Source organism: Streptomyces sp. CAU 1734, assembly GCF_039888735.1.
In the GTDB taxonomy this organism is placed as follows: domain Bacteria; phylum Actinomycetota; class Actinomycetes; order Streptomycetales; family Streptomycetaceae; genus Streptomyces.
Map to the genome: position 1 here is coordinate 173,015 of NZ_JBDQQP010000011.1, position 57,671 is coordinate 230,685.

Annotated in this window: 47 protein-coding genes (2 of these 47 running past the window's edge); 26 read left to right on the forward strand and 21 right to left on the reverse strand. The window is 72.4% G+C overall.

What is annotated here, in order from left to right:
* The 6 genes from AAFN69_RS22170 to AAFN69_RS22195 form a co-directional block, all read left to right on the forward strand.
* Positions 1-738: the 3' portion of an ATP-dependent 6-phosphofructokinase gene (locus AAFN69_RS22170; protein ID WP_347730396.1), read on the forward strand. It extends 288 nt beyond the left edge of the window; the window shows 738 of its 1,026 coding nt (coding positions 289-1,026); the start codon falls outside the window, past its left edge; it ends in the stop codon at positions 736-738.
* A gap of 517 nt (positions 739-1,255) precedes the next feature.
* Positions 1,256-1,978 carry a cupin domain-containing protein gene (locus AAFN69_RS22175; RefSeq protein ID WP_347730397.1) on the forward strand — a complete coding sequence of 241 codons (723 nt, stop codon included), beginning with the start codon at positions 1,256-1,258 and terminating at the stop codon, positions 1,976-1,978.
* A 71-nt stretch (positions 1,979-2,049) separates the two neighbouring features.
* Positions 2,050-2,604, forward strand: coding sequence for a type 1 glutamine amidotransferase domain-containing protein (locus AAFN69_RS22180; protein WP_347730398.1), 555 nt, complete (start codon positions 2,050-2,052; stop codon positions 2,602-2,604).
* Complete coding sequence (locus AAFN69_RS22185; protein ID WP_347730399.1) at positions 2,601-3,380, forward strand: HAD family hydrolase; 780 nt, start codon at positions 2,601-2,603, stop codon at positions 3,378-3,380. Before AAFN69_RS22180 ends, AAFN69_RS22185 begins: the two co-directional genes overlap by 4 nt.
* Before the next feature lie 501 nt (positions 3,381-3,881).
* On the forward strand, positions 3,882-5,081 hold the full coding sequence (locus AAFN69_RS22190; RefSeq protein WP_347730400.1) for an MFS transporter: 1,200 nt from the start codon (positions 3,882-3,884) through the stop codon (positions 5,079-5,081).
* 69 nt (positions 5,082-5,150) lie between these two features.
* Complete coding sequence (locus AAFN69_RS22195; protein ID WP_347730401.1) at positions 5,151-5,933, forward strand: type 1 glutamine amidotransferase domain-containing protein; 783 nt, start codon at positions 5,151-5,153, stop codon at positions 5,931-5,933.
* A 4-nt stretch (positions 5,934-5,937) separates the two neighbouring features.
* On the opposite strand, the gene AAFN69_RS22200 is transcribed toward AAFN69_RS22195, so the two are convergent.
* Together AAFN69_RS22200 and AAFN69_RS22205 are read right to left on the reverse strand one after the other, a co-directional pair.
* Positions 5,938-6,237, reverse strand: a complete 300-nt coding sequence (locus tag AAFN69_RS22200; protein WP_347730402.1) for an antibiotic biosynthesis monooxygenase — start codon at positions 6,235-6,237, stop codon at positions 5,938-5,940.
* 121 nt (positions 6,238-6,358) lie between these two features.
* Complete coding sequence (locus AAFN69_RS22205) at positions 6,359-7,093, reverse strand: type 1 glutamine amidotransferase domain-containing protein (protein WP_347730403.1); 735 nt, start codon at positions 7,091-7,093, stop codon at positions 6,359-6,361.
* Positions 7,094-7,365: 272 nt separating this feature from the next.
* On the opposite strand from AAFN69_RS22205, the gene AAFN69_RS22210 reads away from it, so the two are divergent.
* Together AAFN69_RS22210 and AAFN69_RS22215 are read left to right on the forward strand one after the other, a co-directional pair.
* Positions 7,366-8,043, forward strand: a complete 678-nt coding sequence (locus tag AAFN69_RS22210; RefSeq protein ID WP_347730404.1) for a type 1 glutamine amidotransferase domain-containing protein — start codon at positions 7,366-7,368, stop codon at positions 8,041-8,043.
* A gap of 285 nt (positions 8,044-8,328) precedes the next feature.
* Positions 8,329-9,231, forward strand: coding sequence for a LysR family transcriptional regulator (locus tag AAFN69_RS22215; protein WP_347730405.1), 903 nt, complete (start codon positions 8,329-8,331; stop codon positions 9,229-9,231).
* A 57-nt stretch (positions 9,232-9,288) separates the two neighbouring features.
* On the opposite strand, the gene AAFN69_RS22220 is transcribed toward AAFN69_RS22215, so the two are convergent.
* The 6 genes from AAFN69_RS22220 to AAFN69_RS22245 all read right to left on the reverse strand — a co-directional run bounded on the left by AAFN69_RS22220 (position 9,289) and on the right by AAFN69_RS22245 (position 15,325).
* Positions 9,289-10,146: a histidine kinase gene (locus AAFN69_RS22220; protein ID WP_347730406.1), complete on the reverse strand. Its 858-nt coding sequence runs from the start codon at positions 10,144-10,146 to the stop codon at positions 9,289-9,291.
* Positions 10,147-10,167: 21 nt separating this feature from the next.
* Positions 10,168-10,779 (reverse strand): hypothetical protein, encoded by a 612-nt coding sequence (locus AAFN69_RS22225; protein ID WP_347730407.1) that lies wholly within the window; start codon positions 10,777-10,779, stop codon positions 10,168-10,170.
* A gap of 12 nt (positions 10,780-10,791) precedes the next feature.
* Positions 10,792-12,222 (reverse strand): hypothetical protein, encoded by a 1,431-nt coding sequence (locus AAFN69_RS22230; protein ID WP_347730408.1) that lies wholly within the window; start codon positions 12,220-12,222, stop codon positions 10,792-10,794.
* Positions 12,223-12,285: 63 nt separating this feature from the next.
* On the reverse strand, positions 12,286-12,756 hold the full coding sequence (locus tag AAFN69_RS22235) for a hypothetical protein (protein ID WP_347730409.1): 471 nt from the start codon (positions 12,754-12,756) through the stop codon (positions 12,286-12,288).
* Positions 12,757-12,882: 126 nt separating this feature from the next.
* Positions 12,883-13,584, reverse strand: coding sequence for a response regulator (locus AAFN69_RS22240; protein ID WP_347730410.1), 702 nt, complete (start codon positions 13,582-13,584; stop codon positions 12,883-12,885).
* 103 nt (positions 13,585-13,687) lie between these two features.
* A complete protein-coding gene (locus tag AAFN69_RS22245; protein ID WP_347730411.1) occupies positions 13,688-15,325 on the reverse strand; it encodes an ATP-binding protein in 1,638 nt (545 codons plus the stop codon).
* 135 nt (positions 15,326-15,460) lie between these two features.
* Between AAFN69_RS22245 and AAFN69_RS22250 the strand changes: the two genes are divergently transcribed.
* The 3 genes from AAFN69_RS22250 (at position 15,461) to AAFN69_RS22260 (ending at position 20,654) form a co-directional block, all read left to right on the forward strand.
* A complete protein-coding gene (locus tag AAFN69_RS22250) occupies positions 15,461-16,888 on the forward strand; it encodes a cation:dicarboxylase symporter family transporter (RefSeq protein ID WP_347730412.1) in 1,428 nt (475 codons plus the stop codon).
* Positions 16,889-17,070: 182 nt separating this feature from the next.
* Positions 17,071-17,958, forward strand: coding sequence for an NAD(P)-binding domain-containing protein (locus AAFN69_RS22255; protein ID WP_347730413.1), 888 nt, complete (start codon positions 17,071-17,073; stop codon positions 17,956-17,958).
* A gap of 275 nt (positions 17,959-18,233) precedes the next feature.
* Entirely contained in the window at positions 18,234-20,654 is a 2,421-nt protein-coding gene (locus AAFN69_RS22260; protein WP_347730517.1) for a helicase, read from the forward strand.
* Between the two features lie 60 nt (positions 20,655-20,714).
* Here AAFN69_RS22260 and glgB read toward each other — a convergent pair whose 3' ends face one another.
* From glgB to AAFN69_RS22280, 4 genes are all read right to left on the reverse strand, one after another.
* On the reverse strand, positions 20,715-23,150 hold the full coding sequence (glgB, locus tag AAFN69_RS22265) for a 1,4-alpha-glucan branching enzyme (RefSeq protein WP_347730414.1): 2,436 nt from the start codon (positions 23,148-23,150) through the stop codon (positions 20,715-20,717).
* Positions 23,151-23,325: 175 nt separating this feature from the next.
* On the reverse strand, positions 23,326-24,762 hold the full coding sequence (locus AAFN69_RS22270; RefSeq protein WP_347730415.1) for a maltokinase: 1,437 nt from the start codon (positions 24,760-24,762) through the stop codon (positions 23,326-23,328).
* Positions 24,763-25,052: 290 nt separating this feature from the next.
* Positions 25,053-26,843, reverse strand: a complete 1,791-nt coding sequence (gene treS / locus AAFN69_RS22275) for a maltose alpha-D-glucosyltransferase (RefSeq protein WP_347730416.1) — start codon at positions 26,841-26,843, stop codon at positions 25,053-25,055.
* Positions 26,840-28,891, reverse strand: a complete 2,052-nt coding sequence (locus AAFN69_RS22280; RefSeq protein WP_347730417.1) for an alpha-1,4-glucan--maltose-1-phosphate maltosyltransferase — start codon at positions 28,889-28,891, stop codon at positions 26,840-26,842. Before AAFN69_RS22280 ends, treS begins: the two co-directional genes overlap by 4 nt.
* Positions 28,892-30,092: 1,201 nt before the next feature.
* Here AAFN69_RS22280 and glgP point away from each other — a divergent pair.
* Positions 30,093-32,777 (forward strand): alpha-glucan family phosphorylase, encoded by a 2,685-nt coding sequence (glgP, locus tag AAFN69_RS22285; protein WP_347730418.1) that lies wholly within the window; start codon positions 30,093-30,095, stop codon positions 32,775-32,777.
* On the opposite strand, the gene AAFN69_RS22290 is transcribed toward glgP, so the two are convergent.
* Positions 32,708-34,408 carry a histidine kinase gene (locus AAFN69_RS22290; protein ID WP_347730419.1) on the reverse strand — a complete coding sequence of 567 codons (1,701 nt, stop codon included), beginning with the start codon at positions 34,406-34,408 and terminating at the stop codon, positions 32,708-32,710. The genes glgP and AAFN69_RS22290 overlap by 70 nt on opposite strands.
* 78 nt (positions 34,409-34,486) lie before the next feature.
* Positions 34,487-35,158 (reverse strand): response regulator transcription factor, encoded by a 672-nt coding sequence (locus AAFN69_RS22295; protein ID WP_347730420.1) that lies wholly within the window; start codon positions 35,156-35,158, stop codon positions 34,487-34,489.
* 120 nt (positions 35,159-35,278) lie between these two features.
* On the opposite strand from AAFN69_RS22295, the gene AAFN69_RS22300 reads away from it, so the two are divergent.
* The 5 genes from AAFN69_RS22300 (at position 35,279) to AAFN69_RS22320 (ending at position 40,373) form a co-directional block, all read left to right on the forward strand.
* Positions 35,279-35,929, forward strand: a complete 651-nt coding sequence (locus tag AAFN69_RS22300; protein WP_347730421.1) for a hypothetical protein — start codon at positions 35,279-35,281, stop codon at positions 35,927-35,929.
* 5 nt (positions 35,930-35,934) lie between these two features.
* Positions 35,935-36,450 carry a hypothetical protein gene (locus AAFN69_RS22305; RefSeq protein WP_347730422.1) on the forward strand — a complete coding sequence of 172 codons (516 nt, stop codon included), beginning with the start codon at positions 35,935-35,937 and terminating at the stop codon, positions 36,448-36,450.
* Positions 36,451-36,785: 335 nt separating this feature from the next.
* A complete protein-coding gene (locus tag AAFN69_RS22310; protein ID WP_347730423.1) occupies positions 36,786-37,304 on the forward strand; it encodes a hypothetical protein in 519 nt (172 codons plus the stop codon).
* A 28-nt stretch (positions 37,305-37,332) separates the two neighbouring features.
* The gene (locus AAFN69_RS22315; RefSeq protein ID WP_347730424.1) at positions 37,333-37,698 is read left to right on the forward strand and encodes a hypothetical protein; all 366 of its coding nucleotides are present in this window, start codon (positions 37,333-37,335) and stop codon (positions 37,696-37,698) included.
* A gap of 191 nt (positions 37,699-37,889) precedes the next feature.
* Positions 37,890-40,373 (forward strand): hypothetical protein, encoded by a 2,484-nt coding sequence (locus tag AAFN69_RS22320; RefSeq protein ID WP_347730425.1) that lies wholly within the window; start codon positions 37,890-37,892, stop codon positions 40,371-40,373.
* A 33-nt stretch (positions 40,374-40,406) separates the two neighbouring features.
* Here the strand turns inward: AAFN69_RS22320 and AAFN69_RS22325 are convergent, their stop codons facing one another.
* From AAFN69_RS22325 to AAFN69_RS22335, 3 genes are all read right to left on the reverse strand, one after another.
* Positions 40,407-40,964: a MarR family transcriptional regulator gene (locus tag AAFN69_RS22325; protein WP_347730426.1), complete on the reverse strand. Its 558-nt coding sequence runs from the start codon at positions 40,962-40,964 to the stop codon at positions 40,407-40,409.
* 6 nt (positions 40,965-40,970) lie between these two features.
* Complete coding sequence (locus AAFN69_RS22330) at positions 40,971-41,792, reverse strand: SDR family oxidoreductase (RefSeq protein WP_347730427.1); 822 nt, start codon at positions 41,790-41,792, stop codon at positions 40,971-40,973.
* Between the two features lie 97 nt (positions 41,793-41,889).
* The gene (locus AAFN69_RS22335; RefSeq protein WP_347730428.1) at positions 41,890-43,032 is read right to left on the reverse strand and encodes a nucleotide disphospho-sugar-binding domain-containing protein; all 1,143 of its coding nucleotides are present in this window, start codon (positions 43,030-43,032) and stop codon (positions 41,890-41,892) included.
* 440 nt (positions 43,033-43,472) lie between these two features.
* Here AAFN69_RS22335 and AAFN69_RS22340 point away from each other — a divergent pair, with 440 nt between their 5' ends.
* The 6 genes from AAFN69_RS22340 to AAFN69_RS22365 all read left to right on the forward strand — a co-directional run bounded on the left by AAFN69_RS22340 (position 43,473) and on the right by AAFN69_RS22365 (position 51,098).
* Positions 43,473-44,387 carry an NADP-dependent oxidoreductase gene (locus AAFN69_RS22340; protein ID WP_347730429.1) on the forward strand — a complete coding sequence of 305 codons (915 nt, stop codon included), beginning with the start codon at positions 43,473-43,475 and terminating at the stop codon, positions 44,385-44,387.
* A 327-nt stretch (positions 44,388-44,714) separates the two neighbouring features.
* On the forward strand, positions 44,715-46,292 hold the full coding sequence (locus tag AAFN69_RS22345) for a DHA2 family efflux MFS transporter permease subunit (protein ID WP_347730430.1): 1,578 nt from the start codon (positions 44,715-44,717) through the stop codon (positions 46,290-46,292).
* An 879-nt stretch (positions 46,293-47,171) separates the two neighbouring features.
* Complete coding sequence (locus AAFN69_RS22350; protein WP_347730431.1) at positions 47,172-48,110, forward strand: NADP-dependent oxidoreductase; 939 nt, start codon at positions 47,172-47,174, stop codon at positions 48,108-48,110.
* Positions 48,107-49,252, forward strand: coding sequence for a glycosyltransferase (locus AAFN69_RS22355; protein WP_347730432.1), 1,146 nt, complete (start codon positions 48,107-48,109; stop codon positions 49,250-49,252). The genes AAFN69_RS22350 and AAFN69_RS22355 overlap by 4 nt, the downstream gene beginning before the upstream one ends.
* Before the next feature lie 53 nt (positions 49,253-49,305).
* The gene (locus AAFN69_RS22360) at positions 49,306-50,034 is read left to right on the forward strand and encodes a class I SAM-dependent methyltransferase (protein WP_347730433.1); all 729 of its coding nucleotides are present in this window, start codon (positions 49,306-49,308) and stop codon (positions 50,032-50,034) included.
* Positions 50,035-50,069: 35 nt separating this feature from the next.
* Entirely contained in the window at positions 50,070-51,098 is a 1,029-nt protein-coding gene (locus tag AAFN69_RS22365; RefSeq protein WP_347730434.1) for a hypothetical protein, read from the forward strand.
* Between the two features lie 159 nt (positions 51,099-51,257).
* On the opposite strand, the gene AAFN69_RS22370 is transcribed toward AAFN69_RS22365, so the two are convergent.
* From AAFN69_RS22370 to AAFN69_RS22380, 3 genes are all read right to left on the reverse strand, one after another.
* Positions 51,258-51,470 (reverse strand): acyl-CoA carboxylase subunit epsilon, encoded by a 213-nt coding sequence (locus AAFN69_RS22370; RefSeq protein WP_347730435.1) that lies wholly within the window; start codon positions 51,468-51,470, stop codon positions 51,258-51,260.
* A gap of 84 nt (positions 51,471-51,554) precedes the next feature.
* Positions 51,555-52,310 (reverse strand): SMI1/KNR4 family protein, encoded by a 756-nt coding sequence (locus AAFN69_RS22375; protein ID WP_347730436.1) that lies wholly within the window; start codon positions 52,308-52,310, stop codon positions 51,555-51,557.
* A gap of 154 nt (positions 52,311-52,464) precedes the next feature.
* The gene (locus AAFN69_RS22380; protein WP_347730437.1) at positions 52,465-54,498 is read right to left on the reverse strand and encodes a M4 family metallopeptidase; all 2,034 of its coding nucleotides are present in this window, start codon (positions 54,496-54,498) and stop codon (positions 52,465-52,467) included.
* A gap of 606 nt (positions 54,499-55,104) precedes the next feature.
* Between AAFN69_RS22380 and AAFN69_RS22385 the strand changes: the two genes are divergently transcribed.
* From AAFN69_RS22385 to AAFN69_RS22395, 3 genes are all read left to right on the forward strand, one after another.
* A complete protein-coding gene (locus AAFN69_RS22385) occupies positions 55,105-55,257 on the forward strand; it encodes a hypothetical protein (protein ID WP_347730438.1) in 153 nt (50 codons plus the stop codon).
* Positions 55,258-55,394: 137 nt separating this feature from the next.
* Positions 55,395-56,483, forward strand: a complete 1,089-nt coding sequence (locus tag AAFN69_RS22390) for a saccharopine dehydrogenase (RefSeq protein WP_347730439.1) — start codon at positions 55,395-55,397, stop codon at positions 56,481-56,483.
* Entirely contained in the window at positions 56,480-57,124 is a 645-nt protein-coding gene (locus tag AAFN69_RS22395) for a TetR/AcrR family transcriptional regulator (RefSeq protein WP_347730440.1), read from the forward strand. Before AAFN69_RS22390 ends, AAFN69_RS22395 begins: the two co-directional genes overlap by 4 nt.
* Before the next feature lie 51 nt (positions 57,125-57,175).
* On the opposite strand, the gene AAFN69_RS22400 is transcribed toward AAFN69_RS22395, so the two are convergent.
* Positions 57,176-57,671, reverse strand: partial view of an ABC transporter ATP-binding protein gene (locus AAFN69_RS22400; protein ID WP_347730441.1) — the 3' end only. The gene runs 1,286 nt beyond the window's last position; the window shows 496 of its 1,782 coding nt (coding positions 1,287-1,782); its start codon lies off the right edge, out of view — the gene reads right to left on this strand; its stop codon occupies positions 57,176-57,178.

Below are 57,671 nucleotides of genomic sequence, written 5' to 3' on the forward strand. Positions count from 1 at the left end.
CTGATCCCCATCGGCGGCGAGGGCACCCTGACCGCCTCCCGGATGCTCTCCGAGGCCGGGATGCCGGTCGTCGGCGTGCCCAAGACGATCGACAACGACATCTCCGCGACCGACCGCACCTTCGGTTTCGACACCGCGGTCACGGTCGCCACCGAGGCGATAGACCGGCTGAAGACCACCGCCGAGTCGCATCAGCGGGTGATGGTGGTCGAGGTCATGGGCCGGCACGCCGGCTGGATCGCCCTGGAGTCCGGCATGGCCGGCGGCGCGCACGGCATCTGCCTGCCCGAGCGGCCCTTCCAGGTCGACGACCTGGTCAAGATGGTCGAGGAGCGGTTCTCCCGGGGCAAGAAGTTCGCGGTGATCTGTGTCGCCGAGGGCGCGCACCCGGCCGAGGGCTCGATGGAGTACCGCAAGGGCGAGATCGACCAGTTCGGCCACGAGCGTTTCCAGGGCATCGGCAACCGTCTCGCCGCGGAGCTGGAGCACCGGCTGGGCAAGGAGGCCAAGCCGGTCATCCTCGGCCATGTCCAGCGCGGCGGTGTGCCGACCGCGTACGACCGGGTTCTCGCGACCCGCTTCGGCTGGCATGCGGTGGAGGCCGCCCACCGCGGCGACTTCGGCCGGATGACCTCGCTGAGGGGCACGGATGTGGTGATGGCTCCGCTGGCGGACGCCGTGACCCGGCTCAAGACCGTCCCGGAGAACCGCATGTACGAGGCGGAATCGGTCTTCTGACGACCCTGGGGAGCCTCCGGCCGAGGTCCCCTTCCTCTTCCCCGCGGCTCCCATCGCCCCGGTCGCGTTTCGGTACGCGGCCGGGGCGGATCCATGTCCGGGGGCACTCGTATTCCCCGGCTGTTTCGCCCCGCCCGGTCGCGGAGATAATTCCCCCGGCGTGATATCCGGCGATCACTCCGGCGTGTGAAGTGATATCGGCCGCGGCGCGGGGACGGAGCCGCGCGGATTTCACGTACGGAATCGATGCCCCGGATTCTCCGGACAGTGCGCCCGAGCTCCTGGATCGCACTCGGCGCCGGAGAAATGGAGCAGCTTCCTCCGTCGCGGCGCGAAGTCTTCTTATGCCCATCCAAGATTTGTTTATTTGGGCGCCGATCCGGATGGCTGGTTAAGTATGGGTGCACGCCGCAGGGCGTGGGGGAGAACGTCGCTCATCAGGGGGAAAGAGATGACCGTCTTTCAGGAGTCGGAAGTTCTGCTTCCGAAAACAGATCCCGGATACCATCCGATCCGGATGGACGCGAGCCGGGCCGACATGAGGAAACTCGGAAAGCTGCTGCGCGGAGGCGCGCGTGCGCTGAACGAAATGTTCGACCAGGATGCACATCTCGACGAAATCATTCCCAAGCCGTGGGGATACGAGTACCGCGCCTTCGTCGACGACTTTTTCGATCTCTGGTCGCTCCACATCGAGAGCGGACACGGCACGTCCGTCCATGTGCACCCGCGGAAGCTGACCTATCTGCTCTGCCTCGGCGGCACCGGCATGACCACCGGGCTGGACCGGGACGAGATTCCGCTGCGCGAGGGCACCGTGCTCCGCATCGCCGCGGGCGCCTTCCACGGCACCCGGAACACCGGGGACGAGCCGCTGGAGCTGATCGAGGTCGAGGTGCCGCGCAACAAATTCGACCTCATCCGCCTCCAGGACGACTACGACCGGGCCGGGACCGCCTATGAGACCTTCTCGCTGGAGGAGCCCAGCCATCCGATGCGGGCGATTCCCTCCCACCCCAACACCCGGATGCGCGCCCGGACGCCCGACCATCGCTTCCGGTTCACCCTGCGCACCGGAATGGACATCTTCTACCGGCCGGATCCGAAGGATATCTTCCACATCCCGCTGCATATCGCCGGTGCCGTGAACCGGGACATCGAGATCCTGACCGGCCATGCCGAGGACGACCGCCGGCCGCAGACCGATCAGCAGTATCTCTCCATCAGCCGGACCCGCTGAAGGATGCGTTCGCTCAGTGCTTCCGCGGTGCGGTGGAAGCGAACCGGCCAGTGAAAGGGAAAGGGAGAAAAATGTCAGGCAGTGCTGTCATCATCACGGGGCCCGGCTTCCAGGACCATGACGTCGTCTTCACGTATTACCGCCTTCTGGAGGAGGGCTGGCACGTGGACGTCGCCACAAAGAACGCGGACGCGGTGTCCGGGAAGTACGGTATTCCGCTGCCCATGGACAAAACCGCGCGCCCGCTCATCGCATTCGAGGATCTCGATGTCGGCGAGTACGACGCGGTCATTCTCACCGGCGGCCACGAGGCCCCGGACCGAGTGCGCCAGGACCGCCATGTCCTCGATTTCGTCGCCGGGATGGACCGGGCGGGCAAGGTCGTGGCGGGGCTCTGCCACGGTCCGTGGATCATGGTCAGCGCCGGGGTGCTCCGGGGCCGCCGGGCATGCGCCTACATCGGGCTCCGCGACGATGTGATCAATGCCGGTGCCGAGGTCGTGGACAGCGATGTGATCGTGGACGGCAACATCATCACCTGCTCCTACTACGGCTACATGGGGGCGTTCATGCGCTCCGTCCTCGAGACCGCGGAGAAGATCGCCGCCGCTGGGCAGGCCCGGTGACGGCGACCGGGCCCGCCCTGATCGCGCTCGACTTCGACGGGGTGATCGCCGACGCCCTGGAGGAGTGCGCCCTGGTCACCTGGTTCGGTGTGCGCGACTTCGACCGGACTCTCGGCGGAGCGCGACAACTCCGGGGCGTTCCGCAGGAGTTCATCGAGCGGTTCGCCGGGGTTCGCGACTACTCGCGGCTGCTCGACCACTTCGTCGTCGCGCATCTGCCGTCCGCCGGCGCCGTCTCCTCGCAGCGCGATTTCGACCGGCTCTTCGCGGAGCTCTCATCGGAATTCGTCCGCGCCTTCACCGAGAAGGCCACGGCGACCCGGGAGTGGCTGCGCACCCGGGAGCCCGACTTCTGGCTGGATCTCCACACCCTCCATCCGGGAATCGGCGAACTCCTGCGCCGCTTCGACGGGGCCGCCGTGGTGGTCACCGCGAAGGACGCCGAGTCGGTACGGGCCATTCTGGCGCGGCACGGGCTCGACGGGACCGTCGCGGAGATCATCGGGGAGTGCGGACACAAGGCGGAGGCGGTACGGGAGGTGGCCGGGCGGTGGGAGATCCTCCCGCGGGACATCGTCTTCATCGACGACAACCTCACCAACGCGCTGCGGGTCGCCGAGACGGGCGCGGATTCCCGCTGGGCGCAGTGGGGCTATCAGACACCGGAGCACCGGGCGGAGGCGGCGCGCCGTTCGCCGGCCCCGCTCCGGCTGGACGAACTCGCCTCGCTCGCCCCACGCGTTCCGCCGGTGCGGCGGCCCGCGCGGGCGGGCTGAACCTCTCCTGAGCGGGGCCGCGGCCGGGCCCGGGGATGCCTCCGGCCCGGCCGCCGGCCCCGCCCGACCGCTTCGACCCGCCGGCCACGAGACGAGAGACCGATGACCGAAACACCGCGACCGGGCACGGGCGAGGGGCCGGGTGACGGGGCCCCCGGGCGTACGCCTGCCGGGGGCATCGCACCGGGCCTCGCGGTACCGGGGTGCGCCTCAGCCGGGGACATCGCGCCGGGCCGTGCGGCGCCGGACCGTACGGCAGGGCGTACCGCACCGGGCGATGGGGCACCCGGCCACCTATTACCCGGCCACCTGTCACCCGGCCGCCCGTCACCCGGCCACACCCCGCCGGGCCCTGCGGCACCCCCGCGCCCCGCACCCCGGCATCCCGCACCCCCGCGCCCCGCGCCCAAACGACGGACAGCACAGAGCACAGGCCGCGTCCCGGGCGCGGAGGCCGCGGACGGGAGCCCCGCGGGGAGCGGGGCGCTCGGTGCGCAGCTCGTGGTGCTGGCCGTACTCGCCGTCGCCATTCCCGCTCAGCTCTATCTCGCCATCCCGGTCGCACCGGCCGTCCAGCGCGGCTTCGGCGTCGACGCCGGGGCCGCCGCCTGGACCGGCAGTGCCTTCTCCTTCGCCTACGCGCTCGGCTTCCTGGTCTTCGGGCCCCTCTCGGACCGCGCCGGACGCAGACCGGTTCTCGTCCTCGGCACCCTCGCGACCGCCGCCACCACCGCGGCCACGGCGCTCAGCACCGATTTCGGCTGGTTCCTGGCCTTCCGCGCCCTCCAGGGGTTCGCCGCCGCGACCTTCGCACCGGTGGCACTCGCCCATGTCGCCGAGCGGGCGCCCGCCGCCCGCCGGCCCCTTCTGCTCTCCCTTCTGACCACCGGGCTGCTCGGCGCGGGCGTGGCCGGACAACTGCTCGGCCAACTCGCCGGTGAACACGGCTCCTGGCGGGCCGCCTTCTGGCCCGCCGCGATCGGCTACGCCCTCGCGGCGGCGGCACTCCACCGGCTGCTCCCCGCCCCGCGACGCGATCCGGGCGCCTCCGTACGAGGAGTGCTCACCACCTTCGGCCGGCTGTTCCGGCGGCGGGAGACCCTCGCGGTGTTCGCCGCCGCGCTCACCGTCCTCAGCGGCTTCGTCGCCCTCCACGCCGTGCTCAACCGGCATCTGCGGGAGAGCGCCGGATTCGGTACCGGGGAACTCCTCGGCGTCCAGGCCCTCGCCGCCGCCGGGCTGATCGCCGCACCCGTCGCCGGCCGGTTCGCCGGCGGGCGCGGACCCCGGGCCCTGGCCGTCTCCGGCTTTCTCACCGCCCTCGCGGGGCTGCTGCTCGCGCAGCTCACCGCCGTACCGCCGCCGCTCGTCCTCGCCGGCGTCGTCCACATGGCCGGTATCGGTCTCGTCGTACCCGCCCTGGTGGGTCTGCTGCACCGGCTCGCGCCCGGGGCGGGCGGCGCGGCCGTGGCCGTCAACACCTTCGCGCTCTTCCTCGGCGCCTCGCTCGGCCAGCTCCTGGCCGCGCACACCGGCCACCGGCCCCTGCTGGCCGGACTCGCGCTCGCGACCGCGCTCGCGGCGCTCGCCGTGCGATCCGCCGGCCGCGAGACGGAGAACATCCCGCTCGCGGAGAACACCCCACCCGCGGAGAACACCCGCACCGCGAGAGACACCCGCGCCGCGCGCACCCGCCCGTGAGCGCCGCGCCCCGGGGCGGACCCGGGGCGCCGTACCGTCCCGATGCCGCACGAGGGAGTTCGCATGACCATGAGCACGACTGTTCTCTTCGCCCTCACCAGCCACGCGGATCTCGGCCGCACCGGCGAGCCGACCGGCTTCCACCTCGGTGAGACGGTGACACCCTGGCGCCTGCTGCGGGCCGCGGGTCACCGGGTGGAGTTCGTCTCGGTGGGCGGGGGCATGCCGCCCATGATCGGCCACGACCCGGCGGATCCCGCGCAGCGCGCCTTCCTAGGCCGCCCCGACGGCGGCGGCGCGCTCGCGGTCTGCCCGCGCCCCGAGGAGGTCGATCCGCAGCGGTACGGTGCCGTGTACTACGTCGGCGGCCACGGCACCATGTGGGACTTCCGCGGCCACCGGGGCCTCCGGGCCATCGGCGCGGCCGTGTACGAGAACGGCGGTGTGGTCTCCGCCATCTGCCACGGCCCCGCCGCCCTGGTGGATCTGCGGCTCGCCGGCGGCACCCCGCTGGTGGCGGGGAAGGAGCTGACCGCCTTTCCCGACGACGCCGAGGCGGCCCGCGGTCTGGACACGGTGGTGCCGTTCTCCCTCCAGAGCGCGCTGGAGGAGCGGGGCGCGCTGTTCCGCCGGGCTCCGGACAGGCAGCCGTGTGTGGTGGTGAGCGAACGGCTCGTCACCGGCCAGAATCCGCAGTCGGCCGCCGGGCTGGGCAGGTCCCTGGTCCGCCTGCTGGGCCCCGCGGGGGCGGCCGGCGGCCTCGGGGACCCGGCCGCCGCCGACCGCCCCCCGGTGACCCGCGCGGCGCGCCGGCGGGCGTACGTCCCCGGCGGGCCGCCGAACCGCCGGTGACCCCTCAGCCCCTTCGGGCGGCGGGGCGGTATCGCGCCACCTTCCGGTCCGCGAGCAGCGGAACCACCTGTTCCAGAATCAGTTCCCGATAGCGCGCGGTGGCCTGACGGGCGGCCGGTGCGGCGTGGTCCGCGTACTCCTCGAGGAGAACGAACTCATTCTTCTCCCTCTCGGACCGGCCGGCCGTCCAGGCGGGACAGCCGGGCTCCGCGGGGCTCGCGCGGGCGATATCGGGGAGAATTCCGGCGACCGTCCCCGCATTTCCGGAACGGGCCTTCCAGTGCGCGACGATGGAGACGGACACGGGGCTCTCCTTCTCGGTGAATTCCCTCCGGAGCGCCGATGGCGTGCGGTGTGATCGGAAAGGACGCGCCGGGAATTCATCCCCGGCCGGACCGAAGGCCGCATGCGCCCCGCCCCGCGGCTCACCCATGGGCCGGGACCGGCTGTCTCGGCCAGCGCGCGGGCAGGGTCCGGCCGGTGGCCAGCGCCATCCCCGCGGCGGCCAGTTCGGCGCAGGACGCCGGATTCTGGCCGGTGACCAGATGGCCGTCCGTCACCACGTACGGCTGGAAGGGGTCCCCGGACTCGAAGCGCGCGCCCTGGGCCCGGAGCGCGTCCTCCAGCGAGTAGGGCATCACCCGGTCCAGCCCCGCCATGCTCTCCTCGTGCCGGGTGAAGGCCGTCACCCGGCGTCCGGCGGTCAGTGAACCGCCGCCGCGGCGGCGGACATTGAGCAGCGCGCCGACCCCGTGGCCGATGGCGGCGATCACCGCGCGGGCGGCCCCGCAGGCGCCGAGCATGGCGCTCAGCCGGGTGTCGGCCGGCAGATCGAGGACCGAGCCGTGCCCGCCCGCGATGAACACGATGCCGAACTCCGCGGGGTCGCGCAGATCGGGGGTGGTGGTGCGGTCCAGCTTCTCCCGGACGGCGGTGTCCTCCAGGAACATCCGCTGCGGCGGATCGGACCGGTCCACCCCGCGTGCGGCCGGCCGGCCCGGCCGCGTACTGACGAATTCATAGTCCCAGCCGGCCGCGAGAAGCGCCCGCCACGGGTACGCCGCCTCCGGCAGCCAGAATCCCGCCGGGCGCCCATTCGGCAGGCGATCGACGCTGCTCAGGACGATGAGTCCCTTCGGGGGCGGGCTTTTCGCGGGCATCCTCGCCTCACTCTCCGGCACAAGCTCCTGGGCGGGCTCCGGGGCACACTATCCCAACTCCGTTGTTCCCGGCAGTGGGCCATCAGTGGGATTCTCGTGAAATACCCGCACACTCGGGAAAAGTGTCATAGCGGATTCTATGCAGGGTATGAATTTCCCTATTTGAATGCACCGGCCCGGGAATCTAGATTCCTTTGTGTCCGGCCCGCCGCGGCTCACCGGTCCGGGCGCGCGGTCCCATGCCTGCCCCGATCCACGAGGAGCACCACACGATGGCCAAGAAGATCCTCTTCGCTCTCACCAGCCATGGAACCCTCGGTGACACCGGCCGGAAGACCGGCTACTACGTCCCCGAGGTCGCCCATCCCGCCGCCGTCTTCCGGCGGGCCGGCTACGAGGTCGAGTACGTCTCCGTCCAGGGGGGTGCCGCACCCCGGGACGGCGTCAACCCGGACGACACCGTGGTCGCCGACTTCCTCGCCGACCCGGCCACCGCCGAGGCGCTGCGGGCCACCCCGACCGCCGCGGAGATCGACGCCGGCGCGTACGACGCCATCTACTACGCCGGCGGCCACGGCACCATGTGGGACTTCCCGGAGGCGACCGGTCTCGCCGACGTCGCCCGGGCGATCTACGAGCGCGGCGGCGTGGTCGCCGCCGTCTGCCACGGCCCGGCGGCGCTGGTGAATCTGAGGCTGAGCGACGGCTCGCACCTGGTCGACGGCAAGCAGGTCTCCTCCTTCACCGACGAGGAGGAGGACGCCGTCGGCCTCACCGGCGTCGTCCCCTTCCTGCTGGAGAGCAAGCTGACCGAGCGGGGCGCGAAGTTCACCAGGGCCCCCAAGTTCGCGGCCCACGCGGTCGCCGACTCCCGCCTGGTGACCGGGCAGAACCCCGCCTCCGCCGCCAGGGTCGCGGAGCTCGTCGTCGAGCAGCTCGGCGCCCGCTGAGCGGCGGCACCGTACCGCGGTCGCGCCGGTTCACCTCCGGCGCGACCCCCGCTCCCGGGGCGGCCCGGCCGTCTCCCGGGCGGCGGCCCCCGCCGCTTCCCCCCACACCCCTTTCCCCCCACCACACGCACCACCACCTCGCCCCCCGTCCCGCAGGCCGGACAGCGGCGCATCGAGCCGGATCCGAGGCGGCCCGGAACCGCGACCTGTCACCATGTGAGGGAGCCGCGGACCGGACTCCGGTGTGATCCCGGCGCGCGCCATGGAGCAATGGGGGTTGATCCTTTGGCTGTACAACTGGGCTGGCTGCGCACCTTCGTGACGGTCTACCGGCTCGGCTCCTTCACCAAGGCCGCCCAGAAGCTGGGCCTCTCCCAGCCCGCCGTCACCCATCAGGTCCGCAATCTCGAAAGAGAGCTGGGACGGACCCTCTTCGAACGGCTCCCGCACGGGGCACAGCCCACCCCGGCCGCCGAGGGACTGCTCCGCGAGGTCCAGGGCCCCATCGACGCGCTGGGCGGAGTGGTCGAGCGGAACCTCAGCGGCGCCCCGGCCGGCCGTCCGCTCCATCTGGCCGGGCCGGTCGAACTGATGACCACCCGGGTGATCCCGGCCGTCAGCGAACTGATCGAGGAGGGCATGCGGCTCCACTTCAGCTTCGGACTCGCCGATGAGCTCCTCGCCCGCCTGGACGAGGGCGAACTGGACCTGGTGCTCTCCACCATCCGCCCCCGCGGCCGGGGGCTCGCCGTCACGCCCCTGGTGGACGAGGAGTTCGTCCTCCTCGCCTCGCCCGAGCTGGCCGCCCGGGTGCCCCGGGAACGCCTGCTGGCCGAGGGCCCGGACGCCCTCGCCGAGCTCCCCCTGATCAGCTACGCCGAATCCCTGCCGATCATCCGCCGGTACTGGCGCACCGTCTTCGACCGCCGGCCCACCATGACCCCGGCGGTGGTCGTGCCCGATCTGCGCGGCGCGCTCGCCGCGGTCAGGTCCTCGGCCGGGTTCTCCGTACTGCCCACCTATCTCTGCGCGGAGGAGCTCGCCCGGGGAGAGGTCGTGCCCCTCCTCGAACCCGAGGTCTCCCCGCTCAACACCTTCTTCCTCGCCGTCCGGAAGGGAGAGCCCGGCCCGCCCGATCTCACCGCGCTCCACGGACATCTGCTGCTCAAGGCACGGCTGTGGAGCTGAGACCGGCCCGGGGCGCCGGCCGGGACCCCCGGCGCCCCGGGCCGCGAGCGGGAGGGCTCAGCCCGCTGTCCGGGCTCCGGGTGCCGCCCGCCGGAGTTCACCGTCGTCGGGCAGGAGATCGGTGATCCGCGCCCAGACCGCCCCGGCCGTCACCCGGACCAGCCTGAAGGGGCCCGCCGGGCCGATCAGCTCCGCGGACACCGGCTCGACGGGCAGCTCCCGCAGCCAGTAGCCGAGCGGGCCGCAGTCCCAGACCGCGAAGCCGCGGCTCTCCACACCGTCCCCGCCCTCGGCACGGGTCCGCCAGGCCGAGGTCAGCCGCCAGGTCGCCCGGATCTCCGAGATCAGCCCGGCCAGCGGCTCCGGGACCGGACCGCCGCCGCTCCCCGCCGCCAGCGCCGCGCGGATCGCCGCGCGCTCGTCCTCGGCGGACGCGTGCGCGGGACGCCCGCTCTCCAGCACCGCGAGACCCGCCTCGACCGTGCCGATGGCCGTCTCGACGGTCATCGGCGCCGTCTCCCGGCCGGCCGGCGACTGCTGGAGGTTCACCATGTCGGCGAGCTTCCAGACCAGCATCTTCGGCTCGACACGGGAGTACTCGGCCTCGGCCGTGCCCGGCCACGCCTCGTGCGCGACCACATGCCGCTCGCCGATCAGCATGCCGTGGTGCAGCTTGCCCTGCCGGCCGGCGGTCTCCAGCGAGATGACCACCCCCGGCGACAGCACCGTCTCCATCATCGGCCGCAGCAGCGGGGAGAGCCGGCCGTCCTCATCGATCAGACCGCAGCCCACCAGCTCCTTCCGGGCCGCCGTGAACTCGTCGGGCACCTCGTCGCCCGTCGCCAGCTCCGAGAGCACGATCAGATGCTCGTCGGCCAGCCGGAAGCGGGAACGGGACATGTCGAACGAAGGCATACACACTCACTTGGTCGTCGCTCAGGACTGGGACTCGGCCCAGAAATTGAAGATCCTCGAAAAGCCCGCCCGCACGGCACCGCGCCGGGTGAGCACGGACCGGTCGACTCCCGAGAAGAGAGCCGCGAGGGAGATGTCGGCGGGCAGCACCCGGCCCGACGCCGACACGGTGACCTTCCGGCCGCCGCCCATGCCCGACTGGCGCACGGTGACCACGGCCCCGGGGTCCTCGGAGTCGGGCCGCCGGGTCAGCGTGTAGGCGCGGCGGTTGACCGCCGTGAGCCGGTACGCGTCACCGAGATGGGTCAGGTGCAGGGAACGCCCCCGGTGCGTCGGCGCCCACCGGTTGCGGCTCAGCCGTACGAGCCCGTCGCCCACCCGGAGCGTCGCGCCGTTGAGGGTCGGCATCGCCAGCACATCGGTGTGCATGCCGCGCGTCTCGAAGGTGGCCGGCGGGATCAGGCCACCGCTCACCGCCGTGACGATCACATGGGTCATGTCCCGGCCCGCCGGATACTCCACCCGGATGTCGCCGAACTCGGGGGAGGTGCCCCGCCAGCCGAACTTGGTGCGTCCGACGGGCGGTTTCTCCTTCCAGTACCCGAGCGTGAACGGGCTGATGGTCGTGTGCATCCGATTCCCCAACTAGTCGAACGGGTTGAGAGCGCTGCCCAGTTTCTTCGCCCCGTCGGCGATACCGTCGCCGATGTCCGAGGCCCTGTCGCCCACCCAGTCACCGGCCTTCTCGAATCCCTTGCCTATGGCCTCGTGGTTGTCCCAGACCAGACAGCCCGCGTACACCAGGCCCGTACCGATAGCCAGACCGGCCGTGACCGGGTTGGGCGCCACCGTCAGCGCGGTCATCGACGCGCTGAAGGCCGTACCGCTCAGGTCGGCGGCGAACTTCGAGGGGTTCGCCTTGATCATGTCCGCGTCGTACGTGGCCAGGTTCGCCACCCCGTAGGCGGTCGCCGCGACCCCGCCGACCACCCCCGCGCCCCGGATCCAGCCGGCGGCCTTCACGGCGTTCCCGAGGCCGCCGTTCTGCGCGACCTTCACCAGATTGGCCTCCGCCGCCGACGGCATGACGAAGGCGCCGTTGCGCATGAACCCGCCGAACATGGCGGCCTCGTCGGATCCGGTGATCGCGGTGACCATGCCGGGCGGGACCTTGCCCAGCAGGCTTCCGGGCACGGCCCCGGCCATGCGGTTGTTGATGAAGGTGGAGAGGAAGGTGCCCGGCGCGGTGACGTCCTTGCCCTGCTTCAGATACTTGAAGAGCTTCCACGAAGCACCCCCGGAGCCGCCGATCGCCGCGGCGAACGCGGAGGCGGTGATCGTGCCCTTCTGGACGGCGGCGAAGAGCTCGGCGAGCCGCTTGCTGCCGGTGCCCTTCTCCACCGCCTCCTTCTGGAGCCGCTGGAGATAGTCGTCGAGCGTCTCGCCGTCCCGCATCGCCAGCGAGGAGAGCTCCATGCGCTCCTGCTTCTGCTGGTCGTCCGCCTTCGCGACCGTGTGGGCGTTGCCGTTGAAGCCGCCGGCCGTGCCGTCGTTCGCGCCGCCGCCGCTGTCCTTGACGACGGCTTCGAGGTCCTTCTGGAGATCCTTGTCCGCGTCGTCGACGGCCTTGACACAGGAGGTGATGTAGTCGGCCCAGGACCGCTCGCTCTCCCGGACACTCCTGGCGTAATCCGGGTCGTGGCGGAGGGCGTTGCGCTCGCCCTCGGTCGCCCGCTCGAAGTCGAAGGCGACCCGGCCCTGTTCGGAGACCTTCATCCCCGCCTTGACGGCATCGGCGCGGGCGGTCTCCAGCCGCTGCCGCAATTCGGCGAACTGGGCGTAGGCGTTGCGCAGCAGCGTCGCCGTCGCCTTCGCCTGGGTCTGGGCGGCCTGGTACTCGTACCGGGTCGCCGCGAAGTTCAGCGAGGCGGCGTTCGCGCTCTCACCCAGCCAGAGGTCGCCGAGCGTGACCTTCTGGACACTGTCCCGGTAGCGCTTCTCGACCTTGGCGAATTCCTCCGCCATCGAGGTCCATTTGTCGGCGGCGGCGGAGAGCTTTCCGAAGTCGGTCGTCATGACTTCGTGGTATGTCAGCATGCTCATTTCCCTTGCGGCGCTTCGGAGTACTGGGGCGGCTCACTACTCGTAGCGGCTGAAAGCGGACGGAGCCCGGACACCGCTGATGCGGTCGCGGCGGGCGGCGTCGACCTCGCCCAGGGTGCCGACGGTGCCCCGGAGACCGGTGCGCTCCTTGTTCAGACGGCCCATCAGTGTCTTCACCTGTCCGTCCCAGGTGGTCTGCACCTTCTTCAGCGCGGCCGAGGTCGCCCATCCGCCGAACTCGCCGGCGGCGCCGGTGCTCGCCTCGTCGGCATGCTCGCCGGCCTTGCGCGTACTGGTGAGCAGCTCGTTCTCGATGGTGTTCGCGGCGGCGTTCTTCTCGGCCGGCGTCGACACCAGCTTTCCGCCGGGGCCGGGGCCGGACCCCTCCTCGGGGACCCGGTTCAACTGCATCGCCGCGGAGCCGTGTTCGGCCGCCCCGCCCCATTCCTCGTCGAAGCCCACTCCGCGCCAACCCCCGATATCCGTGATCGCGACCTCGTGTCGCATCGTGTATCGGCCACCGTAGAGCACCGGAAATGATCGCGCGGAGAGTGCGGTCACCGATTCCCCCGCTGTGAATCGCCCGTATTCTGCGAGAATTGCTGATTTATGAGGATCGAATGGCCGCGCGGGTCAGCCACCGGCGCGGAGCCAGCGGTACTGGAGTTCCGGCCGGCCGATCTGCCCGTACTGCGGACTCCGCGCCGCGCGGCCCTCGGTGACCAGATGCTCCAGATAGCGGCGGGCGGTGATGCGGGAGATACCGACCGCCGTCCCCGCCTCCGCCGCCGTCAGACCGGTGGGGGAGTCCCGCAGCGTACGGGTGACCGACTCCAGTGTCGGACCGCTCAGCCCCTTCGGCAGCGAACCGCCCTGCGGCGCCCGGAGCGCGCCCAGCGCCCGGTCCACCTCGTCCTGGCCGCTCGCCTCACCGGCGGCGGCGCGGAATTCGGCGTACCGGGCCAGCCGGTCCCGCAGGGTCGCGAAGGTGAACGGCTTCAGCACGTACTGGACCACGCCGAGCGACACACCCTCGCGGACGATGGCGAGATCACGGGCCGAGGTGACGGCGATGACATCGGCGAGATGCCCGGCCGCGCGCAGCGAGCGGACGAGCTGGAGGCCGTGACCGTCCGGGAGGTAGAGGTCGAGCAGGAGCAGATCGACCCGGGTCCGCTCCAGCGCGCGGACCGCCGCGGAGCGGGAGTTGGCGACCCCGGCGACCGTGAAGCCGCTGACCCGGCCGACATAGAGGGCGTGAGCGTCGGCGGCGACGGGGTCGTCCTCCACGACGAGGACCCTGATGGGCTCGGGGCTGCCGGGGTCTGTGCTCATGCCGGGGTCTCCGCTGCGAGAGGGGGGAGGGAAGGGAGGAGGAGTGCCGGGGGCCGGACGCTGTCATTGTTCCCGGCGCGCGGGCCGGCCGGGGCTCGTCCGCTCACCGGGCCGGCCCCGCGCCCAGCGGCAGTCTGACCGTGAACTCGGCGCCGCCGTCCGGGCCCCGGGTGAGCGCCACCGTGCCCCGGCCGCGGTGCACCGCCTGGCTGACCAGGGCGAGGCCCAGACCGCGGCCCGATCCCCTGGTGGACCAGCCCCGGCGGAAGACCTCATCGGCGCTCTCCGGCGCGATGCCGCCACCGGTGTCGTGCACCCGGATCAGCAACTCGTCCCCGGCCTCGTCCGCGCGGGCGGTGACCGTGACCCGGGGGCGGGGCGGCCGGGGGCGTACCGGATCGGCCGCGCCGGGAGCGCCGTCCGGTGCCGACGCCGCGTCCACCGCGTTGTCGATCAGATTGCCGAGGATCGTCACCAGATCCCGGGCCGGCAGCGACGCCGGCAGGACCCCGTCGTCGATCCTGCTGTCCGGTGCCAGCACCAGCTCCACCCCGCGCTCGTTCGCCTGCGCCGCCTTGCCGAGCAGCAGTGCGGCCAGCACCGGCTCGCCCACCGATCCGACGACCCGGTCGGTGAGCTCCTGGGCCAGCTCCAGCTCCGCCGTGGCGAATTCGACCGCCTCCCTGACCCGCCCCAGCTCGATCAGCGAGACCACCGTGTGCAGCCGGTTCGCCGCCTCATGGGCCTGGGAGCGCAGGGCCTGGCTGAAGCCGCGTTCGGAGTCCAGCTCTCCGGAGAGGGCCTGGAGTTCGGTGTGGTCCCGCAGGGTCACCACGGTGCCACGCTGCTCGCCGCCGACCACCGGGCTGGTGTTGACGACGATGATCCGGTCGGCGGTGAGATGGACCTCGTCCACCCGGGGCTCGGAGGCCAGCAGCGCGCCGGTGAGCGGGGCGGGCAGTCCCAGCCCGGCGACCGGGCGGCCGATCACCGCCTCGTCCAGGCCGAGGAGTTCCCGCGCGCCGTCATTGACCAGGGCGATCCGGCGCCGCCCGTCGAGCATCAGCAGTCCCTCGCGCACCGCGTGCAGCGCGGCCTCGTGGTAGTCGTGCATCCGGCTCAGCTCGGTCGCGTTCATGCCATGGGTGTGCCGCCGCAGCCGGGCGTTGATCACATGGGTGCCGAGACCGCCGAGGACCAGCGCCGCGCCGGCCGCCAGCAGCAGGGCGATCAGCTGGCCGCGCACCTGCTCGCTGATCTTCTGGATGGTGATGCCCGAGGCGACCAGCGCGACGATCCGGCCGTTGTCGTACACCGGGGCCACCGTGCGGATCGACGGGCCGAGTACGCCGAGATGGCGCTCGCTGTGGATCTCGCCCTTCAGGGCCTGCTCGGTGTGGCCGAGATACTTCCGGCCGATCTCCGTCCGCTCGGGGTGGGTCCAGCGGGTGCCGTCCGGAGCCATCACGACGATGAAGTCGACCCCCGCGGCCCGGCGCAGCCCTTCCGCGTACGGCTGGAGGGTGCGGGTGGGCCGCTCCTCGCGGGCGGCGGCGATGACCGAGGGGGAGCCGGCCACCGCCGTCGCGGTGGCCCGCGACTGGAGCCGGGCGGTCTCCTCGGCCTGCGACTGGTCCGTGACATATGCGAACAGGGCGCACCCCGCCACGACCACGGCGACCAGGACGACCTGCATCGCGAAGAGCTGGCCCGCGAGGCTGCGGGGGCGGGGTATGCGCATGGCCAACAGTGTGCACGGCGGATTTCGCGTGAACGAAACGCACGTAAGGGTGACCGGGGTCACAGGCTGATGGATGCTCTCGGAATCCCCGCGGGACGGGGGGAATTGCCGCAGAACAATCCGAGGAGGGACCCCGTGGCTGCTGAGGCAGGCAGAAGGGACCGTACGCACTATCTGTACATCGCCGTTATCGCGGCGGTGGTGCTCGGCATCACCGTGGGCTTCGTGGCGCCGGGAGTCGCCGTCGAGCTGAAGCCCATCGGCACGGGATTCGTGAATCTGATCAAGATGATGATCTCGCCGGTCATCTTCTGCACGATCGTGCTGGGCATCGGTTCCGTCCGCAAAGCGGCCAAGGTCGGCGCGGTCGGCGGACTGGCCCTCGGCTACTTCGTGGTCATGTCGACGGCGGCGCTCGCCATCGGTCTGCTGGTCGGCAATCTGCTGGAGCCGGGCTCCGGGCTGAAGCTGACCGAGGCGGTACGGGACGCGGGCGGCAAGGCGGCCGAGGGCGCGGGCGGTGAGTCCACCGCGGACTTCCTGCTGGGCATCATCCCGACCACACTGGTCTCCGCCTTCACCGAGGGCGAGGTGCTCCAGACGCTGCTGGTGGCGCTGCTGGCCGGATTCGCGCTCCAGGCGATGGGCAAGGCGGGCGAGCCGGTGCTCCGCGGCATCGGGCACATCCAGCGGCTGGTCTTCCGCATCCTCGCCATGATCATGTGGGTCGCCCCGGTGGGCGCGTTCGGCGCGATCGCGGCGGTGGTCGGCGAGACCGGCCTGGACGCCCTGAAGTCGCTCGCCGTGATCATGATCGGTTTCTATGTGACCTGCGCGCTCTTCGTCTTCGTGGTGCTCGGCGCGCTGCTGCGGCTGGTCGCCGGGATGAATCTCTTCGCGCTGCTGAAGTATCTGGGCCGGGAGTTCCTGCTGATCCTCTCCACCTCCTCGTCGGAGTCGGCGCTGCCCAGGCTGATCGCGAAGATGGAGCACATGGGTGTGAGCAAGCCCGTCGTCGGCATCACCGTGCCGACCGGCTACTCCTTCAACCTCGACGGCACCGCGATCTATCTGACGATGGCCTCGCTCTTCATCGCCAACGCGATGGGCGACCCGCTGAGCGCCTCCGAGCAGATCTCGCTGCTGATCTTCATGGTGATCGCGTCCAAGGGCGCGGCCGGTGTCACCGGCGCCGGACTCGCCACCCTCGCGGGCGGTCTCCAGTCGCACAAGCCGGATCTGGTCGACGGCGTCGGCCTGATCGTCGGCATCGACCGCTTCATGAGCGAGGCGCGGGCGCTGACCAACTTCGCGGGCAACGCGGTCGCGACGGTGCTGGTCGGCACCTGGACGAAGGAGATCGACAAGGCGCGGGCCGCCGATGTGCTCGCGGGCCGTATCCCCTTCGACGAGAAGACGCTGCTGGACGACGGTCACGGCGGCCCGGCACCGGAGGAGGGCCCGGCCTCCGGGTCCGGCCCGATTGCCGGGGCCGGTTCCGGGAAGGCTCCGGCCATGGTTCCGGATCAGGGTGACGCGGTGAAGCCGGCCGCCAAGGTCTGACATCCGGCGGCCATGCCCGGGCCCGACCTCCGCTCACCCCCACGGGCGGAGGCCGGGCCCGGCCGTCCTCCCGGCTTCCCCCCGGTGCCGGCGGCCCGGCCCGGATACATACCTTCACCTCAGTACCTGACAAATTTGTGGGTACTTGCCGGTCGCCCGGTATCGGCCGAACGATGTCTTCCATGCCCGCCAACAAGGAATCCACTCTCCCCGCTGTCACGGTCATCGGCCTCGGAGCCATGGGAAGCGCCCTGGCCGGAGCGTTTCTCGACGCGGGGCATCCCACCACCGTCTGGAATCGCTCGGCCGGAAAGGGCGGCGCTCTCGCCGCCCGGGGCGCGGTGCTCGCCGGAAGCGCCGAGGAGGCGGTCCGCGCCGGGGAACTCGTCGTCGTCTGCGTACTCGACCACCACGCCGTACGGGAGGTGGTCGAGCCGCTGGCCGGCGTGCTCCGGGGCCGGGTCCTGGTCAATCTCACCTCCGGCGCCCCCGAGCAGGCCCGGGAGACCGGGGCCTGGGCGGCCGGGCACTCCATCGCCTATCTGGCCGGCTCGGTCATGGTGCCCACCCCGATGGTCGGCACGCCGGAGGCGCTGCTCTTCCACGCCGGTTCGCGGGATGCCTTCGAGCGGTACGGGTCCGTGCTCGGGACGCTCGGCGGGCGGACCGAGTTCGTCGGCGAGGACCCGGGTCTCGCCGCCGTGTACGACCTCTCCCTGCTCGACTACTTCTACGGCGCCATGGCCGGGCTCGTCCACGCCTTCGCGCTGGCCGGGGCGCACGGCGTCAAGGCCGCCGAGATCGCCCCGCACATGCACGGCATCACCGGGATCATGGCCGGCATCCCGGAGGCGGCGGCGCGCGACATCGACGCGGGTGTGTACCCGGGGCAGGAGGCCAATCTCGGCATGATGGCGACCTCGGTCGGCCATCTGCTCGATGTCTCCCGGGCCCGCGGGCTGGACACCGGCCAGCTGGAGGCGATCAAGCGGGTGGCCGACCGGGCGATCGGCCGGGGACACGCCCCGGACGACTGGTCCAGCACCTTCGAGGCCGTCGTCAGGCCCTGAGCCCGGGCCGCGGCGGGCGATCCGCCCGCCGCGGCCGGAACGTCCTGAGCACGCCCTGAGCCCGCCCGGCACGGGGAGCGCACAGAGCGCACGGAAACCACGCGGAACACCCGGCGCATACCCGTGAAGGCGCAGAAAAATACCCCGCTCGAATTGACGAGCGGGGTATTTTGCTTGGTATATTGAGGGTTTCCATGCCCATATCCATACGGGCGAACAGAAAACCTCACTGGTGTCACCATAGCGTCTCAGGAGTCGAATTGTCAACCGAGGAATTGCGGGACGAACAGCAATTCGTCACCTTTCTCCGCGACCGCCTGGAAGAGCTCCGCGCGGCGGCGGAATCCGCCGTGCGCAGCACGATCCGCGCGACCGGCACGGGCCACCAGGCCCGAATGGAACGCGATGTCAGCGTCGCCGAACATTCGGCGCAGCTCGCCGCGCTCAATGCCGTCGACTCCGGCCTCTGTTTCGGCCGGATCGATCTCCGCGACGGCGCCCGCCACCACATCGGACGCGTCGGAATGCGCCGCGACGACTCCGAGCGCACCCCCGTCCTCATCGACTGGCGCGCCCCCGTCGCCCGTCCCTTCTATCTCGCCACCGGACACGAGCCCATGGGTCTCACCCGGCGCCGCCACATCACCACCGACGGATGGACCGTCACCGCGCTGCACGACGAGATCCTCGATCTCGCCGACGCCACCCGCACCGGACACGAGGACCCCGGCGGCGACGCCGTGCTCCTCGCCGCCCTCGGCGCCGCGCGCACCGGCCGGATGACCGACATCGTGCAGACCATCCAGGCCGAACAGGACCGCATCATCCGCGCCCCGCGCCAGGGAATCCTGGTCGTCGAGGGCGGCCCCGGCACCGGCAAGACCGCCGTCGCGCTGCACCGCGCCGCCTATCTCCTCTACGCCCACCGCGAGCAGCTGGCCCGCCGGGCGGTGCTGATCGTCGGCCCCAACCCCGCCTTCCTCGGCTACATCGGCGAGGTGCTGCCCGCACTCGGCGAGACCGGGGTCCTCCTCGCCACCATGGCCGAGCTCTACCCCGGTGTGACCGCCGACGGCACCGACACCCCGGCCGCCGCCGAGGTCAAGGGCCGGGCCGGGACCGCCGAAGCGCTGGCCGCCTTCGTACGGAGCCGGCAGCGGCTCCCCGACACCGTTCCCGACGCCGACACCGACCACGAGGCCCAGGGCCTGGTGCCCGAACCCGCCCTGGAGATCGAGCACCAGGGGTACGGGGTGCTCCGGCTGCACCGCGAGATGGCGCACCGGGCCCGCGACCGGGCCCGCGCCACCGCGCTGCCGCACAATCCCGCCCGGCCGCACTTCGCCTTCGCCGTCATCGACGCCCTCACCGAACAGCTCGCCGACCGGCTCGGCGCTGACCCCTACGGCGGTCCCAACCTCCTCGGCCCCGACGACATCGCCCAGCTCGGCAAGGAGATCGCCACCAGCGCCGAGGTGCATGCCGCCATCGAGGAGCTGTGGCCGCACCTCACCCCCGAACGGCTGGTCGCCGACTTCCTCGCCGAGCCGCACGGCCACGGCCGGCTCCCCGACGCCGACGCCGAGCTCATCCGCCGCTCCGGCGGGCCCTGGACCCCGGCCGATGTGCCGCTGCTCGACGAGGCCGCCGAACTCCTCGGCACCGACGACAGCGCCGCCCGCGCAGCCGCCGAGGCCGAACAGCGCGACCGGATCGCCTACGCCCAGGGCGTGCTCGACCTCTCGGCCGGCTCCAAGACCTTCGAGTTCGAGGACGAGGAGTCCGAGATCCTCGCCGCGCACGACATCATCGACGCCGAGCGGATGGCCGAACGGCACGAGGAGCGGGACGACCGCACCGCGGCCGAACGCGCCGCCGCCGACCGCACCTGGGCCTTCGGCCACATCATCGTGGACGAGGCGCAGGAGCTCTCCGCGATGGCCTGGCGGCTGCTGATGCGCCGCTGCCCCACCCGCTCGATGACCCTCGTCGGCGACCCGGCGCAGACCGGGGACATCGCCGGGGTCGGCTCCTGGGAGAAGATCCTCGGCCCCTATGTCGGCGACCGCTGGGAGCACACCCGGCTCGCCCTCAACTACCGCACCCCCGCCGAGATCATGGAGCCGGCCGCCGCGGTGCTCCGGGCGGCCTCCCCGGGCTTCGAACCGCCGCGCTCGGTGCGCTCCACCGGCGTACCGCCCCGGTTCGACCGCGCCGCGCGGACGGCGGACCTCGGCGCGGCGGTGACGGCGGCGATCCGCCGCGAGGTCCCGGACTTCGGCGCGGACGCGCCCGTACCGGAGCACGAGGCGGGGACGGCCGCCCCGGGACGCGGACCGGACGCGCCCGCACCGGCCTGCGGAACAGCCGCGTCCGTACCAGCGGGCGGAACAGCCGCGCCCGTACCGGCCGGCGGAACAGCCGCGCCCGATCAGGAGCCGGGGCGGATCGCCGTCATCGCCCCGCCCGAGCTGCACGCACTGCTCCCGCTGCCCGCCGGTCCGCCCGATCTCACCGGCCGGGTCGTGCTCCTCGCCCCCCGCCAGGCCAAGGGGCTGGAGTTCGACTCCGTGATCGTGGTGGAACCGGCCCTCCTCGGCCCGAGCGATCTGTATGTGGCGCTGACCCGCGCCACCCAGCGGCTCGCCGTCGTCCACACCGGCGAACTCCCCGCCGGGCTGGAACCCGCCGTCTGATCCCGCCGCCCGGTCGCTCCCGGGGCCGGGTGCCCGCGCGCACCCGGCCCCGGGGCCGGCTCACACCGGCCGCAGCCAGACCGTCGCCAGCGGCGGCAGCGTCAGCCGGACACTGGACTCCCGGCCCTGCCACGGCCACGGCTCCGCCTCCACCGGTACGGGGTTGCCGACGCCGCCGCCCCCGTACAGCTCCGCGTCCGTGTTCAGCAGCTCCGCCCACGCCGCGTACCGCTCCGGCACCCCCAGCCGGTACTCCCGGCGCACCACTGGGGAGAAGTTGCTCACCGCCAGCAGCGGCTCCCCCGCGCGGTCCCAGCGCAGAAACGCGAACACATTGTCATCGGCCGCGCCCCCCTCCACCCAGGAGAAGCCCTCCGGCTCGGTGTCCCGCTGCCAGAGCGCCGGAGTGCGCCCGTACACCGCGTTGAGGTCGCGGACCAGCAGTCGCACACCCCGGTGATCCGGCTCGGCCGCGTACGAGGGATCCAGCAGCCACCAGTCGGGACCGTGCCGCTCCGACCACTCGGCTCCCTGGGCGAACTCCTGCCCCATGAAGAGGAGCTGCTTCCCGGGGTGCGCCCACATGAAGCCGAGATACGCCCGGTGGTTGGCGCGCCGCTGCCACCAGTCGCCGGGCATCTTGCTCACCAGGGAGCGTTTGCCGTGCACCACCTCGTCGTGCGAGATCGGCAGGATGTAGTTCTCGCTGTACGCGTACACCATCGAGAAGGTCATCTCCTGGTGGTGGAACCTCCGGTGCACCGGCTCGTGCGCCGCGTAGCCGAGCGAGTCGTGCATCCAGCCCATGTTCCACTTCAGCCCGAAGCCGAGACCGCCGAAGCCGCCCGCGCCCACATGGTGGGTGGCCCGGGTGACCCCGTCCCAGGCGGTGGACTCCTCCGCGATGGTGATCACCCCCGGGCAGCGCCGGTAGACCGTGGCGTTCATCTCCTGGAGAAAGGCGACCGCGTCCAGATTCTCCCGGCCCCCGTGGGCATTGGGCGTCCACTGCCCGTGCTCGCGCGAGTAGTCGAGATAGAGCATCGACGCCACCGCGTCCACCCGCAGCCCGTCGATGTGGAACTGCTCGCACCAGTAGACCGCGTTGGCCACCAGGAAGTTCCGCACCTCCTTGCGGCCGTAGTCGAATTCCAGCGTGCCCCAGTCCGGATGAGCGGCCCGCGCCGGATCCTCCGGTTCGTACAGCGGGCGGCCGTCGAAGGCGGCGAGCGCCCAGTCGTCGCGCGGGAAGTGCGCCGGAACCCAGTCCATGATCACGCCGATGCCCGCGCGGTGCAGCGCGTCCACCAGATGACGGAAGTCGTCCGGGGTCCCCATCCGCGAGGTCGGGGCGTAGAAACCGGTCACCTGATAGCCCCAGGAGCCGCCGAAGGGATGCTCGGCCAGCGGCATCAGCTCCACATGGGTGAAGCCCAGATCCTTCACATACGCCGGAAGCTGCTCGGCGAGCTGCCGGTAGCTCAGCCCCGGCCGCCAGGACGGCAGATGGACCTCGTAGACGGAGAACGGCGACTCGTGGACCGGCAGATCGCCCCGGTGCGCCATCCACTCCGCGTCGCCCCACTCGTACCGGGACTCGGTCACCACGGAGGCGTTCGCCGGCGGCACCTCGGCCCGCCGGGCCATCGGGTCGGCGCGCAGGGTGTGGGTGCCGTCCGGGCGCATGAGCTCGAATTTGTAGAGCGTGCCGTCGCCCACGCCCGGCACGAACAGCTCCCACACCCCCGATGAGCCCAGCGACCGCATGGGGTGGCCGGTGCCGTTCCAGTGGTTGAAATCGGCCCGCACCCGTACGCCCCGGGCGTTCGGCGCCCAGAGCGCGAAACGGGTGCCCCGCACCCCCTCGCAGGTCATGGGGTGCGCGCCGAGCGCCCGCCACAGCTCCTCGTGGCGGCCCTCGCCGATCAGATGGAGGTCGAGCTCGCCCAGGGCGGGGAGAAAGCGGTACGGGTCGTGGGTCTCGGTCTCGTCGGCGGTGCCGTCCTCGCCCGTCTCATAGGCGATGAGCAGCCGGTACTCCGGGATGGACCGCAGCGGCAGCACCCCGGCGAAGAGCCCGTCGCCCTCCGGGTGGAGCCCGGCGCGCAGCCCCTTGGCGACCACCGTCACGGAGCGGGCGTACGGGCGGAGCACCCGCACCACCACACCGCCGCGTCCGACATGGGCGCCGAGGAGCGCATGCGGGTCGTGGTGGCCGCCGGAGAGCAGCCGCTCGCGGTCGCCGGGGTCGAGCGGGCGGGCGACGCGGACACCGTGGGTGGCGCCCCCGCCCGCACCGCCGTCCCCGGTGTCGCCGGCGCGCGGCCGGGGGGTGGCACCGCGTCCGGCCGCCGGAGCTGCGGGCCTGCCGGCCGCGCGGGCGGTGCGGGGTTTCACCGGCGGTGCGGCACCTTCCGCCCGGGGGCCGGCGGCGGCGGGGGCCGGGGCGGCCGGCGGGGCGGGCGCGGTCTTGCGGGACGCGGGGCGGGGGGTCACGGGGGTGGGCCTCCTTGGAGCGGAACGGTGCCGGCGGGTGGGCCGGCGGACGGGGTGAGCGGCGCCGGATCGGGCGCCCGGCGGGCTTCTCGGTCCTGGCTTCTCGGTCCGGGCTTCTCGGGTCGGTTCTCGGCTGTTGGCGTGCGCGGGCGGACCGGGCGCCGGCCGCCCGGGGTCAGATCACGGCGGCGGCGAGGCGGTCGATGGCCGCGAGGGGCACCGGCAGCCAGTCGGGGCGGTGCCGGGCCTCGTAGACGACCTCGTACACCGCCTTGTCGGTCTCGTACGCCCGCAGCAGCTCGGGTTCCTCGCGGGGGTCGGTGCCCGAGGTCTCCGCGTACCCCTCGCAGTACGCGATGCGGCAGTCCTCGGCCCAGACCGGATTCCAGGGCCGGTGCGTACGGGCCGCGTAGTCGAAGGAGCGGAGCATTCCGGCGATGTCCCGCACCGGCGGCTGCGGTCTGCGGCGCTCGTCCAGCGGACGGGCCGGCTCGCCCTCGAAGTCGATGACCGACCACCGGCCGCCCGGCGCCGCGCTCACGGCCCGGTTCTCCGGGGAGGCGGCCGGCGGGCCGGGCGGGTGTGTGCCCGCGTACAGCGTCTGGCCGAGATGGAGATCGCCGTGCACCCGCTGGGCCCGGCGGGCCAGGCCCTCCTCACCGAGCCCGGCCAGCGCGTCGAAGGCGGCGCGCAGCCGGGGCGCGTACGGCAGCAGCGCGGGCACCGCGCGGGCCGCCTCGTTCAGCCGCCGGTTCATCGCGTCGGCCAGCAGTTCGGTCTGCGCCCGGCGCAGCTCCACCGTGGGGAGCGCGGCGGCGAGGGCGGTGTGCACCTCGGCGGTGACCCGGCCCAGCGCCCGCGCCTCCTCCGTGAACGGCCGCCCGGCGGCCAGCGAGTCCAGCGCGAGCCGCCACCCGTCGGCGGAGCCGCGCAGATAGGGCTGGAGCACACCGAGGGTGTACGGCGCGGGCGTCACCGACTCGTACCAGGCGACCGGCACCGGGACCCGGGAGCAGCCCGCCCGTGCCAGCGCCAGCGGAAGCTCCAGATCGGGGTTGGGCCCCGGCTGGACCCGGCGGAAGAATTTGAGGATGTAGGAGTCCCCGTACACCAGTGAGGTGTTGGACTGCTCGGCGCCCAGCGGCCGGGCGGCCAGGCCGCCGGGGAGGGCGGGGGCGCCGTCGAAGCGGTCGAAACGGAGCGGGCCGAGGGTGCCGGGGGTGCGCAGCCGCTCCAGGACGACCTCGGCGAGGCGGGGATCGTCCAGCCCCTCGTACACCATCCGCCCGGCCAGCGGACCGGAGGCCGGACGGCCGATCAGCGCGGGGGCGAGCCGGCTCGGCAGGACGCCGCGCACCCCGAGCAGGAGCTGGTAGCAGTCGGGGGGAGCGTCGGCGGGGAGCCCCGGGCGGTGCACCCCCAGCAGCAGATGGAGCAGGCCGGGGCCGGTGGAGCGGACGGGCAGCAGCTCGGTCGCGGAGACCAGCGAGAAGCCGGTGACCGGCTGTCCCTTGCCGGCGAACCAGCGGCGCCGGGGGAGCCAGGCATGCAGCAGGGGAGCGAGGGACGGAAGGAGTCCGGCAGAGTTCCGGAAGGAAGCAGCCTCCGACATGGAATCGCGCCCTTTCTCCGGGTTTGACACAAATGCGCCGAATGCGCAGAGTGTCCCGGATCACGGCAGTGACTGTCCGGCGGCGCGCGGGTGACGACGGGTGAGTGCCCGGAGCGGGGCGGCCGGAGCCGCCCCGCGGGGGGCTCTCGCGGCAGCACGGTGCCGGGCCCGCGGGGGTACGGGCCCGGGGTGCCGGGGCGGGGCGGCCGGTCCGTTGTGCACCGGCCGGCCGGTTCCGCACCGGCCGGCCGGGGGGCCGGGGCGGCCCGGCCGCGGCCGGGTGCCGGGGGTCAGACGCCGACGGCCGCCGGCGCGCCGCTCCTCTCCCGGCCCGGGTCGGTGAGCTCCTGGGACCGGTCCTCCTCCCGGGCCCCGGGCAGCTCCCGCGCGTCCTTGCGGAGGCGGAACCAGTAGAAGCCGTGCCCGGCCAGGGTCAGCAGATAGGGCCACTGCCCGATCGGCGGGAAGCGCACCCCGCCGATCAGCTCCACCGGCCGGCGCCCGCCGAACTCCCGCAGATCCAGCTCGGTCGGCTGGGCGAACCGCGAGAAGTTGTGCACACACATCACCAGGTCGTCCCCGTACTCCCGGGTGAAGGCCAGCACCGCCGGGTTGGACGAGGGCAGCTCGGTGTACGAGCCGAGCCCGAAGGCCGGGTTCTGCTTGCGGATCTCGATCATCCGCCGGGTCCAGTGCAGCAGCGACGAGGGATTGCTCATCGACGCCTCCACATTGGTGACCTGGTAGCCGTGGACCGGATCCATGATGGTCGGCAGATAGAGCCGCCCGGGGTCACAGGAGGAGAATCCCGCGTTCCGGTCGGGGGTCCACTGCATGGGGGTGCGCACCCCGTCCCGGTCGCCCAGCCAGATGTTGTCCCCCATCCCGATCTCGTCGCCGTAGTAGAGGATCGGTGACCCGGGCAGCGACAGCAGCAGCGCGGTGAAGAGCTCGATCTGATTGCGGTCGTTGTCCAGCAGCGGCGCGAGCCGGCGGCGGATGCCGATATTGGCCCGCATGCGCGGGTCCTTGGCGTACTCCGCGTACATGTAGTCGCGCTCTTCGTCCGTGACCATTTCGAGGGTCAGCTCGTCGTGGTTGCGCAGGAAGATGCCCCACTGGCAGTTCTCGGGGATCGCCGGGGTCTTGGCGAGGATTTCCGAGACCGGATAGCGGGACTCACGGCGCACCGCCATGAAAATCCTCGGCATCACCGGGAAATGGAAGGCCATGTGGCATTCGTCGCCGCCCTTGGCGTAGTCGCCGAAGTAGTCGACGACATCCTCCGGCCACTGGTTGGCCTCGGCGAGCAGGACGGTGTCGGGGTAGTGCGCGTCGATCTCCTCGCGGACCCGTTTGAGGAAGGTGTGGGTTGCGGGAAGGTTTTCGCAGTTGGTTCCCTCGCGCTGGTACAGATAGGGGACGGCGTCCAGCCGGAAGCCGTCGATGCCCAGGTCGAGCCAGAACCGCAGGGCGGAGACGATCTCCTCCTGCACCGCCGGGTTCTCGTAGTTGAGATCCGGCTGGTGGGAGAAGAAGCGGTGCCAGAAGTACTGCTTGCGCACCGGGTCGAAGGTCCAGTTCGACGACTCGGTGTCGACGAAGATGACCCGGGCGTCCCGGTACTGCTTGTCGTCGTCGGCCCAGACGTAGTACTCCCCGTACGGCCCGTCGGGATTGCTGCGGGACTGCTGGAACCACTCGTGCTGATCGCTTGTGTGGTTCATGACGAAATCGATGATGACGCGCATGCCGCGCTGATGGGCGGCGTCCACGAACTCCACGAAGTCGGCGAGATCGCCGAATTCCGGGAGTACCGAGGTGTAGTCGGAGACGTCGTAACCGCCGTCCCTGAGCGGCGATTTGAAGAACGGCGGGAGCCAGAGGCAGTCCACCCCCAGCCATTGGAGGTAGTCCAGCTTGGCGGTGATGCCCCTGAGGTCTCCGACGCCGTCTCCGTTGCTGTCCTGGAAGGACCGCACGAGGACTTCGTAGAAGACCGCCCGCTTGAACCAGTCGGGATCGCGGTCCTTGGCGGGAGTGTCCTCGAACAAGTCGTGGACGGGCTCATTGACGATCATGATGTGGGTGACCCTCCGATCGGCGGGGACGGTCGCAGAACCGCGATGTGCGCGGGCGCATGGCCCGGCTCCAGGCGCACATAGGCGGATCTGCCCCAGTGATAGGTGTCGCCGGAGAGCTCGTCGCGCACCGGCGCGGACTCGTGCCATGCGAGGCCGAGTCGCGGCATGTCCAACGAGACCGTGGCCTCCTGGGTGTGGTGGGGGTCGAGGTTGACGACGACGATGACCGTGTCGGTGCCGGTGTTCGACACCGACTGCTTCGAGTACGCGATGACCGCGTCGTTGTCGGTGTGATGGAAGTGGAGGTTCCGCAGCTGTTGCAGGGCCGGGTGGCGGCGCCTGATCCGGTTGAGCGCGGTGATCAGGGGCGCGATCGACCGCCCGGAGCGCTCGGCGGCCTCCCAGTCGCGCGGGCGCAGCTCGTACTTCTCCGAGTGCAGATACTCCTCGCCGCCCTCCCGGAGCGGGGTGTTCTCGCAGAGCTCGAACCCGGCGTACATCCCCCAGCTCGGCGAGAGCGTGGCCGCCAGCACGGCCCGCGCCTCGAAGGCCGGCCGGCCGCCGTGCTGGAGATGGGCGGGGAGGATGTCGGGGGTGTTCACAAAGAGATTCGGACGCATGTACGCGGCCGTCTCCCCGGCGAGCTCGGTCAGATACTCCGTCACCTCGTGTTTGGCGGTGCGCCAGGTGAAGTAGGTGTACGACTGCTGGAAGCCGGCGGCCGCCAGGGCGCGCATCATCGCCGGCCGGGTGAACGCCTCGGCCAGGAAGATCACATCGGGGTCGGTGCGGGCGATGTCCGCCAGCACCGTCTCCCAGAAGACCACCGGCTTGGTGTGCGGATTGTCGACCCGGAAGATCCGCACCCCCCGGTCCATCCAGAACCGCAGCACCCGCAGGGTCTCCCGGACCAGCCCCGGCATGTCCGTGTCGAAGTCGACCGGGTAGATGTCCTGGTACTTCTTGGGCGGGTTCTCGGCGTACGCGATCGTCCCGTCGGCCCGCCGGCGGAACCACTCGGGGTGTTCGGTCACCCAGGGGTGGTCCGGGGAGCACTGGAGTGCGAAATCGAGTGCGATCTCCATCCGCAGATCGCGGGCGGTCCGCAGGAAGTGGTCGAAGTCGGCGAGGGTGCCGAGATCGGGATGGACCGCGTCGTGCCCGCCGTCCGCCGAGCCGATCGCCCAGGGCACACCGACATCGTGCGGGCCGGGGGAGAGGGAGTTGTCGGGACCCTTGCGGAAGGTGGTGCCGATGGGATGCACGGGCGGCAGATAGACGACATCGAACCCCATCGCGGCGATGGCGGGCAGCCGCTCGGCGGCGGTCCGGAACGTGCCGGACCTGGGCGGGGCCGGCCGCCGGCCCCCTTTGACACCTCTGCCCCGGGCCCGGCTCCCGGCGGCCCGCTCCGGCACCCGGGCACCCTCCGAGCGGGGGAACATCTCGTACCAGGAGCCGTACAGCGCCCGGCGCCGCTCCACCAGCAGCGGCAGGGGCCGGGAGAGGGTGACCAGTTCGCGCAGCGGATGACGCCCGAGGGCCTCGGCGGCGTCCGGGGCGAGGGCGGCGGCCAGCCGGGCGGCGGGCGGCCGGGTCCGGTCCCGCAGCCCGTCCACGGCGGTGAGCACCGCCTCCCGCCCATCGCTCTTGGGCACCCCGGCGGCGGCCCGCTCGTACAGCTCCGCGCCCTCCTCCAGGACCAGCGCGGTGTCGATTCCGGCCGGAATCTTGATCCTGGCCGTGCGCAGCCAGGTGGTGACGGGGTCGCTCCACGCCTCCACGGCGTAACTCCACCGACCCTCGGTGTCCGGCGTGACCTCGGTGCCCCACCGGTCGGTTCCGGGGGCGATCTCCCGCATGGGGAGCCAGGGGCCGGGGCGTCCGGAGGGGTCGCGCAGCACCGCGTTGGCGGCGACGGCGCCGTGCCCTTCACGGAAGACCGTGGCGCTGACCTCGAAGGATTCGCCGACGACGGCTTTGGCCGGCCGTCTCCCGCAGTCGACTTGAGGGCGGACGTCCAGGACGGGGATACGACCGATCATGGGCTCACCTGAGGGCTGTTCGGGCAGGGACGGGATCGAGAAGGAGGTACATTTTTGTATGCGATGGCACCTTTTGTTCTGATTACTGCTATTTGTAACCGCTTGATCGCCGACTGACGGGCTCGGGGCGTGGACGCTCCGGCCCGCGTTCACCCGCCCGGCCGCGAGGCCGCCCCGGGGGGCGGGTCGTGCGGGTTCGGACGCCCGGGGTGCCGGCTCCCGTAGGGGCCGCGAGGCCGCCCGCGAGGGGACGGGTCGGCCCGACCCGTGCGCCCGGGCTGCCGTACCGGCCGCGAGGCCGCCCGCGAGGGGCGGGGGTTGACCGGATGCGGGCCCCGGCCGCGTCTTCCCCCGTACCTGGGGGCGGACACTCGTGGGGGCGGGTTCGCGCCGGGGTGCGGTGTGGTGGCCCACGGGCCGCGCGCCGGCCGGCCGGGCCGAGCCCGGGGGCGCTTCCCGCCCGACGCGCGGGGCGCGGTTGCGGGGCCGGGGTCGTCAGGGTTTCTTCCCGCCCGAGGCCCGAGGCCCGAGGCCCGAGGCGCGGCGCGCTGGGCGGGGCCGGGTCCGGATGCCGGCGGGTCTCGCCGGGACGCGATGGCCGCCGAGGACGCCGGCCGGGCCCAACGCTCCCGGGCCCCCGCGCCCGGCGGCGGGGCGGGCCCCGGCGGCGCTCACCGCCCGCGCCGGGGTCCGCACCCTTCGTTCACCTCTGCTATGCCTGAGAGACAGTCAGCCCCAGCTGGGCTCGTCCCCGGCGGCGACTTCGCGCAGAGAGGTTAAGTACAGCGGTATGTGATCGGCCATCAGTCCGAAGAGCCTTTCGGTGGAGAGTGTTTGCTGCCTGATAACAATGGCAGGCCAAGGATCACCCAGTCGGCTCATTCCGATCAACCGGAGACGATGGCGGCATGCCGGAGTCCGGCCGGCCCCCGCCCCGCCCCCGCGACACGCCCGGCACCCCACTGGTCCGGACGCGCCCGGCCAGGGTGCCGCCCGAGCGGGCCGATCCGCTCCCGGCCGGCCCGGAAATCCGCAGGTGAACGCGGCGGGCAGGGCCGCGCCCGGCCCCCGGAGCCGTTCCGCCCGGGACGCGCGCCATGCCCCGGGCGGGGGAGCGGCCACTACCGTCGTCGGGTGACGGAGGGACGCACACCGTCGTGCGTCCCCTCGGATGCGTACCTCCCCTGCGAAGGTGGGACCCGTGAAGGCCATTCGTCGATTCACCGTCCGCCCCGTCCTCCCCGAACCCCTGCGCCCGCTCCAGGAGCTGGCCGGCAATCTGCGCTGGTCGTGGCATACCGAGACCCGCGACCTGTTCCACTCCGTCGACCCCGGCGGATGGCGGGCGGCGGGCGGCGACCCCGTACGGCTGCTCGGCTCCGTCTCGGCCGCGCGCCTCACCGAGCTGGCCGGGGACCGGCGCTTTCTGCGCAGGCTGACCGCCGCCGCCGATGATCTGGACGACTATCTGCACGGCCGCAGGTGGTACCAGAACCGGTGCGCGGAGCAGCGCACGGCGGATTCCGGCCCGCCGGTGAGCCCCGACGACACCGCCTTCCCGTCGGCCATCGCCTACTTCTCGCCCGAGTTCGGGGTCACCGCGGCACTGCCGCAGTACTCCGGCGGCCTCGGCATTCTGGCCGGCGACCATCTCAAGGCGGCGAGCGATCTCGGCGTACCGCTGATCGGGGTGGGACTGCTCTACCGCCACGGCTACTTCCGCCAGTCCCTCTCCCCGGAGGGCTGGCAGCTGGAGCACTATCCGCTGCTCGACCCCCATGAGCTGCCCCTCACGCTGCTGCGGGAGCCGGACGGCACCCCCGCCCGGGTCACCCTCGCCCTCCCCGCCGGCCGCTCGCTGCACGCCCAGGTCCGGATCGCGCAGGTCGGCCGCGTACCGCTGCTGATGCTCGACTCGGATGTCGAGGAGAACGAGCCGGGCGAGCGCGAGGTGACCGACCGGCTCTACGGCGGCGGCAGCGAGCACCGGCTGCTCCAGGAGATGCTGCTGGGCATCGGCGGAGTGCGGGCGGTGCGCGCGTACTGCCGGCTCACCGGCCACCCCGCGCCCGAGGTGTTCCACACCAATGAGGGCCACGCCGGATTCCTGGGACTGGAACGCGTCCGGGAGCTCGGCACCGGGCCGGAGCCGCTGGACTTCGACGCCGCGCTGGAGGCCGTGCGGGCCGGTACGGTCTTCACCACCCACACCCCCGTCCCGGCCGGCATCGACCGCTTCGACCGGGAGCTGGTCGCCCGCCACTTCGGCGAGCGCGCCGAACTCCCGACCGTGCCCGCCGACCGGATCCTCCAGCTCGGTGCCGAGAGCCGGCCCGCCGGTGACCCCGGGGTCTTCAACATGGCGGTGATGGGCCTGCGACTCGCCCAGCGCGCCAATGGCGTCTCCACCCTCCACGGCGCGGTGAGCCGTTCCATGTTCGCGGGCCTGTGGCCGGGATTCGACCCGGACGAGGTGCCGATCACCTCCGTCACCAACGGGGTCCACGCGCCGACCTGGGTCGCCCCCGAGGTCTTCCGCCTCGGCGCCCGGCGGATCGGCGCGGGGCGGGCCGAGGACGCGCTGACCGTCGGCGGCTCCGAGCTGTGGAACTCGGTCGTGGACATCCCCGACGCCGAACTCTGGGAACTCCGCCGCGAACTGCGCGAACAACTGGTGACCGAGGTGCGCCGGCGGCTGCGCGCCTCCTGGCGGGAGCGCGGCGCCGCGGCGGCCGAGCTCGGCTGGGTGGACGGTGTGCTCGATCCGTCCGTGCTCACCATCGGCTTCGCCCGCCGGGTCCCGTCCTACAAGCGGCTGACCCTGATGCTCCGTGACCGCGAACGCCTGACCGAACTGCTGCTCCACCCCACCCGCCCGATCCAGATCGTGGTGGCGGGCAAGGCCCACCCGGCCGACGACAGCGGCAAGCGCCTGATCCAGGAGCTGGTCCGGTTCACCGACGATCCCGAGGTGCGCCACCGCATCGTCTTCCTCCCCGACTACGGCATGCGGATGGCGCAGAAGCTCTACCCCGGCTGCGACGTCTGGCTCAACAACCCGCTCCGCCCGCTGGAGGCGTGCGGCACCAGCGGCATGAAGGCCGCGCTCAACGGCGGGCTCAATCTCTCCGTACTCGACGGCTGGTGGGACGAGTGGTACGAACCCGACTTCGGCTGGGCGATCCCCACCGCCGACGGACCGGCCGTGAGCGAGGAGCGGCGCGACGACCTGGAGGCGTCCGCCCTCTATGAACTGATCGAGAACCGGGTCGCGCCGCGCTTCTACGAACGCGGCGCGGGCGGACTCCCCGCCCGCTGGATCGAGATGGTCCGCCGCACCCTGGCGACCCTCGGCCCGAAGGTGCTGGCGGGCCGGATGGTCCGGGAGTACGTGGAGGAGCTGTACGCCCCCGCGGCCCGCGCCCACCGGGCGCTCACCCCGGAGCGGGCCCGTGAGGTGGCCCAGTGGAAGAGCAGGGTGCGGGCGGTGTGGCCCGGTGTCCGGGTCGAGCACGTCTCCACCGGCGGCGCGGTCGAGCCGGCCGAGCACGGCGACCCGGCCGAGCTCACCGCGGAACTGGGCGCGACGCTCACCCTCCGGGTCAGGGTCGCCCTCGGCGAACTCCACCCGGACGATGTGGAGGTCCAGGCGGTGGCCGGCCGGGTCGGCCCGGACGACATCATCACCGACACCCGGGTCACCCCGCTCAAACCGGTCGGCGGCGGGCCGGATCTGGAGGGCCGCCGGGTCTGGGAGGGCCCGCTCGCCCTCGACCGCACCGGCCCCTTCGGCTATACGGTCCGGGTGCTGCCCACTCACCCGCTGCTGGCCGCGAGCGCCGATCCGGGGCTGGTGGCGCTGCCGCCGGACACACCGCCGAGATGAGCCCCGGGGACGCGGTGACCGGCCCCGGCCGCGCCCCCGAACGGAGCGGGCGCCGTCCGGGAGCCGCCCGGGTCCCGGCTCCGCTCCTCCTCCCGGTCCACGTCCACCACCTTCGCCTTGGCGGCCAGCCGCCCGTCCCGGTAACAGAGCCGGTAGGCGGGCAGCGGGCGGAGCCAGGTCGTCCGGTAGTACACGCACGCGTCCACCCCCGCCGGTTCCGGCCCCGCGCCCGACGGGGCCCGGTCCACCTCCTCCTCGGGCAGCCGGGATTCCGTCTCCGCCCGGGTGTCGCCGATCCTGAGCGAGTCGTACCGTCCCGGCTCCAGCACGGTCCGCGCGAGCCGGTACTGCTCGAGACCGATCAGCGTCACCCCCAGGGTGCCCGTGACGACGACGGGCACCGTGATCACCCGCACCAGCCTCCGCCGCACCTGCCGGCGGGCCCGGGTCAGTTCGCGCGCGGAGGTGGTGACCGGCCCGGCCACCGGGGTCCGGGGGCCGGTACCCGTGTCCGCCGGCAGCCGGGCGACGACCTCGAACCCGCCGCCGGGGCGCGGCCCGTGGCCGAGGGTGCCGCCCGCCAGCCGCACCCGCTCGTCCAGCCCCACCAGCCCGCTCCCGCCGCCCGCCAGCCCGCTCCCGGCCCCGGGCGCCCCGGTGTCCATGACACTCACCGTCACCCGGCCGCCCGCCCGCCCCACCCGTACGGATATCTCCGCCCCCGGCGCATGCTTGGCGGCATTGGTCAGTGACTCCTGCACCACCCGCAGCACCGCCAGCGCCGTCATCTCCGGCAGCGCCCCGCTCTCCTCCCCCTCCTCGGCGAGGGTCACGGCCAGCCCCGACTCCCGGGCCCGCTCCACCAGAGCCCGCACGGTCCCGCCCACCGGATCGACCGGTGCGGACTCCCCGTCCGTACGCAGCACTCCGACGATGTCCCGCAGCCGCCCGGTGGCGTCCGCCGCCGACCGCCGCAGCTCCCCGGCGGCCTCCCGCTGCCGTTCGGGGAGGCTCCGGTCCACCTCCAGCGCGGCGGCCCGGACGGCGATCAGCGCCAGATCGTGCCCCAGCGAATCGTGCATGTCGCCCGCGATGCGCGACCGTTCCCGTATCCGCTCCCGGTCCGCCACGGCCCGCTGCTCGCGTTCCATCCGGTCGGCCAGCTCCCAGCCGGTGCGGACGAGCTCGGCGTACTGGCGCACGTACTGCCCCAGCAGCCAGGGCACGACGACGGTGAAGCAGACCGCGGTCAGCTGCTCGGGCAGATCGAACATGTCCCGCCCCGGGGCGAGCAGCAGCAGCGGCCCCGAAACGGCCATCACCCCGAAGGTGATCAGCGCGGGCCGGGCCCGCGCGGAGCGCCGGCCGGTGAGATAGCCGAAGGCCAGCATGGAGGCGCTGTACGCGGCCGAGTGGAGCTGCGGATTCTCCGCCGCGCAGAGCACGGTGACCGCGATCAGCGAGACGAGCGGCCACCGCCGCCCGATGAGGACGGCCCCCGCGACGACCGCGATCCCGGCGCCGGCGGCGAGCCGGGACCCGGTGTCGGCGGTCGCCGCCACAAAGGCGCTGAGCACCCCCCAGAGGGCGATGTCGGCCAGGGTGTCGCGGACCCGTTCTCTGCGCAGCATCCGATCACTCTGCCCGACGCCCCCGGGCGCGGTCCCCCGACGAAAGTCCCGGATTCCCCGGGCGCCGCTGCCCGGCCGCTACTCGCTCACCACCCCGGCCTCATGCGCCAGAATCGCCAGCTGGACGCGATTCCTGAGCCCGAGCCGCGCCAGCACCGCGCTCACATGCGCCTTGACGGTCCCCTCCACCACATGGAGCCGCCCGGCGATCTCGGCGTTCGACAGCCCGGCCCCCACCAGCGCGACCACCGCACTCTCCCGCCCGGTCAGCGGCGCGAGCCGCCGCCGCGCCTCGGCGGCCCGGGTGAGCCGCCCCTCCCCGAACTGCGCGATCACCCGCCGTGCCACCTCGGGCGAGAGGAAAGCGGCCCCGGCGGCCACGGCCCGCACCCCGCCGATGAGATCCCGGGGATCCCCCGACTTGAGCAGAAACCCGCTGACCCCGCAGTCCAGCGCCCGCGCGATGTACTCGTCCTCCGAGAAGGTCGTCAGCATGACGATCCCGGCCTCCGGCACCACCCGCCGCAGTTCCTCGGCCGCCGCGAGTCCGTCGAGCCGGGGCATCCGTATGTCCAGCAGCACCACATCGGGCCGGTGCGCGAGGGCCGACGCCACGGCCTCCCGCCCGTCACCGGCCTCCGCGACCACCTCGAAATCGGCCTCGGAATCGAGAATGGCGCGCACTCCGGCCCGGAGCATGGCCTCGTCGTCGGCGAGCAGGATCTTGATACGGGGATCTGTGTCGTTCACCGGGACAGGGTAGGCGGGCGGTTCCGGTGAATCGATTCCCCGGTACGACTTGTGCGCGCGAGCGGGTGACCTCCCGCTTCTCCCGTTCTCAGCCGGGCGGGGGCTCGCTATCAAGAGTCCATGAGGCAGACCTGTGCCCCGGCCCTCGGGGCCGGTGCGTCGATGCGATCCTGTCCGGCGGGGGACTCCCGCTGCTGGCCGTCACTGCTCATCGCCTGCACGCTCGCGCTCGCCTTCAGCACGGCCGGCCCCGCCCACGCGCTGGGCACCCGCGCCGCCGCGAGCCCGGCGAAGTGCCTGGACGGGGAGAAGGACTCCCGGGGGCGGTCCAGTGTCGACGACGGCGAGATCGCCTGGGAGGACGAGACCCGGTACGACGACGCCCGCGGGCACGCCGTCCGGGTCTGGACCGGCAGCGGATTCGGCAAGGTGCGGATGCCCGCCGACGACGCCTCCCGGATCGCCGATCTGGAGTGGGCGGACGTGAACACCGCCAAGGGGCAGTGGAAGGACGTCGGAGCGGCCTGGACCCCGCTCCCCGGGACCGACTCCATCCGGATGAACCGGGCCTATCTGGCGGGCGGGAGAAAGCTCGGGACCCCGGAGAAGCGCCGCATGGTCGCCGCGCACGAGCTGGGGCACGCACTCGGCTTCTGCCACAAGTCGCCCGACTGGTACGCCACCCTCCTGGCCCCCAATGTCCGCGACATTCCCCCGAGCGGGAAGCCGGCCTCCCGTGACCGCTCCAACTACCGCGCCTTGTGGGGCTGATACACATGAACGGACCGCGCCATGCCGTGCTCGCCGCCGCCGTCGCGGTGGTGCTGGGGGTCTCCGGCTATCTCTCCCATGCCGTGCTCACGACACCCTCGGGCTCCTTCGAGGCCCTGACCCTCTACGACCCGGACGATCCGCGCGAGGTCGCGGGCAGCGCGGACGACGTCTTCCACGCGGAGGTGACGGCGCACACCGGGCGGCGGACCATCGCGCACGTACCGTCCGAGCTGTACGAGGTCCGGGTGGGACGGGTCTTCAAGGGCGGCCTCGCCGGGACGGTCACCATCACGGTGCCGGCCGGGGACCCCGCCCTGGAGGCGGGCACGAAATATGTGTTCACCACCGCCGCCTGGGGCAACCGCGAGCGCGAACACGCGGTGCTCTCGGACACCCGTCCCCTTCTCGCACCCGACCTCGGGGCCCGGGTGCCGGATCTGCCGGGGGAGCCGGTGCGCACGGTGGGGGAGTTGTGGCAGTGGGCGGTCAGGCATCAGATCGATGTGACACCGGAGTGAGAACCGCGGCGGCCCGCGCGCCCGGCGGCCGGCGATGAATGAGTCGAATACGGCGCGATCACGAACCGGCCCCGCTCGCCGCTGAATTCATGCCCATCGAATCGCGCGGCCGTCCGGTGCTCCGGGAATGGATCCGGGCTGCCAAAAGAGCTTTCCGGCAGGCGAGTTCGGAGAACTGGGCACACGGTGACGGTCATTCACGGTAATTCCGCGGCGGCCGGGTGCGATCCGTCCGGCGGCGAACGCCTTTGCGAAGTGTGTAGGGATTGGATAAGTTCTGGGCGTCGCCATCTCCGTGACCGGGAGATGGCCAGCCGATTAATGGGAGAAGCCCCGTGCACAGAACTGCCCTCCGCCGTATATCACTTGCCGGTGTCGCCGCCGTCACCAGCGCCGCCCTGCTCGCCACCGCCGCTCCCGCCGCCATGGCGGATGAGACCGCGCGCGAGATGAATTCCGTTCCGGGTGCCGCGGAATTCCGTCACGTGACCGCCGAGCAGCGGGACTTCATCGAGAAGGGAATGGGCCCGCGGGCCCTCGCCGAGATGTCCGGGGCGATGAGCGGGCAGAGCGCCGGGGACGGCCGTGTCCAGCCCCGGGCCTTCCCCATCGCCGCTGTCGCCATCGGCGCCGCCGCATGGTGCGCGAAGGGCGCCCTGGCCAGCATTCCCACATCCGTGCTCAGCGATATCGCGGCGGGCAAGTCCTCGGGCAAGAAGACCTATGTGCGGAATGCCGTCATCGGCTGCATCGGCGGCGAGATCGGCGGCTGGGCCTGGAAGATCCTGCCCGGCTGGGTCAAGGACAAGGCCGTTAACATGGTCATCGCCTTCATTATCAAGTACATCCGCTAGGGTCGCCCGGCGCGACCCGGAGGTGCCCATGGCATACCTGTTCATTTCCGGTTGTTTCTTTTTCCTCGGAGTCGCCTGCCTCCTGGCCGCCCGTGTCGGACACAGAGGAGAGGTCTGCGACAGATCCGTCGGGTACGACGTACCCGCGGAGGTGAAAGCCGACCCCGCTCTGCGCAAGCGCGCCAATTCGCTGGTGGCTTTCTGGGCCGGCGGTGCCGCGGCTCTCAGCTTCGCGCCGCTGGTTCCGCTGGGAGTCGTCATCCTGAGCGACGGCGGCAAGGCGATATCCACATGGGGGCTGGTGGGCTTCGCGCTCTACGGAATGGCCGTGGTCGTCATGGGGGCCTATCCGTTCGAGAAGATCAAGCATCTCGCCGCCGATTCCGAGCGCTGAACGGCCCTCCCGGCGGCCGGAAGGACGCCCCGGACAGCACCCCGCTGTCCGGGGCGTTCCGGTACGGCCGCATGCACCCCCGGGCCGATGATCATGCGCCGGCCCCTGTTGCCTACAGTGATGCCGGACCCGCTTCCGTGCCCTGTACACCGGAAGGGGTTCTCACCTGGACAAAGGGGGGTGAGCGGCCCATGCCGCTGATCAGAGAAGGACTGTCCCGAAGAGCCGCCGGCGCCGTCGGTGCGAGCACCGCGGTGCTGGCCGCGTCGGTGCTGCTCGTACCGGGGACGGCGACGGCGACACCGGCGGCACCCGTGGCACCGGCTCCGGTTCCGGCGGAGAAGCGGCCGGCTCCCGGTGAGCGCGGCGTGGCGCTGGGGAACGGCGAACGGGCGGAGCTCGTGGACGGGGCCGTACGCGTCACCCGTGACGGGCGTCCCTCCACCGGGCGGTACACCGTCACCTCCGCCGGGGGCGGCGTCACCGTACAGCCCGCCGCCGGCGGCGCGGCGACGGTGCTGCGGCCCGCCCGTGCGAAGAGCGCGCGGGCGGCGTCCGGGCCGCAGACGGTGAAGCTGGTCATTCCGGGCGCCCGGAGCGCCAACTTCTTCGTCTGGGAACGCACGAGCTTGTCGTTCCTGGAGGTCGACAACAGCAACCCCGACGCCAGGGCCACCCTCCGGCTCTCGCCCGGCAAGTACTTCGCCCTGGCGATGAACCACACCAATGGCGACGGCACCTATGTGCTGGCGAAGCCCTTCACCGTGCCGAAGAAGGCCGTCACCGTCACGCTCGACCGCAAGGCCGCCCGGGAGACCGGGATCCGGGCGGACACCGGCTCCGTCGCGCGCTATCAGACATCCGTCGGGATCACCGGGGGCGGAAGCATGGTGAACAGCGTCGGCGGCGCGGAGAAGGTGTACGTCACCCCCTTCTCGGTGCCGGGGGTGTCGCTCCACCTCCATGACGTGCTCACCCGGAAGGGCTCCTCGCTCAACTTCCCCGGCCCGGTCCGGTACGACCTCACCCACACCTTCCGTGACACCGTCCCCGCCAACCCGTTGGTGAAGGCCGTCACCGCGAAGCTCGGCAAGTCGGTCACCACCGTGCGCGCGCCGGGCGCCCGCACCACCGGATGGCTCCAGTCCTCCCCCCGGCTCGGCAACTCCATGAACGGCTACGCGGCCGCGCCGGTCCCGGTCGCGGGGGCGTTCACCCAGTACGCCACGCCCGGGGTGTCCTTCGCCCGCTCCTTCGGATACGGATACGGCCCCGCGCCCGAGCTGCCCGACCGCACGCTCAGGGCCGGTGCCAACCCCGGGGAGATCCTCGGCGCCGCTCCCGTCCAGCCGGTCCGCGACCCCGAGCGGCACAGCGTCCGCCTCGGCAGCAGGATCCTGCTCTGGGAGCCGGGCACCCACGGCGACGCGGCCGGCAACCCGGCCCGGGACGACCGGGCGCGCAAGACCGTCCGGCTGAGCTCGGGCGCCGATCTCATCGCCGAGGCCACGGGCGATGAGGCCGCCGCACCGATCACCGCCCGGGTCTCCGACTCCCGGGCCGACTACCGCCTCGAACACACCGCCGTCCGCCGGGTGCACGAGTCGCGGCTCTCCACCGAGGTGCGCAATGACTGGACCTTCAGCTCCGACTGGGTGGGCTTCGAGGCCGAGCTGCCGCTGATCGATGCCCCGATCAAGGTGGGCGGGCTCGACGCGTACAACCGGGCGGGCACCGGGCCGGTGACGGTCTCCGCCGCCCCGGCCACGCGCGGGGAGAATCCGGCCCCGGCCTCCACGTCGAGGATCGAGTACTCGATCAACGACGGCGCCGACTGGGTGGACATGCCGCTGACCCGGGGCGCGGCCACCCTCACCGTCCCCGCCGCGGCCTCCTTCGTGTCGCTGCGGGTGACCGCGGAGAACACCGGGGGCGGCACGGTCCGCAAGACGGTGAAGCGGGCCTTCGCCGGGCCCCTGCCGGCCGGGGACGAGCAGATCGGCGCCACCCGGATCTCGAAGGCGGTCGTCAACAACGGCCGGCCGATCGAGGTGACCGGGCACGAGGACTTCACCGCGCGGTTCACCGCCACCGATCCGTCCGGCATCCGCGCCGGCGGTATGTACCTCTACAGCGGGTCCCACGACAACCCGGCCGCCGTCCTGGACCTCGGGACGGCGGAGTGCTCCCGGACCGGCGCCACCTCGGCGATCTGCGAGAGCGAGCGCGGCTTCGGCGACTTCCGGGACTCCCTGGGACGCAACAGCCTCGCCGGAACCTGGCGGCTCGCCGCCTGGGCCGAGGCGAACGACGGCACGAGCCTGACCAGCCTGCGCTCGGCCGGCGCGGTCCGGATCCGGCACAACACCGAGATCCTCGTGGACGCCGCGCCGGAACCGGTCGTCAAGGGCCGGACGATCACCGTCACCGGAACACTGCTCCGGGACGACTGGGAGCGCGTGATCAACGTCCCGCTCGCGGGCCGGCCGGTGAAGCTCCTCTTCACCAGGGCCGGTTCCACCGTGCACTCCACCGTGAAGACGGTGCGGACCGACGCCAAGGGTGGTCTGAGGACCACGGTCAAGGCGGTGGCCGACGGCACCTGGCGGTACTCCTTCGCCGGTGACGGCACCCTCGCCGGGACCTCGGCGAGCGATTACGTGGACGTGCGCTGACCCGTGCGCACGACCTGAGGACAGGCGCCCCGGTCAGCTCCCGCCGGCCGGGGCGCCGCCCGTGTTCGCGATGATGCGCCGCAGTACGCGCACCATCACGGCGTACTCGGCGGGGTCGACACCCGCGTGGATCCGCTCCCGGATGAGCGGCGCGTGTTCCTTGACGCGCCGGTGTGCCAGGGCGCCCGCCCCGGTGATGGTGAGCGCCCCGGCGGCGTCCCGGGCGACCAGACCGTTCGCCACCAGGGCCGCCGCCTCGGCCGCCGGATCGGTGGCGTCGTCGGTGTAGGACCGCATCAGCGCGGTGAGACCGGCGACGGTCAGGCCGGCCGCGTCGGGGGCCGGATCGCCGGGGGAGAGATGGCGCAGGATCCAGTACTGCGGCTGGGTCAGCCCCAGCGCGGCCAGCTCCCGCCGGATGAAGGCGACGGTGGAGCGATGGGCCAGCAGGCCGAGATCGTCCTCGTCGTACCGGGGTACCGAGGAGTCCCGCCGTGACGCGCCGCCGTTCCGGACCACGGAGGAGTCCCGCCGTGCCCCGGAGCCGTTCCGCTCCGCCCGCCCGGCCGTCTCACTCGTCCCGCCGCCCATGGCGCATCACTCCCAGTTGGTGGTGACCGTACCGTCGGGACCGTACACGCGCATCCGCTGGACCAGCAGTTCGCCGTCCCGGATCTCGTCGATCCGCTTGAGCAGCAGATCCAGATCGTCCCGGATCGAGAGATAGCGGCCGTGCAGCGCGTCGTACCGGCCGGAGGCCAGTGCGGTCACCAGCCGGCCGCACTCGTCGGGGGAGTTCCACTCCATGTCCGGGTGGCGGGCCGCGAAGGACTCGGTCATCCGGGTGCGCACGACTCCGGGGCTGACCACGAAGGACCGCACACCCGTGCCCGCCTCCTCCAGCGCGAGATCCAGTGTCTCGGTGAGCCTTACCAGCGCGTTCTTGGCGAAGTTGTACGAGGAGAGCGGGAACACCAGCGGCCCGCTGTCGCTGCCGACGCTGATGATCCGGCCCGAGCCCGCGGCCACCATCGACGGCAGCACGGCCCGGACACAGATCAGCGGCCCCCGCACATTGGTCTCGAAATGCCGCCACCAGGCGTCCAGATCGGCCTCCCAGAGCGGCCCCTCCCCGGGGGTGTACACGGCCGCGTTGTTGACCAGCAGGGTCACCGGGCCGAAGTGGCCGCGCACCTGCCCGGTCATCTCCCGGACGGCCTCCGGGTCGGTCATGTCGGCGGGGGCCACGAGAATCCGGGCACGGTCGGCGCCCGCGAGTTCCGCCGTCTCCTCCAGATCGGCGCGGCTGCGGGCGACGACCGCCACCCGGGCGCCGGCTCTGGCCAGTGAGAGAGCTATCTGTCTTCCGATTCCCCGTCCGCCGCCGGTGACGATCGCAATCTGGGTGCTGAGGTTCACACGCAAATCCCTTCGTAGGTGGACAGGTCGCCCCGGTTCGGGGCACACGCCGACGGGCACCCGGATGTTCCCGGGTGCCCTGGCGAGAGGCGCGCGGTCATTTTCGCTCGGCGAGCGTGACCAATCGCGCGACCAGTTGGTCCGGGCCCGGCTCCTTCGCCAGCGCCGCCGAGGCGGCACGGGCGGAGGCACGCAGGCCCTCGTCGTGGAGCAGGGTGTTCAGCAGACCGGCGTCGACGTCCTCCGACTCGCGGGAGAGTCCCAGTCCGGTGCGCTCGATCAGCGCCGCGTTGATCCAGTTGTCGGCGCCCTGCGGCAGTGCCAGCTGCGGGATCCCGGCGTGTGCCGAGGCCAGGGTGGTGGCACAGCCGGCGTGGTGGATGATCGCGTCGCACTGCCACAGCATCATGTTGAGCGCGGTCCAGCCGACCACCCGCACATTGGAGGGGAGTTCCGCCCCGCCGAGGTCCGGGTTGTCGCCGAGGGCGAGGACGAACTCCGCGTCCGTCTCCGCCGCCGCGTCCAGCACCTTGGTCAGACTGCTCGCACCCGTCACATGCGGCACGACGGTGCCGAGCGTGACACAGATGCGCGGGCGCCGCTTCGGCTCCACCGCCCAGTCGGGGACGGTGCCGCCGCCGTGGAAGGGGACCGAGCACATCGTCAGCCCCTCGCCCTCCCCGTGCATCATGTAATCCGGCGCGAAGTACAGCGCGGTGACCTCCGGCAGCTCCACCGGAGTGCCGGTCCGCTCGTACAGCGGTGCCAGATAGGGCAGGAACCGCCGCGGCAGATTCCCCTCCCGCAGGAAGCTGAAGCCGTGTTCGACGGCCGGGACGCCGAGCGCGCGGGCGGCGATCAGCGCGGTGCCCTGGAGCCGGGAGTACACGATCAGATCCGGCTGCCACTCCCTGGCCAGGCTCAGCGTTCCGTCGAGCATCAGATCGCTGACCCGGGAGAACTTCTCCAGGATCACATCCGGGGTCTCCAGGCTCTCGGTCATGGCCATGCCGCGCTCGCGCATCAGCCGTGCCCGGTCCTCGTTCGACCCGGTCCTCGGGAAGATCGAGGCGAAGTCGGCGCCGGGGGAGACATCGCGCACGGCGAGTCCGGCGTTGGCCGCCGCCGCCACCGAGACGCCCGAGGTCGCGACCACGACCTCGTGGCCCGCGTTGCGCAGGGCCCACGCCAGACCCAGGGACGGGTACAGATGGTCGAGTCCCGGACAAACGTTGAACATCACGCGCATCGCGATGACCTCAATTCGGAGGGGGGCCGGAGGAGATCGACGGCAATCTGCTGTCGGCGCCCGACCGTGCCCGCGACTGCTCGATGGCTGCTAGAGGGGCGGCGGAACGGGGCGGCCGGGCACCGCGCCGGCGGCACGGATGTTTGGGCGGCGCCCCGGGGAGGTAATGCGGTGGTGCCGGATGTGCCGCACGCCCGCCGCCCTTTCGCACACGGGTGCCCCGCATGCTCCGGGTCCGGCCGGGTCCGCCCTCCGGCACCGCCCGTCCCGGGCCGTGCCGGCGAGGGCCCCGCGCGGCATGGCCGGTCGTCGCCTCGAGCGCAAGTCGAGTCTCCTTCGAGGTGGTTGAGTGATCGTCACGGCATCGGGCGGGCGGACATCGCCGGCAGATGTCGCTCGATTTCGGGAACCACACGATTGCGGTGATATTCATGAAGGCTGCGGCCCTGACAGAGTTCGGCGGCCCGGAGGTACTCACACTTACGGAGGTACCGGATCCGGAAGCCGGTCCGGGGCAGGTGCGGGTCCGTGTCCGCGCGGCCGGTGTGCAGCACTTCGACACCGGTATCCGCACGGGCTGGGCACCGCCCTCCGTCGACCTGACCTTCCCGGTCGTCCCGGGCAATGAGTTCGCGGGCGTGGTGGACCAGATCGGCGACGGGGTCACCGACTTCGCGCCCGGAGCCGAGGTGCTGGGCTTCACCACCACCCGCAGCTACGCCCAGTACGTCGTGGTCCCCGCCGACCAGATCGTCAACAAGCCCGCGGCGATGTCCTGGGAGGTGGCCGGCGGCTTCTCCGCCAACGGCCAGGGCGCCCACCTCTGTCTCTCGCAGATGGGCGTCAACCCCGGCGACACGGTCCTCATCAACGCCGCCGCCGGCGCGCTGGGCACCTTCTCGGTCCAGCTCGCCCGCGCCTGGGGCGCCACCACCGTGATCGGCACCGCCAGCGAGCGCAACCACGAGTATCTGCGCTCCATCGGCGCGGTGCCCGTCACCTACGGCGAGGGCCTGGTCGAACGCGTCCGCGCGCTGGCGCCGGGCGGAGTCGACGCCGCCATGGACAACGCCGGTCCCGACGCGCTCCGCGCCAGTGTCGAGCTGGTCAAGGACATCAACCGGGTCCGCACCATGGTCTCGGACGAGGCCGCCGAGGAGCTCGGCGTACCGGCGCTCGGCCCGTCCCGCTCCGCCGGGCGCCTGGCCGAGCTCGTCGGACTGTACGAGCAGGGCCTGATCAAGATCCACATCCGCAACTCCTATCCGCTCGCCGAGGCCGCCGAGGCCCATCGCGACCTGGAGCAGGGACACGGCCGGGGAAAGATCGTCCTCGTCGTGGAGTAGTGACGGGAGCGAACGGCCGCTCGGCGGCCGTGCCGTGACCGTACGCCGGCCGGGCCCGGACACGGCCCGGCCGGCGGCAGCCGCATCGGCGGGCCCGCCGGGTCCGCGCGGTCCGCGAGGTTTCGTACGGGCTCGCGGGGGCTCGCGGGGGTCTTCGCGACCGCTCCCGGAGCGCCCGCGCGCACCGCGCGTCCCGTACTCGCCGGGATCCCGCCGTCGCGCGGCCGGTGTCCGCCGACGGCTCGCCGGGCGCCCGCCCGCCGCCCGCCGACCGCACAGTGAAGCCGGAAACAACGGCCCTCGGGCCAGGGAAGGGAAGTAGTGAACATGGCGTCAGAACCCAAACCGGCGGGAGCTCCCGCCCCGAAAAAGGACGCCGGCCTCTTCACTCTGGGTGCTGTCGTCATTCTCGGCACGATCGTGGCCGCGATCGACGGCACCCTCGTGGTGGTGGCGATCGACGCCATCGGCCATGACTTCTCCGCGTCGGCGCAGTCCATTCAGTGGATCACCGGTGCCTATCTGCTGGCCACCTGTGCCTCGATCCCGGTCTCCGGCTTCGCGGTCAACCGCTTCGGCGCACGGAACATCTGGCTCGGCTCGCTCGCCGCGTTCCTGCTCTCCATGGTGCTCTGCGGCATCGCCTGGAACCCGCTCAGCCTCATTCTCTTCCGGGTGCTGCAAGGATTCTCCGGCGGACTCATCGGTATGGTCGCGATGGTCGTCCTGACCAGGGCGGCCGGTCCCGAACGCGCCGGCCGGGCCTTCAGCGCCGTCGCCGTACCCTCCACACTCGCCCCGGTCCTCGGCCCCATCATCGGCGGCGCGGTCATCGATGTGACCAGCTGGCGCTGGCTCTTCATCGGGCAGATCCCGCTGCTGGCGGGTGCGCTGGCGGTCGCCTGGCTGGTGCTGCCGAGGGACACCGCGGACAAACAGGCCAAGCTGGACTGGAAGGGCCTGCTGCTCATCTCGCCGGGTCTGGCGGCACTGGTCTACGGTGCCTCCGCGGTCGCCGACCTCGGCGCCGCGGGACCCATCGCGGTGGGCGACGCCCTGCTCAGCGCCGGTACGGTGATCGCCGGAATCGTGCTCACCGCCTGGTTCGTCGTCCATGCGCGCCGCCGGCGCAGCAGCGCGATCATCGACCTCAGCCATCTCGCCGACCGCGGATTCTCCATCGCGATCTTCATGATCTTCGTGGTGGGCTTCCTCCTCTACGGTCTGCTCTTCCTGGTTCCGCTCTACTACCAGCAGGTGGTCGGGCTCAGCGCCACCGCGGCGGGCACCCTGCTCGCTCCCCAGGGACTCGGCATGGGCATCGCGGCGGCGCTGGTCGGTCCGCTCAGCGACCGGATCGGGGCCCGGCCGATCGTCCTGGTCGGACTGCTGCTGACCTTCGCCGGGAGTATCCCCTTCGCCCTGGCGGACAGTGAGCCCAACAGCGTGGTGATGGGTGTCGCCCTCGTCCTGCGCGGCATGGGGCTGGCGGCCGTCTCGATTCCGCTGGCCGCCTCGCTCTATCAGTCCGGTCCGCCCGAGGCCGCGATCCCGCACATCACCACCATCAGCGGAATCTCCCAGCGGACCGGCGGCGCGCTCGGCGGAGCCCTGGCGGCGGTCAGTCTCCAGCTGCTCTCCAGCGGTGGCTCGACCTTCGACGCCTCCGCCTTCACCACCACCTTCTGGTGGATGACGGCCCTGCTCATCCTGCCCTTCCTCCTCTCCTTCCTGCTGCCGGGCAAGCCCCGGGAGGCCGGGAAGGGCTCGGCGAAGGGCAAGCCCGAGGACGCCCCGCAGGGCGACGCGGAGGACGGCTCACCGGGCGAACCGCCGGGCTCCGGCCAGGACCGCGAACCGTCCAGGAGCGGTACGAAGGACTCACCGGTGGCCGCGGCGGAGTGACCCGCCCCGCCGGGGCGGGGGTGCTGTTCCGCGCCGTGTCCCCGCCGCCGGGCCCGCCCCGGAGCGGGCCCCGGCACCCGGCAGCACCCCCCGGCTCGCGCCCCGAGCCGGGCGCGATGACATCACGGCGTGATGCCGTGGAGTGATACGCGGACCTCCTCCGCGTACGCCCGTACCCCCGGCCGGATCCCCTCCCGGCCGGGTTTCGCGGTACGAGGAGCGGATCCGCGCGACGGCCGGACCCGGGGGCGCCCACCGGCGAGGAAGCCGGCCCGGCGCCCGCCGGCGGAGACCGGAGACCGGAGACCGGAGACCGGCGCCCGGCGCCCGGTGCCGGGAGTCCGCGACGGGACCGGCGACGGAGCCGGTGCGGGGTGACCCGAACGGAGCCCGGTCCGAGGACCGGCGCCCGGACCGCCACGGGGCCGGGGCGAGACCGCCACGGGGCCGATACCGCGACCGCCGGCCGGGCCGCCGGCACAGGGATCGTGCGGGGAGAGTGCCGGGAGACCGGCAGAGCCGCCGGCCGGAGGACCGGCAGAGCCGCTGGTCACAGGCCCCGCCGAAGCCCATGGGCACACCCTCCGCCCATCCGCGGACCCCGCGCACACCTCCCCGGCGCCCGCGGACCCGAACTGAATTGGACGCTCCCTCCAGCCCCATGACCCACGGTGGTGACGCACGGCGGCCACCAGCGTGCCGCGGCGCTCCGGAGAGTGCCACGGCATCGAAGTCACTTCTGCCCCGCCGGCAACACCCCGGCCCACCTTCCGCATCCCCTTGTTCACCATCGCGCCCATCGGAACCAGCCGCCACCACTGACCAGCGCCACCGCAGACGTTCATCCCCCACCGGGTTCATCCCCTCGGAAGGAACACCATGAAGGCAGCGGCCGCATCGTCGTTCGGATCGCCGGATGTTCTGAGACTCCACGACCTGGACGACCCCACCGCGGGCCCCGGCGAGGTCCGGGTACGCGTCAAGGTCGCCGGTGTCCAGCCGTTCGACGCCGCCATCCGGCGCGGCTGGGCACCGGCGTTTCTCTCGGTCCGCACACCGGCCGTCCCCGGCAATGAGTTCGCCGGAGTCGTCGACCAGATCGGCGACCGGGTGACCGGTGTCGAGATCGGCGCCGAGGTGCTCGGCTACAGCACCCTCGATTCCTATGCCGAATATGTCGTCGTCCCCGCCGACCAGATCGTCCGCAAGCCCGCCGCGATGCCCTGGGAGGTGGCGGGCGGCTTCTCCGGCAACGGCCAGGGCGCCCATCTCGTCCTCCAGGCCCTGGGTGTGGGCCGCGGCGACACCCTGCTGATCAACGGCGCCTCCGGGGCGCTCGGCACCATCGCCGTCCAACTCGCCCTCCACTGGGGCGCCGCGCGGGTCATCGGCACCGCCAGCGCGCCCAACCACGACTACCTCCGCTCGATCGGCGCCACCCCGGTCGAGTACGGCGACGGCCTGGTGGAGCGGGTGCGCGCGGTGGCGCCCGGCGGTGTGGACGCGGCACTGGACGCGGCCGGGGCGGACGCCCTGCGCGCCAGTGTGGAGCTGGTGAAGGACCGCAACCGCATCCGCTCCATGGTCGCGCTGGACGAGGCCAAGGAACTCGGCATACCCCTGCTCGGCCCGGGAAGATCCGCCGCCCGGCTCCAGTCGGTCGTGGATCTGTGGAACGAGGGCGGCATAAAGATCCACATCCGGGCCGCGTACGCCCTCGCCGACGCGGCCGAGGCGCACCGCGCGATCGAACTCGGCCATGGACGGGGGAAGATCGTCCTTCTCGTGGACCACACGCTCGCGGACCACGCGTCATGAAGTGCCTCGTGGTCTTCGAGGGCGGCCCCGGTGCCATCCTCCCGCTGATTCCCCTGCTCCACGGGGTGCGCAGCGCCGGGCACGATGTCATCGCCGCCGCCCACAAGGAGGCTCTGCCCACCCTGCTCGAAGCGGGGATCCCCGCGGTCGCCGCCCCGCAGAAGTCCCCGAAGGACTACCGCGAGGTCAAGGAGGGAAAGCTGGTCCCCCTCACCGGTGACCTGGAGGAACGCGCCGCCGTGCTCGGCCGCACCGCGGCCCGGATGGCGGTGGACAGCTACCACGACCTGCTGGAGCTCTCCGGCCGGTGGCGCCCGGATCTCATCGTCGCGGGACCACTCGCCTACACCGCCGCGATGCTCTCGGCCGAGCTGAACATCCCCTGCGCGGCCGTCGAGTTCGGCTTCGCCGAGCCGCTGAACTGGCACCGGGAGACGGTCAAGGCGCTCGGCGAGCTGGGCTTCGACAGCCTCCCCGACCCCGAGCTGTCACTGATCATGTGCCCGGAGGAGATCCGGCACGGTGACGACACCGCCTTCCGCCGGCTCGCGGGCGAGCCGATGCGGTACGTCCCGTACTCCCCGGCCCGGCCGCTGGAGCCCTGGATGGTCACCAAGGGATCCCGGCCCCGGGTCTGGGTCTCGGCGGGATCGCGGGTGGGCACCGACTACGCGCTCGACCATCTCGGCGGGCTGATCGAGTCCGCGGCCGAACTGGACGTCGAACTCCTCATCGCCACCCCCGATGACGTCGCCGCCCATCTCGGCCCGCTGCCGGAGCACGCCAGGGCCGGCTGGCTCCCCTTCGACCTGCTGGCCTCCACCTGCGATCTGGCCGTGCACCACGGCGGGGGCAGCACCATGCTCGGCTTCGCGTCCCACGCCATCCCGCAGGTCATGATCCCCAATGTGCCGGAGTTCGAGGAGTACCTCGCCCCGATGGCCGCCACCGGGGCGGCCAAGGTGCTCTCCGCCGGGGAACAGACCTCCGCCGCCGTGGTCGCCGCCTGCCGGGAACTGCTCACCGATCCCTCGTACCGGCGCGCCGCCGCCGTACTGCGGGACCGCATGCGCTCCGCGCCGTCCCCCCGGGATGTCGTGGTCCGCCTCGAGGAAATCGCCGCCGCGGGTGTCGGCGGCTGAACACAGCACGCGTACGGCACCACCCGGAAGAGGAAATCCGAGGGAGGAACGCGATGTTCGACAGTGAGCAGTCCGCCGAGCTCTACGACCTGCTGTACCAGGACCGCAAGGATTACGCGGCGGAGTCCGCCCGTGTCCATGCCATGATCCGTAAACACAAACCGGACGCCACCAGCCTTCTCGATGTGGGCTGTGGCACCGGAATCCACTTGTCCTCCTTCGCCGGGATCTTCGGCGATGTGGCCGGGGTCGAACTGTCCGAGACCATGCTGGAGCGGGCCGCCCGGCGGCTCCCCGGAATTCCCCTGCATCTCGGGGACATGCGGACATTCGACCTCGGCCGCCGCTTCGACGCCGTGGTCAGTCTCTTCAGCGCGGTCGGCTATGTGAGCACCGCCGAAGACCTCACCAGCGCGATTGTCGCGATGTCCCGGCATCTTGCCGATGACGGAGTCCTCGTCATCGAGCCCTGGTACTTCCCCGACACCTTTATCCCGGGATATGTCTCCACCCACGCGCTGAAAGACGGCGACCAGGGGCGGGGCATAGCGCGGGTGGGTCACTCGACCCTGGAGGGGAATCGCACGCGGATCGAGATTCACTATCTCCTCTGCGACACGGAGAAGGGAATCGAGCACCACACCGATGTGGACCGGCTCACGCTCTTCTCCCGAGCGGAGTACGCCGAAGCATTCCGCGCGGGCGGACTGCGGATGGAGTACCTCGAAACCGACGACAGAGGTCCCGGCTTCTTCGTCGGAAGCCGTATACAGCATGGCTGAGAAGCCAGAGTAAGTAACGGGGTTCCATGAACAGAATGCGAATAAAGCTCGCCCTCACCGCCGTTGTCGCGGCGGTTCTGGTGGCCGGACAGAGCGTCCCGGCCTCGGCGGCGGGCACGTACACGGAGATGAACACGCTGCCGGGCGGCAGCACCAACCGGGCATTCGGCATCAACAGCAGCGGAATCGTGGTCGGGGATTCCAACGCCACCGCCGGATCCACCGTCATGCGCGCCGCGAAGTGGAACAGCGCGGGCGTCATCACCGATCTCGGCACCCTGCCGGGAGACACCTCCAGCACGGCGTTCGCGGTGAACAACCACGACACCACGATCGTGGGACGCTCCACCGGCACGCTGGAACGCGCCGTCCGCTGGGACGCCGGCGGCACCATGACGGTCCTGCCCGGAGTCGCCGGGGCGGTCAGGACCCGCGCGTACTCGGTCAACAACAGCCGGGTCACCGCCGGCTTCTCCGTCACGGCGGACGGCAACTGGCACGCCATGCGGTGGGGCGCGGACGCGGTGGCCACCGAGCTCCCGGGCCTCCCGACAGCGGTGTCGACCGGAGCCACCTGGATCAACAATCTGGGTGTCACCGTCGGCGCGTCGGCGACACCGGACGGCGTCAACCACGCCGTCCGCTGGAGCTCCGGCGGCACGGTGACCGCGCTGCCGGCCGTGCCGGGGTATCCCACCACCGCCGCGACGGCGATCAGTGACTCCGGCATCTCCGTGGGCGGAGCCAGTGCCACCCCCGGCGGGCCGCCCCGCGCGGTCCTCTGGAAGGCGAGCGGCGCGGTGGTGATGCTGCCCATGTACCCGGGTGACACCGCCAGTTACGCCTTCGGGGTCAACAACAGCGGCTGGGTCATCGGCTACTCGCTGACCCCGGCGGGCAAGCACCGCCCGGTGCTCTGGAAGCCGGCCGGCACGGTCCACAACCTCACCCTCGGATCGCCCGGCGGCGGGGACCCGTACGGCATCAACTCGGCGGGCACCGCGGTCGGGGTCGCCAGCCCCGACGGCGGACTGCCGCAGCGGGCGGCGGTCTGGAGCCCGTGACCGAGGGCTCCCGGGACCGGTGAACAGCCGGCCCCGGGAGCCCGGAGCCCCGAGGGCGGCGACCGGTCGCCGCCCTCGGGACAGAGCCGGCCGCGGGACGGAGCCGGCACATGAGAGGGCCGCCCGTGCGCACGGGCGGCCCTCGTCACACGAAACCCGCTAACGCCAGCTGTGCGGCGCCTGGTAGCCCGGGTTCCGCTCCTGCCGCCGCCAGCCCGCGACGGATCGTTCCCCGGAGCCCGTCTCCCGCCGCTCGCGCTCCTGGCGCGCGATGAGGGAGAGCACGGTCACGGCCACGGCGGCGAGTTCTTCCTCGCCCGCCCGGCCGTGTTCGAGGCGGATCACGGTTCCGTTGTCGATGTCCTCAGCCACAGGCCCTCCCGGAGTTTTCCGCCACGGTCGGTGCCGCCGGTCGAGGCCGGCTCGAATCCCGCTCGCGGGCGGCCCGGGGGCGCGTCACCGCGGCCGGCCCCGGGGGCACCCCGCGTCCACCCACGCCGTCAGATCGTCCGTCACCGGCTCGCCGCTCGCCGCGATGTCCCCGTCCACCGCTCCCAGCCCGAGCGGATACACCGACGACCGGTCCCGGCCGTGCCGGCGCATGAAGAATCCGACGCCCCCGCCGTCGTCCCCGACCAGGGTCCAGTGCGGTGCCCGCCGGGCGATCCCGAAGGTCTCGTTCCGTTCCCGCAGGCTGTGCGGACCGTAGATCAGCACCCCGCCGGGCAGCAGCACCCCCGGTGTCGACCGCCACAGCCGCGCCACCGACGGATTCGGCCCGTCCCCGAGACCGGACTCGCGCGCGGTCCACACCGCGAGGAACCCGGCGAAGGACTCCGCCACCCGCTCCTCCTCCCCGGTGAAGTGGTCGCGCCGCACCACCGGATGCTCCACCCCGGCACCGCCGGGAACGAAGGAGTGGAGATCGCCGCCGTCCTGCTCGGCGAAGAAGGGCAGCCGGCCGCCCTCCGGCCGCAGCGCGTGGTGGAGCGGCACGCTCGCGCACGGATCCGGCTCCACCGTCCCGAGCTCCGCGCCGCCGAGGGTGCCGTCCCCGTACTCCCGCAGCCACCAGCGGTACGACGGCGACAGCGGCCCGGTCACCGCCTCCGCCCGCTCGATGGCCGCCTCGGATCTGCCGCGGCCGGGGTGTGCGCGGATCAGCGGTGAGCCGGTGATCAGTTCGCGCAGGAGTACGAGATCGGGGTCCATGCGCCCCGAGTCTGCCGGACGGGCTCCGGACTCGGGGCCGTGGGCTCCGGCCGGGCACAGCCGAACGCGCCCGGGGTGCGGTGAGCACCCCGGGCGCGCGGTCACCGGCCGATCGGAAGCCGGCCCGCCGCCCCACCGGCGGGCCGGAAGCGGTTCAGAAGGTGAGCTTCACACTGTTGATGTAGCCGGTGTCCTGCGCGGCCCGGTCCTGCGCCCGCAGCCGCCAGACGCCGTTCGCGACCTCGGACGAGGCATTGACGGTGTACGTCTCCTGGACGTTGTCCGCCGAGTCGTTGGCGCTGTACGGCTTCAGCGGGTAGACCGTCCCGTCGGGGGCGACCAGATCCACCACCAGGTCACCGCGCCAGGTGTGCACGATGTCCACGGCGACCTTCAGCGCGGCCGGGGCGTTGCCCGTCACACCGGAGACCGTCACGGCCGAGGTGACCGCGGCGCCGTTGTCCGGGATCGCCACATCGGCGGTGTTCTCGAAGGAGGGACCGCCGGGGTTGCCGCCGCCGGGCCGCGCCCCCACATTGATGCCCGCCCAGGCGTCCGTCACCGACTTGACCTCGGCGCTGGTGGCCCCGTACAGCTCCGTCGCCACCGCGATCGTGCCGGTGCGCGCGGCCGCGTAGTTGGTGGTGGAGGTGAATTTGGTGGTGAGCGCCTTGTACCAGATCAGCGCGGCCTTCTCGCGGCCGATGCCGGTGACCGGCAGCCCGTCCGAGGTGGCGGAGTTGTAGGTGACTCCGTTGACCACCTTGGTGCCGCTGCCCTCGGAGAGGGTGTAGAACCACTTGTTGGCCGGGCCGGAGGAGTAGTGGACGTCCACGCTTCCGATGCCGGAGTACCAGTAGTCCTTCGACGAGCCGTCCCGGCTCGGGGTGTCCATGTACCGCAGCGGGGTGCCGTTGCCGCGGATGTCGATCTTCTCGCCGACCAGATAGTCGCCCGGGTCCGACGCGTTGTTCGCGTGGAACTCCACGGCGGCGGCGAAGATGTCGGAGGTGGCCTCGTTGAGCCCGCCGGACTCACCGCTGTAGACCAGCTTCGCGGTGTTGGAGGTGATGCCGTGCGTCATCTCGTGCGCGGCGACATCGAGCGAGGTCAGCGGCTTGGCGTTGCCGGCGCCGTCGCCGTAGGTCATGCAGAAGCAGCTGTCGGTCCAGAAGGCGTTGACGTAGTTGTTGCCGTAGTGGACGCGGGAGTACGCGCCCACGCCGTCGCCCCGGATACCGCTGCGGCCGTAGACGTTCTTGAAGTAGTCCCAGGTGGCGCCGGCGCCATAGGCGGCGTCCGCGCCCGCGGTCTCCAGGTTGGCGGCCTGTCCGTTGCCCCAGACGTCGTCCGGTCCGGAGAAGAGGGTGCCGGTGCCCGAGGTGCCCCGGTTCAGGTTGTTGGTGCGGTGGTTGCCGCGCCCGCTGTCGGTGAGGCTGAAGGTGCTGCCCGACGCGGTGCTGCCGAGGGTGACCTGGCCGCTGTACTGGGTGTTGCCGGTGCCGTTGTGGACGGCCTGCCACTCGTACAGCTTCTCGCCGGTGTCCGCGTCGGTGACGACATGGAGCTCGTTCGGGGTGCCGTCGTGCTGGAGGCCGCCGACGACCGTCTCGTACGCCAGCACGGGCTTGCCGCCGGCGCCGAGCCAGACGACCTTGCGCGGGGCGCGCTCGGCGGCGGTCTTCTTCGAGCCCTCGGCCTTCGCGCGGCTCACCGCCTGGCGTTCGGCGGCGGCCGGGGCCAGAACGGCCCTGGTGTCGATGTTCTTCAGCACGGCGCGGCTGGCCCGGCCGACCGACTCGGTGGCGCCGGCCCGGGTCTCGGCGACCACGAGGTCGCCGCCGAGGACCGGCAGTCCGCCGTAGGTCCGCTCGTAGCGGGTGTGAGTGGTGCCGTCGCGGTCCTGGGTGACATCGCGGACGACGAGCTTCTCCTGGGCTGTGAGGCCCAGTTCCTTCGCGGTGGCGGCACTCGCCGCGCTCCGGGCCCGTATCAGCTCGGCGCGGCGGGCGGGGGTGAGGCTCAGCGGCAGTGCGCCGGGGTCGGCCTTCCCCGCCTTGGCGGGGGTGGGGGGCGCGGCCGGGGCGGCGCCGGCCACCGAGCCGGTCTGGAGGCCGACGGCCATGACAGCGGCGGCGGCGATGATCGCGGCGGCCGCCCTGGTGCGGCGGTGGGAGGTGGGTCTCACGCTGACTCCTTCTGCGAGGGGGGTGCCGGACGGCGGGCCTGATCCGTCCGGGCAGAAATGTGCGGAGCGATCTGGTGCGTGGAGCGGGGGAAGAACGGGGGAAGACTGACAGGCGTGGCTTACTCCTGTCAGGGCCGCGTCAATGAATTGGCCGGAATTCGTTCGTTGACCGATGAGTTGTGTTCGTTGAGCGGACGTTTCAGCGGTATTGCGGATATGTGCGCGCCGGGCCGCCTGGCCTGAACCTGCGGGGTGCGCGGGCGTCGGCGGGGTGTCGTGGCGGTGCCATGGAAAGGGCTTCCGGGGCTGGCCGGCCGGGGTGCGCGCGCATGGCCGGTAAACGCGCGTTTACGGGGGCGGGTGTCCGGATTTCGGTACGCGGCGGGGTGGGGGAGCGGCACGGGAGGGCGCCGGAGGGTGTCCGTCGGGCGGGCGCGCGCGAGTGAGGGTGGGACAAGCCCAACCCGGCATCCGTGTGCGGGAGTTGTACCGGGGTGGCGGTTGGCGGCACGGCGGCCCTACTGTCCATGCACCGCCGGTGTGGCGGTGACCGCCGGCGCCGACTGCCGCCCCGCCGGCGCGGCCCGTGTCCCAGGAGGTCCACTCATGAGCATCCGCCGTCTCTCCCTCGCCCTCGCCGCCCTCGCCGCCGCCGGATTCCTGATCGGGGCCGCCGGGCAGCTCGCCAAGATCGTCATCCCCGAGGGGCACGCGTCGCACTCGGCCGGCGCGATGAACAAGGCCGAGCCGGTCGGCTGAGCCCCGCCTCTCCCGGGCCGGGGCCCGGCCGATGCGGCACCCGGCCGGGTGCGGCGGAACGGCCGCCGCGCCCGGCCGGCGGTGTGTCCGCGCCGGGGTGTCGCGCTTTTTTGGTCGGGTGACCTATATTGGCTCTCATGAACGATGAGCTGACACTCGACCCCACCGGCCCGGTCCTGCTGGTCGGCGGCTACGGCACGGTCGGAGCCGAACTGGCCCGGATGATCGCCCCCGCCCGGCCACTGCTGCTGGCCGGCCGCACCGTCGAGCGCGGCGAGGCCCTGGCCCGCGAGACCGGCGCCCGGGTGGTGCGCTGGGACCTGGCCGCCGCCGAGCCCTTCACCGCCCGGGTGAGCGCCGTGATCGCGGTGGTCAACGACCCGGACGACCGGGTGCTGCGGGCCGCGATCCGGGGCGGTGTGCCCTATGCCGACCTGGCCCGCTGGACCGCCCGGGTGCAGCGCGCCGCGACCGTCGCCGCCCTGCTCCGGCCCGCCTCACCCGTCCTCTTCTCCTCCGCCTGGATGGGCGGCATGGCGAGCCTGGTCACCGCCGCGCTGGCGGACCGGCTGGGCGGCGCGGACACCGTCGAGACCGCGATCCGCTGGGACCTGGGGGACCGCGCGGGCGCCGACTCGATCGAGTTCATGGACCGCCTCGGCCTCGACTTCGAGATCGTCCAGGACGGCCGGCGGCGTACCGTGATGCCGCTCAGCGACAGCCGCCGGGTACGCGTCGGCGCGGCGGAGACCAGGGTCGCCCGGATCGACACCCCCGAGCAGTTCACCCTCCCGCTCACCCTCGGCACCACCACCGCGGTCACCCGGATCGGCTTCAGCTCCCCCTCCTCCACCTCCGCCCTGCTGGCCGCCGGAAGGGCCGGCTTCTTCCGCTGGGGCCGCGGCGAACGCTTCACCTCCGCCCGCCGCGCCCTGCTGTACGCCCCCGGCGACGGCGGCACCGCACAGCTGCGGACCGATGTCACCCACGGGGGCCGCACCCTCACCGCGACCGTCACCGACCCGGCGGGCCAGGCCCATCTGACCGCCCTCGGCGGCCTCTTCGCCCTCCACCGGATCCTGGGCGCGGACGGCGCCCCCGCCCCGGCCGGTGTCACCTTCCCCGAGCAGACCCCGCTCCCCGCCGGTGTGCTGGAGCACTCCGCCGCCCAGGACGTCACCATCGAGGTCGCGGAATCCGCCCCGGCCGCCGCGAGGGCCGCGTGAGCGCCGCCGACGGCCCCGCGGGCAGGCGCCCGGCCGCCGGTACGGGCAAGGGCGAGCGCAAGCGCGCCGAACTCCTGGACGCGGCCGAGGGCGTGCTCCTCACCTCCGGCCACGCCGAACTCTCCATGCGCGCGGTCGCCACCGCCGCCGGGGTGCGCCTGGGCCATCTCCAGTACTACTTCCCGGCCCGCTCCGACCTGGTCTCCGCCGTCCTGGCGCGGATCCTGGACAACTCCCTGGAACGCCTGAGCCCACTGCTGGGCGCAACCGCCCCCGACCCCGCCGGGATCGTGCGCGCGCTCCTCGCCGACCAGGACGATCCCCAATTGGTGCGCCTCTTCACCGAAGTGTGGGCGCTGGCCGCCGTGGACGACACGGTGGCCCCGGCGGTGCGCGGCTTCTACGGCGACTATCTGGACCGGCTCACCGGCCATCTCCGGCTGCACTGCCCCGAACTCTCCGCCCCGGCCGCCCGCGCCCGCGCGGCCGTCTTCGTCATGCTCATCGAGGGAGCCGCCCTCTTCCGCTCCGGCGTCGCGGCCCACCGCACCCCCGAGACCGACGCCGAACTCATCGGCACCGCGGTGCGCCTGCTCACCGCCCCGGCGGACGGCCCGCGACAGCCGCCCGGGTGTCCGTGACCCGACCGGGTGACCACCGCGGTCCCGCACGGGCACCCGGGGACCCCCCGCTCACCGCGCGGGCTCCCCGGCGCCGTGCCAGGAGTGCCAGAGGGCGGCATAGGCGCCGCCGGCCGCCACCAGGTCGTCATGGGTGCCGAGTTCGGTGATCCGGCCGTCCTCCATCACCGCCACCCGGTCCGCGTCATGGGCGGTCTGCAGCCGGTGCGCGATGGCGATGACGGTACGGCCCTCCAGAAGCGCGGCCAGCGCCCGCTCCGTGTGCCGCGCGGTCCGCGGGTCCAGCAGGGCGGTCGCCTCGTCCAGGATCAGCGTGTGCGGGTCGGCCAGCACCACCCGCGCCAGCGCGAGCTGCTGGGCCGAGGCGCCGTCCGGCCGGTACCCCTCCGGGCCGAGGCCGGTGTCCAGGCCCCCGGGCAGCTCCCTCGCCCACGCGGCGCCGACCGCGTCGAGCGCCGCCCACAGTTCGGCGTCCGCCGCGGACCCTGCGGCGATCCGCAGATTGTCCCGGAGCGTGCCCAGGAACACATGGTGTTCCTGGGTGACG

What these genes read in the sequence shown, in the direction of transcription:
- AAFN69_RS22175 (WP_347730397.1), top strand. Translation starts at nt 1,256, where the DNA reads ATGGACGCGAGCCGGGCCGACATGAGGAAACTCGGAAAGCTGCTGCGC.
- AAFN69_RS22180 (WP_347730398.1), top strand. Translation starts at nt 2,050, where the DNA reads ATGTCAGGCAGTGCTGTCATCATCACGGGGCCCGGCTTCCAGGACCAT.
- AAFN69_RS22195 (WP_347730401.1), top strand. Translation starts at nt 5,151, where the DNA reads ATGAGCACGACTGTTCTCTTCGCCCTCACCAGCCACGCGGATCTCGGC.
- AAFN69_RS22205 (WP_347730403.1), bottom strand. Translation starts at nt 7,093, where the DNA reads ATGCCCGCGAAAAGCCCGCCCCCGAAGGGACTCATCGTCCTGAGCAGC.
- AAFN69_RS22210 (WP_347730404.1), top strand. Translation starts at nt 7,366, where the DNA reads ATGGCCAAGAAGATCCTCTTCGCTCTCACCAGCCATGGAACCCTCGGT.
- AAFN69_RS22220 (WP_347730406.1), bottom strand. Translation starts at nt 10,146, where the DNA reads ATGCCTTCGTTCGACATGTCCCGTTCCCGCTTCCGGCTGGCCGACGAG.
- AAFN69_RS22225 (WP_347730407.1), bottom strand. Translation starts at nt 10,779, where the DNA reads ATGCACACGACCATCAGCCCGTTCACGCTCGGGTACTGGAAGGAGAAA.
- AAFN69_RS22230 (WP_347730408.1), bottom strand. Translation starts at nt 12,222, where the DNA reads ATGACGACCGACTTCGGAAAGCTCTCCGCCGCCGCCGACAAATGGACC.
- AAFN69_RS22235 (WP_347730409.1), bottom strand. Translation starts at nt 12,756, where the DNA reads ATGCGACACGAGGTCGCGATCACGGATATCGGGGGTTGGCGCGGAGTG.
- AAFN69_RS22240 (WP_347730410.1), bottom strand. Translation starts at nt 13,584, where the DNA reads ATGAGCACAGACCCCGGCAGCCCCGAGCCCATCAGGGTCCTCGTCGTG.
- AAFN69_RS22245 (WP_347730411.1), bottom strand. Translation starts at nt 15,325, where the DNA reads ATGCGCATACCCCGCCCCCGCAGCCTCGCGGGCCAGCTCTTCGCGATG.
- AAFN69_RS22255 (WP_347730413.1), top strand. Translation starts at nt 17,071, where the DNA reads ATGCCCGCCAACAAGGAATCCACTCTCCCCGCTGTCACGGTCATCGGC.
- AAFN69_RS22270 (WP_347730415.1), bottom strand. Translation starts at nt 24,762, where the DNA reads ATGTCGGAGGCTGCTTCCTTCCGGAACTCTGCCGGACTCCTTCCGTCC.
- treS (WP_347730416.1), bottom strand. Translation starts at nt 26,843, where the DNA reads ATGATCGTCAATGAGCCCGTCCACGACTTGTTCGAGGACACTCCCGCC.
- AAFN69_RS22280 (WP_347730417.1), bottom strand. Translation starts at nt 28,891, where the DNA reads ATGATCGGTCGTATCCCCGTCCTGGACGTCCGCCCTCAAGTCGACTGC.
- AAFN69_RS22290 (WP_347730419.1), bottom strand. Translation starts at nt 34,408, where the DNA reads ATGCTGCGCAGAGAACGGGTCCGCGACACCCTGGCCGACATCGCCCTC.
- AAFN69_RS22300 (WP_347730421.1), top strand. Translation starts at nt 35,279, where the DNA reads ATGAGGCAGACCTGTGCCCCGGCCCTCGGGGCCGGTGCGTCGATGCGA.
- AAFN69_RS22305 (WP_347730422.1), top strand. Translation starts at nt 35,935, where the DNA reads ATGAACGGACCGCGCCATGCCGTGCTCGCCGCCGCCGTCGCGGTGGTG.
- AAFN69_RS22315 (WP_347730424.1), top strand. Translation starts at nt 37,333, where the DNA reads ATGGCATACCTGTTCATTTCCGGTTGTTTCTTTTTCCTCGGAGTCGCC.
- AAFN69_RS22320 (WP_347730425.1), top strand. Translation starts at nt 37,890, where the DNA reads ATGCCGCTGATCAGAGAAGGACTGTCCCGAAGAGCCGCCGGCGCCGTC.
- AAFN69_RS22325 (WP_347730426.1), bottom strand. Translation starts at nt 40,964, where the DNA reads ATGGGCGGCGGGACGAGTGAGACGGCCGGGCGGGCGGAGCGGAACGGC.
- AAFN69_RS22335 (WP_347730428.1), bottom strand. Translation starts at nt 43,032, where the DNA reads ATGTTCAACGTTTGTCCGGGACTCGACCATCTGTACCCGTCCCTGGGT.
- AAFN69_RS22340 (WP_347730429.1), top strand. Translation starts at nt 43,473, where the DNA reads ATGAAGGCTGCGGCCCTGACAGAGTTCGGCGGCCCGGAGGTACTCACA.
- AAFN69_RS22345 (WP_347730430.1), top strand. Translation starts at nt 44,715, where the DNA reads ATGGCGTCAGAACCCAAACCGGCGGGAGCTCCCGCCCCGAAAAAGGAC.
- AAFN69_RS22350 (WP_347730431.1), top strand. Translation starts at nt 47,172, where the DNA reads ATGAAGGCAGCGGCCGCATCGTCGTTCGGATCGCCGGATGTTCTGAGA.
- AAFN69_RS22355 (WP_347730432.1), top strand. Translation starts at nt 48,107, where the DNA reads ATGAAGTGCCTCGTGGTCTTCGAGGGCGGCCCCGGTGCCATCCTCCCG.
- AAFN69_RS22360 (WP_347730433.1), top strand. Translation starts at nt 49,306, where the DNA reads ATGTTCGACAGTGAGCAGTCCGCCGAGCTCTACGACCTGCTGTACCAG.
- AAFN69_RS22365 (WP_347730434.1), top strand. Translation starts at nt 50,070, where the DNA reads ATGCGAATAAAGCTCGCCCTCACCGCCGTTGTCGCGGCGGTTCTGGTG.
- AAFN69_RS22375 (WP_347730436.1), bottom strand. Translation starts at nt 52,310, where the DNA reads ATGGACCCCGATCTCGTACTCCTGCGCGAACTGATCACCGGCTCACCG.
- AAFN69_RS22385 (WP_347730438.1), top strand. Translation starts at nt 55,105, where the DNA reads ATGAGCATCCGCCGTCTCTCCCTCGCCCTCGCCGCCCTCGCCGCCGCC.
- AAFN69_RS22390 (WP_347730439.1), top strand. Translation starts at nt 55,395, where the DNA reads ATGAACGATGAGCTGACACTCGACCCCACCGGCCCGGTCCTGCTGGTC.